The 49,031-nt window shown below is 63.3% G+C and carries 50 protein-coding genes, 2 pseudogenes and 1 riboswitch; of the genes and pseudogenes, 34 read left to right on the forward strand and 18 right to left on the reverse strand.

Annotated features, from left to right (window positions below; all coding sequences use genetic code 11):
* Positions 1-782 (forward strand): N-acetylglucosamine kinase (locus tag Y708_RS27160; protein WP_162150514.1); only part of this gene is annotated, 782 nt, incomplete at its 5' end.
* Positions 783-920: 138 nt separating this feature from the next.
* Here the strand turns inward: Y708_RS27160 and Y708_RS27165 are convergent.
* Positions 921-2,366 carry an HNH endonuclease signature motif containing protein gene (locus Y708_RS27165; protein WP_081747118.1) on the reverse strand — a complete coding sequence of 482 codons (1,446 nt, stop codon included), beginning with the start codon at positions 2,364-2,366 and terminating at the stop codon, positions 921-923.
* 169 nt (positions 2,367-2,535) lie between these two features.
* Between Y708_RS27165 and gatC the strand changes: the two genes are divergently transcribed.
* The 5 genes from gatC (at position 2,536) to Y708_RS27820 (ending at position 7,588) form a co-directional block, all read left to right on the forward strand.
* Positions 2,536-2,832 (forward strand): Asp-tRNA(Asn)/Glu-tRNA(Gln) amidotransferase subunit GatC, encoded by a 297-nt coding sequence (gene gatC, locus Y708_RS0121615; protein WP_028281515.1) that lies wholly within the window; start codon positions 2,536-2,538, stop codon positions 2,830-2,832.
* 3 nt (positions 2,833-2,835) lie between these two features.
* On the forward strand, positions 2,836-4,335 hold the full coding sequence (gatA, locus tag Y708_RS0121620) for an Asp-tRNA(Asn)/Glu-tRNA(Gln) amidotransferase subunit GatA (protein ID WP_028281516.1): 1,500 nt from the start codon (positions 2,836-2,838) through the stop codon (positions 4,333-4,335).
* Positions 4,336-5,850 carry an Asp-tRNA(Asn)/Glu-tRNA(Gln) amidotransferase subunit GatB gene (gatB, locus tag Y708_RS0121625; protein ID WP_028281517.1) on the forward strand — a complete coding sequence of 505 codons (1,515 nt, stop codon included), beginning with the start codon at positions 4,336-4,338 and terminating at the stop codon, positions 5,848-5,850.
* Positions 5,851-5,954: 104 nt separating this feature from the next.
* A complete protein-coding gene (locus tag Y708_RS0121630) occupies positions 5,955-6,851 on the forward strand; it encodes an aminoglycoside phosphotransferase family protein (protein WP_028281518.1) in 897 nt (298 codons plus the stop codon).
* Positions 6,848-7,588: a SpoIIE family protein phosphatase gene (locus tag Y708_RS27820; protein WP_028281519.1), complete on the forward strand. Its 741-nt coding sequence runs from the start codon at positions 6,848-6,850 to the stop codon at positions 7,586-7,588. Before Y708_RS0121630 ends, Y708_RS27820 begins: the two co-directional genes overlap by 4 nt.
* 15 nt (positions 7,589-7,603) lie before the next feature.
* Here Y708_RS27820 and Y708_RS0121640 read toward each other — a convergent pair whose 3' ends face one another.
* Positions 7,604-8,428, reverse strand: a complete 825-nt coding sequence (locus tag Y708_RS0121640; RefSeq protein ID WP_035777251.1) for an acyltransferase domain-containing protein — start codon at positions 8,426-8,428, stop codon at positions 7,604-7,606.
* A 180-nt stretch (positions 8,429-8,608) separates the two neighbouring features.
* On the opposite strand from Y708_RS0121640, the gene Y708_RS0121645 reads away from it, so the two are divergent.
* The 11 genes from Y708_RS0121645 to Y708_RS0121695 all read left to right on the forward strand — a co-directional run bounded on the left by Y708_RS0121645 (position 8,609) and on the right by Y708_RS0121695 (position 20,398).
* On the forward strand, positions 8,609-9,637 hold the full coding sequence (locus tag Y708_RS0121645; protein WP_028281521.1) for a LacI family DNA-binding transcriptional regulator: 1,029 nt from the start codon (positions 8,609-8,611) through the stop codon (positions 9,635-9,637).
* Positions 9,638-9,686: 49 nt separating this feature from the next.
* A complete protein-coding gene (locus Y708_RS0121650) occupies positions 9,687-10,958 on the forward strand; it encodes an ABC transporter substrate-binding protein (RefSeq protein WP_028281522.1) in 1,272 nt (423 codons plus the stop codon).
* Between the two features lie 4 nt (positions 10,959-10,962).
* Positions 10,963-11,922, forward strand: coding sequence for a carbohydrate ABC transporter permease (locus tag Y708_RS0121655; protein WP_028281523.1), 960 nt, complete (start codon positions 10,963-10,965; stop codon positions 11,920-11,922).
* Entirely contained in the window at positions 11,915-12,769 is an 855-nt protein-coding gene (locus Y708_RS0121660; protein ID WP_028281524.1) for a carbohydrate ABC transporter permease, read from the forward strand. The genes Y708_RS0121655 and Y708_RS0121660 overlap by 8 nt, the downstream gene beginning before the upstream one ends.
* 38 nt (positions 12,770-12,807) lie before the next feature.
* Positions 12,808-14,010, forward strand: a complete 1,203-nt coding sequence (locus Y708_RS0121665) for a Gfo/Idh/MocA family protein (protein ID WP_028281525.1) — start codon at positions 12,808-12,810, stop codon at positions 14,008-14,010.
* 118 nt (positions 14,011-14,128) lie between these two features.
* Positions 14,129-15,181, forward strand: coding sequence for an L-threonine 3-dehydrogenase (gene tdh, locus Y708_RS0121670; RefSeq protein ID WP_028281526.1), 1,053 nt, complete (start codon positions 14,129-14,131; stop codon positions 15,179-15,181).
* Positions 15,182-15,191: 10 nt separating this feature from the next.
* Positions 15,192-16,385, forward strand: coding sequence for a glycine C-acetyltransferase (locus tag Y708_RS0121675; RefSeq protein WP_028281527.1), 1,194 nt, complete (start codon positions 15,192-15,194; stop codon positions 16,383-16,385).
* 131 nt (positions 16,386-16,516) lie between these two features.
* Positions 16,517-17,590, forward strand: coding sequence for an NAD(P)/FAD-dependent oxidoreductase (locus tag Y708_RS0121680; RefSeq protein ID WP_028281528.1), 1,074 nt, complete (start codon positions 16,517-16,519; stop codon positions 17,588-17,590).
* Positions 17,591-17,721: 131 nt separating this feature from the next.
* Positions 17,722-18,687 carry a cation diffusion facilitator family transporter gene (locus Y708_RS27175; protein ID WP_051479283.1) on the forward strand — a complete coding sequence of 322 codons (966 nt, stop codon included), beginning with the start codon at positions 17,722-17,724 and terminating at the stop codon, positions 18,685-18,687.
* A 24-nt stretch (positions 18,688-18,711) separates the two neighbouring features.
* Complete coding sequence (locus Y708_RS0121690; RefSeq protein ID WP_028281529.1) at positions 18,712-19,194, forward strand: cation:proton antiporter regulatory subunit; 483 nt, start codon at positions 18,712-18,714, stop codon at positions 19,192-19,194.
* 7 nt (positions 19,195-19,201) lie between these two features.
* Complete coding sequence (locus Y708_RS0121695) at positions 19,202-20,398, forward strand: cation:proton antiporter (RefSeq protein WP_028281530.1); 1,197 nt, start codon at positions 19,202-19,204, stop codon at positions 20,396-20,398.
* Positions 20,399-20,496: 98 nt separating this feature from the next.
* Here Y708_RS0121695 and Y708_RS31345 read toward each other — a convergent pair whose 3' ends face one another.
* The 3 genes from Y708_RS31345 to Y708_RS29490 form a co-directional block, all read right to left on the reverse strand.
* Positions 20,497-20,757 (reverse strand): DUF305 domain-containing protein, encoded by a 261-nt coding sequence (locus Y708_RS31345; RefSeq protein ID WP_253905925.1) that lies wholly within the window; start codon positions 20,755-20,757, stop codon positions 20,497-20,499.
* Positions 20,718-20,969, reverse strand: a complete 252-nt coding sequence (locus Y708_RS31350; protein ID WP_051479285.1) for a DUF305 domain-containing protein — start codon at positions 20,967-20,969, stop codon at positions 20,718-20,720. Before Y708_RS31350 ends, Y708_RS31345 begins: the two co-directional genes overlap by 40 nt.
* A gap of 89 nt (positions 20,970-21,058) precedes the next feature.
* The gene (locus Y708_RS29490; RefSeq protein WP_051479286.1) at positions 21,059-21,604 is read right to left on the reverse strand and encodes a hypothetical protein; all 546 of its coding nucleotides are present in this window, start codon (positions 21,602-21,604) and stop codon (positions 21,059-21,061) included.
* A gap of 83 nt (positions 21,605-21,687) precedes the next feature.
* Between Y708_RS29490 and Y708_RS27185 the strand changes: the two genes are divergently transcribed.
* Entirely contained in the window at positions 21,688-23,814 is a 2,127-nt protein-coding gene (locus Y708_RS27185) for a heavy metal translocating P-type ATPase (protein ID WP_035777221.1), read from the forward strand.
* 3 nt (positions 23,815-23,817) lie between these two features.
* On the opposite strand, the gene Y708_RS0121710 is transcribed toward Y708_RS27185, so the two are convergent.
* The 3 genes from Y708_RS0121710 to Y708_RS0121720 form a co-directional block, all read right to left on the reverse strand.
* On the reverse strand, positions 23,818-24,177 hold the full coding sequence (locus tag Y708_RS0121710; protein WP_028281531.1) for an ArsR/SmtB family transcription factor: 360 nt from the start codon (positions 24,175-24,177) through the stop codon (positions 23,818-23,820).
* Positions 24,152-25,417, reverse strand: coding sequence for an MFS transporter (locus Y708_RS0121715; RefSeq protein ID WP_028281532.1), 1,266 nt, complete (start codon positions 25,415-25,417; stop codon positions 24,152-24,154). Before Y708_RS0121715 ends, Y708_RS0121710 begins: the two co-directional genes overlap by 26 nt.
* 74 nt (positions 25,418-25,491) lie before the next feature.
* Positions 25,492-26,319 carry a siderophore-interacting protein gene (locus Y708_RS0121720; protein WP_028281533.1) on the reverse strand — a complete coding sequence of 276 codons (828 nt, stop codon included), beginning with the start codon at positions 26,317-26,319 and terminating at the stop codon, positions 25,492-25,494.
* 152 nt (positions 26,320-26,471) lie between these two features.
* On the opposite strand from Y708_RS0121720, the gene Y708_RS0121725 reads away from it, so the two are divergent.
* Entirely contained in the window at positions 26,472-27,356 is an 885-nt protein-coding gene (locus tag Y708_RS0121725) for an aldo/keto reductase (protein ID WP_028281534.1), read from the forward strand.
* Between the two features lie 34 nt (positions 27,357-27,390).
* Here the strand turns inward: Y708_RS0121725 and Y708_RS0121730 are convergent, their stop codons facing one another.
* Entirely contained in the window at positions 27,391-28,704 is a 1,314-nt protein-coding gene (locus tag Y708_RS0121730; RefSeq protein ID WP_035777223.1) for a DUF2252 domain-containing protein, read from the reverse strand.
* Positions 28,705-28,781: 77 nt separating this feature from the next.
* Entirely contained in the window at positions 28,782-30,356 is a 1,575-nt protein-coding gene (gene hutH, locus Y708_RS0121735) for a histidine ammonia-lyase (protein ID WP_028281536.1), read from the reverse strand.
* 111 nt (positions 30,357-30,467) lie between these two features.
* Here hutH and Y708_RS27190 point away from each other — a divergent pair, with 111 nt between their 5' ends.
* Entirely contained in the window at positions 30,468-31,130 is a 663-nt protein-coding gene (locus Y708_RS27190) for an IclR family transcriptional regulator (RefSeq protein WP_035777224.1), read from the forward strand.
* Complete coding sequence (gene hutU, locus Y708_RS0121745) at positions 31,127-32,806, forward strand: urocanate hydratase (RefSeq protein WP_028281537.1); 1,680 nt, start codon at positions 31,127-31,129, stop codon at positions 32,804-32,806. The genes Y708_RS27190 and hutU overlap by 4 nt, the downstream gene beginning before the upstream one ends.
* Positions 32,807-33,074: 268 nt before the next feature.
* Here hutU and Y708_RS0121750 read toward each other — a convergent pair whose 3' ends face one another.
* Positions 33,075-33,455, reverse strand: coding sequence for a VOC family protein (locus Y708_RS0121750; protein ID WP_028281538.1), 381 nt, complete (start codon positions 33,453-33,455; stop codon positions 33,075-33,077).
* Between the two features lie 85 nt (positions 33,456-33,540).
* Between Y708_RS0121750 and Y708_RS0121755 the strand changes: the two genes are divergently transcribed.
* From Y708_RS0121755 to Y708_RS0121795, 9 genes are all read left to right on the forward strand, one after another.
* Positions 33,541-34,761, forward strand: coding sequence for an allantoate amidohydrolase (locus Y708_RS0121755; RefSeq protein WP_028281539.1), 1,221 nt, complete (start codon positions 33,541-33,543; stop codon positions 34,759-34,761).
* A complete protein-coding gene (locus tag Y708_RS27195; protein WP_253905926.1) occupies positions 34,758-36,149 on the forward strand; it encodes a formimidoylglutamate deiminase in 1,392 nt (463 codons plus the stop codon). The genes Y708_RS0121755 and Y708_RS27195 overlap by 4 nt, the downstream gene beginning before the upstream one ends.
* Complete coding sequence (locus Y708_RS0121765; protein ID WP_028281540.1) at positions 36,146-37,351, forward strand: amidohydrolase family protein; 1,206 nt, start codon at positions 36,146-36,148, stop codon at positions 37,349-37,351. The genes Y708_RS27195 and Y708_RS0121765 overlap by 4 nt, the downstream gene beginning before the upstream one ends.
* Positions 37,352-37,519: 168 nt before the next feature.
* Positions 37,520-38,440 (forward strand): SIS domain-containing protein, encoded by a 921-nt coding sequence (locus tag Y708_RS0121770; protein ID WP_051479288.1) that lies wholly within the window; start codon positions 37,520-37,522, stop codon positions 38,438-38,440.
* 9 nt (positions 38,441-38,449) lie between these two features.
* Complete coding sequence (locus Y708_RS0121775; RefSeq protein WP_028281542.1) at positions 38,450-39,418, forward strand: ROK family protein; 969 nt, start codon at positions 38,450-38,452, stop codon at positions 39,416-39,418.
* Entirely contained in the window at positions 39,415-40,422 is a 1,008-nt protein-coding gene (locus Y708_RS0121780) for a 1-phosphofructokinase family hexose kinase (protein ID WP_051479289.1), read from the forward strand. The genes Y708_RS0121775 and Y708_RS0121780 overlap by 4 nt, the downstream gene beginning before the upstream one ends.
* Positions 40,419-41,285 (forward strand): class II fructose-bisphosphate aldolase, encoded by an 867-nt coding sequence (locus Y708_RS0121785; RefSeq protein ID WP_028281544.1) that lies wholly within the window; start codon positions 40,419-40,421, stop codon positions 41,283-41,285. Before Y708_RS0121780 ends, Y708_RS0121785 begins: the two co-directional genes overlap by 4 nt.
* Positions 41,285-42,085 carry a DeoR/GlpR family DNA-binding transcription regulator gene (locus Y708_RS0121790; RefSeq protein ID WP_028281545.1) on the forward strand — a complete coding sequence of 267 codons (801 nt, stop codon included), beginning with the start codon at positions 41,285-41,287 and terminating at the stop codon, positions 42,083-42,085. The genes Y708_RS0121785 and Y708_RS0121790 overlap by 1 nt, the downstream gene beginning before the upstream one ends.
* Before the next feature lie 80 nt (positions 42,086-42,165).
* Positions 42,166-42,978 carry a CPBP family intramembrane glutamic endopeptidase gene (locus tag Y708_RS0121795; protein WP_081747120.1) on the forward strand — a complete coding sequence of 271 codons (813 nt, stop codon included), beginning with the start codon at positions 42,166-42,168 and terminating at the stop codon, positions 42,976-42,978.
* A gap of 18 nt (positions 42,979-42,996) precedes the next feature.
* Here the strand turns inward: Y708_RS0121795 and Y708_RS0121800 are convergent, their stop codons facing one another.
* Positions 42,997-43,638 carry a VOC family protein gene (locus tag Y708_RS0121800; protein WP_028281547.1) on the reverse strand — a complete coding sequence of 214 codons (642 nt, stop codon included), beginning with the start codon at positions 43,636-43,638 and terminating at the stop codon, positions 42,997-42,999.
* Positions 43,639-43,770: 132 nt separating this feature from the next.
* A riboswitch (SAM riboswitch) is annotated at positions 43,771-43,905 on the forward strand.
* Between the two features lie 17 nt (positions 43,906-43,922).
* Here Y708_RS0121800 and Y708_RS0121805 point away from each other — a divergent pair.
* Complete coding sequence (locus tag Y708_RS0121805; protein ID WP_028281548.1) at positions 43,923-45,050, forward strand: homoserine O-acetyltransferase MetX; 1,128 nt, start codon at positions 43,923-43,925, stop codon at positions 45,048-45,050.
* 64 nt (positions 45,051-45,114) lie between these two features.
* Here Y708_RS0121805 and Y708_RS31355 read toward each other — a convergent pair.
* Positions 45,115-45,294 (reverse strand): annotated as a pseudogene (locus Y708_RS31355) (SGNH/GDSL hydrolase family protein); the annotation flags it as partial.
* 78 nt (positions 45,295-45,372) lie between these two features.
* On the opposite strand from Y708_RS31355, the gene Y708_RS0121810 reads away from it, so the two are divergent.
* On the forward strand, positions 45,373-46,101 hold the full coding sequence (locus Y708_RS0121810) for an alpha/beta hydrolase (RefSeq protein ID WP_028281549.1): 729 nt from the start codon (positions 45,373-45,375) through the stop codon (positions 46,099-46,101).
* Here the strand turns inward: Y708_RS0121810 and Y708_RS0121815 are convergent.
* A complete protein-coding gene (locus Y708_RS0121815) occupies positions 46,082-46,324 on the reverse strand; it encodes an RNA-binding S4 domain-containing protein (protein WP_028281550.1) in 243 nt (80 codons plus the stop codon). The genes Y708_RS0121810 and Y708_RS0121815 overlap by 20 nt on opposite strands.
* A 43-nt stretch (positions 46,325-46,367) precedes the next feature.
* Here Y708_RS0121815 and Y708_RS0121820 point away from each other — a divergent pair, with 43 nt between their 5' ends.
* Complete coding sequence (locus Y708_RS0121820) at positions 46,368-47,336, forward strand: DMT family transporter (RefSeq protein WP_028281551.1); 969 nt, start codon at positions 46,368-46,370, stop codon at positions 47,334-47,336.
* 88 nt (positions 47,337-47,424) lie between these two features.
* Here Y708_RS0121820 and Y708_RS31360 read toward each other — a convergent pair whose 3' ends face one another.
* The 4 genes from Y708_RS31360 to Y708_RS31370 are packed head-to-tail and all read right to left on the reverse strand — an operon-like array spanning position 47,425 to position 48,647.
* Positions 47,425-48,171 (reverse strand): M28 family peptidase, encoded by a 747-nt coding sequence (locus Y708_RS31360; protein WP_343213008.1) that lies wholly within the window; start codon positions 48,169-48,171, stop codon positions 47,425-47,427.
* A complete protein-coding gene (locus tag Y708_RS31365) occupies positions 48,117-48,335 on the reverse strand; it encodes a M28 family peptidase (protein ID WP_253905927.1) in 219 nt (72 codons plus the stop codon). Before Y708_RS31365 ends, Y708_RS31360 begins: the two co-directional genes overlap by 55 nt.
* 14 nt (positions 48,336-48,349) lie before the next feature.
* Positions 48,350-48,478 (reverse strand): hypothetical protein, encoded by a 129-nt coding sequence (locus tag Y708_RS31455; protein ID WP_275451130.1) that lies wholly within the window; start codon positions 48,476-48,478, stop codon positions 48,350-48,352.
* A 22-nt stretch (positions 48,479-48,500) separates the two neighbouring features.
* The gene (locus Y708_RS31370) at positions 48,501-48,647 is read right to left on the reverse strand and encodes a protease-associated domain-containing protein (RefSeq protein WP_253905928.1); all 147 of its coding nucleotides are present in this window, start codon (positions 48,645-48,647) and stop codon (positions 48,501-48,503) included.
* A gap of 158 nt (positions 48,648-48,805) precedes the next feature.
* On the opposite strand from Y708_RS31370, the pseudogene Y708_RS30610 reads away from it, so the two are divergent.
* A pseudogene (locus Y708_RS30610) lies at positions 48,806-49,031 on the forward strand (ISAzo13 family transposase); the annotation flags it as partial.

Here is a 49,031-nt window from a genome sequence, read left to right on the forward strand (position 1 = left end):
CGGCTGCCGCTGAGGCTGGCGTGGAAGACTTCGATGCCGTGGCGGTCGGTGCCGCGAGCCTCCTCGGACTGCTCCCCGACGTCGCACCCTTTCACCAGTCGCTTGCGGCACGGCTGCGCACGAAGGTGACCGTTGCAGCGTCGGACATGGTCACGTCGCACGCCGGTGCACTCGGTTTCCAGCCCGGTGCGGTGCTTGCGGCTGGAACGGGAGCCGTGGCACTCGGCACTGACTTCAGGGACAACTGGCATCGTGTGGACGGATGGGGACACATACTGGGCGACGACGGCGGCGGAGCCTGGATTGGTGCACGCGGACTCAAGCTCGCCCTCAGGTCCATCGACGGCAGGGTGGGTGGGTCAGTTCCGCTGCAGCAGGGTCTCATCAGTCTTTTCGGTTCGAAGGAAGCGTTGATCCAGGACGTGTACACCCGCTCCGACAGGGCTGGCCTGCTCGCCTCATTTGTCCCGGTCATGGCCTCCCACGGTGAAGAGCCAGATGTGCGGCGCATCTTTGAGGCGGCTGGTGCTGCACTTGCAGACACTGCCGCCGCGGCGCTGCCCTCACCGTTGCCTCCCCGGTTGGCACTGGTGGGCGGACTGTTCAACGCGACACCCCTGATCCGAAAGTACCTGCTGGTCCGCCTGACCGAAGTACGGCCCGACGTTGCCGTCTGTGATCCCGAAGGGACGTCGCTCGATGGTGCCCTGCAGCTGGCCTTGCGCGCTGCACGCGGCGAGGTTCGAGACACCCCACCGTATGTGACTGTTCGACGGCACTGATTGTTCGACAGCACTGACTGAAACTGTCATTCCTGAAGCTGGAACGGTCATTCCTGAAGGGGGTCATCCGGCAACCGCCAGTGAACCAGCTGCGCGCCCATGGCGACCGCATTTCATCCGGAGCACGCTGCAACACGTTCACGCAGACCTCCCGGTGACCGGCAGACCAGGTCCGTTCCGGTGGTAGTGGTTTTGCCGCGGCGCCTGTGCCGGGTCGATATAGCGGGGCGGGATGAACCACGGCCTGCCGTTAATTGTTTGGATTCGCCAGTCACCCTGATGAATCAGATGATGGTGGCGGGTGCAGAGCAAACAGCCGTTGTCGCAACTGGTGGCGCCCCCGTGTTCCCAAGGATTGATGTGATGTGCTTCGCACCAGGATGCCGGGATGGTGCAGTCCGGAAAGGTGCATCCGCCGTCACGGGCAACGAGACCCTTGCGCATGAACGGGGTGAAGAGCCGCGCTGCGCGGCCAATATCGAGAATCTGGCCGGCCCCGCCAAGCACCACCGGGATAATATCTGCGTCACAGGCCAGCTGGCGAATGCTGCGTGCGCTGAGCGGTCCGGTGAACACAGCGTGGCCCGCCCGTCCAAGATCGCTCACGAGATCCTCGTGATTGATCGTCACCATCACCTGGGGCCGGTGTCCTCCGGTGGCGGGAAGATTGTTGGCACTGAGAGCGATCCGGCAGGCACCCACGAGTCCATCCAGCATCAGCTGTTCCCGGGTCGGATTGTCCGGGGCTGTCGCTGAACCAGGCGAACCAGGCGATCCAGCCGGTGCGTCGATATGGAGGCGCGGGTTAGTCGCCGTGTTCATGACGGTGACGAGCTGTTCGAACTGCCCGTCGGTCGCCGAGATTTCGATGTAGTGCAGGCCGGCGCGCTTGCCTCGGAGGAAGACTCCCTGGTGCATCTTGAGTACCTCCTCGGTGGGTTCCAGCCCATCGGGATCGAGCAGATCCTCCCACCGTCGGGTGAGTACCCGCAGCATGTCCAGGTCCGACTCGGTGGCCTGCAGGGTCAGGCCCGCCTCCATGGACTTGAGATCTTCTGGAGTGGCCAGGGGGCGGGTGCGTTCAACTGCACCGGAGATCATGCTGGCCGCCCTACCGCTGATCTCGGACCGGGAAACTGCAGCGGAAAGGTTCTCCAGTGGCGGAGTGGAAAGCTGCCCGTTGATCTGTACTGATGGCAATAGCAGCGCGCCCAGACGAATCCGGCGGCGCGCCTCGCTGCGACTGATCCTGAGCCGGCATCGAAGATAATCCGCATTGTCCCGGAATTCCGTGCCTTGACGCGCGGCGCCGTCGTCGTAGGCCTTAGAAGGGCGAGCAAGCGAAAGGTTCTGGTCCCTCTCACCGACCCGCGAAACGTTTTGCTGCTCGACTGCGTGCGCGCCGATCAGTTGCAACTGCTCTACGGTGCGTGAAATGTTCTCAATTGCGGCAACGTCATCCGCCAGGGATTGCGTTGACTGCACCAGACTCCCGGCACGGAACCAGTCGGCAAATGCAGCCAAGTCAGTACGAACGGATGCCAATAGCCCCGAATCCGTCTGCTCGTCTACCGTGATTGCCATACCACAACGCTATCGAATACTTGTTCGATAGAAAAACGAATTCGGCCAATGTGGAGGACGGGTCAACCAAACGTTATCCACAGCCACCAACCCGCGCATGGACCAAGCCCCGCTTATCCCACCCTTAGACTGGACTCAGAAACCACACCATCACATATCCAGGAGAAACATGCCCGAGATCAACCGTGAGGACGTTGCGCATCTGGCGCGGCTGGCCCACATTGATATGAGCACCGAGGAGCTGGACCGGATGGCCGGAGAACTGGCAGTCATCGTTGATTCGATCAAGACCGTCAGCGAGGCCGCCGGCGACGACGTCCCGGCCACCAGCCACCCCATCCCGTTGAGCAATGTGTACCGCGAGGATGTTGTCGGGGAAACCCTCACCAACGAAGAAGCGCTTTCCGGCGCACCGGACAACGCGGACGGACGCTTCAAAGTCCCCGCAATCCTGGACGGGGAATAAACCATGGCCGAACTGATCAGACTCAGCGCCGCAGTCCTCGCCGAGAAGCTTGCAGCTGGAGAAGTATCCGCCGTCGAAGCCACCCAGGCGCACCTCGACAGGATCGAAGAGGTGGACGGTGCCATCAACGCGTTCCTCCACGTCAATACCGCAGAAGCGCTGCTGGTGGCGGCTGACGTGGATAAGACGCGATCCACAGGTGACGCGCTGCACCCACTTGCCGGCGTTCCCATTGCCGTGAAGGACCTTATCGTCACCAAGGGTCAGCCCACTACGGCTGGCTCGAAGATCCTGGAGGGCTGGCATAGCCCCTATGATGCAACCGTCGTCAGCAGGCTCCGCGCAGCGAAAATGCCCATTCTTGGCAAGACCAACCTCGACGAATTCGCGATGGGTTCGTCCACCGAACATTCGGCGTACGGGCCCACCCGCAACCCCTGGGATCTTGATCGTGTTCCAGGCGGTTCGGGCGGTGGCTCTGCTGCCGCCGTCGCCGCGTTCGAAGCTCCGCTGGCGCTCGGAACGGACACCGGCGGCTCCATCCGTCAACCAGGCGCGGTCACCGGAACCGTGGGGGTAAAGCCCACCTATGGCGGGGTCTCGCGCTACGGTGCCATCGCGATGGCCTCTTCCCTGGATCAGATTGGTCCCGTGTCCCGCACGGTTTTGGACGCTGCGCTGCTGCACGAAATCATTGGCGGTCACGATCCACACGATTCCACCTCGCTCACCGATCCCGTTGGAGCGCTTGTCGAAGCCGCCCGGAACGGCGATGTCGAGGGCATGAAAATCGGCATCATTAAGGAACTCCACGGCGAGGGCTATCAGGCCGGTGTCGAGCACCGTTTCAACGAAGCGCTGGACCTCTTGCGCACTGCCGGTGCAGAGATCGTCGAGGTCTCCTGCCCCAACTTCAAGTACGCCCTGGGAGCCTATTACCTGATCATGCCGTCCGAGGCATCGTCCAACCTTGCCAAGTACGACGGCGTGCGGTTCGGGCTGCGGGTAGTGCCCGACGGCGCGCCCACCATCGAGCGCGTCATGGGCGCCACCCGCGCAGCAGGCTTTGGTGATGAGGTGAAGCGACGCATCATCCTCGGAACCTACGCGCTCAGCGCCGGTTATTACGACGCCTACTACGGTTCCGCACAGAAGGTCCGCACGCTCATCCAGCGCGACTTCGACGCCGCATTCGGCCAGGCGGACGTGTTGATCTCGCCCACCACGCCGACGACGGCGTTCAAGCTGGGGGAGAAGCTGGACGATCCGCTGGCCATGTACCTGAACGACGTTGCCACCATCCCGGCCAACATGGCGGGAATCCCCGGTATTTCCATTCCGGGCGGATTGGCCGACGGTCTGCCGGTGGGTATCCAGTTCCTCGCGCCGGCACGACAGGACGCCAGGCTGTACCGTGCGGGTGCGGCATTGGAATCTTTGCTGGAAGGCCAATGGGGCGGACCTTTGTTGGCGCAGGCGCCCGAAATCGTTGGAGTGAAGTAGATGAGCGTAAATACCGCAGAGATCCTGTCCTTCGATGAGGCCATGGAGAAATACGATCCGGTACTGGGTTTTGAAGTCCACGTTGAGCTCAACACCCGGACCAAGATGTTCTCCTCAGCGCCCAATGCCTTCGGAGACACACCCAACACCAACGTGACACCGGTGGACCTTGGGCTGCCGGGTGTGCTGCCGGTGATCAACCGGATAGCTGTGGAATCCTCGATCAAAATCGGTCTGGCACTGGGCTGTAAAATCGCCGAGAAATGCTACTTTGCACGCAAGAACTACTTCTACCCGGATACGCCCAAAAACTTCCAGACCTCGCAGTATGAAGATCCCATCGCGTACGACGGATCCATTGACATTGAACTTGCCGACGGCACCGTATTCACCGTGGAGATCGAGCGCGCACACATGGAGGAGGACGCCGGCAAGCTGACCCACATGGGCGGCGCCACTGGGCGTATCCAGGGCGCCGAATTCTCGCTGGTCGATTACAACCGTGCAGGGGTGCCGCTGGTGGAGATTGTCACCAAGCCCATTGTCGGCGTTGGCTCAAGGGCTCCGGAACTGGCCAAGGCCTACGTCGCGGCGATCCGCGAGATCGTGAAGAACCTTGGCGTCTCCGATGCCCGGATGGAACGCGGCAACGTTCGCTGTGACGCCAACGTCTCCCTCAAGCCCAAGGGACAGGAGAAATTCGGCACGCGCACCGAAACCAAGAACGTGAACTCGCTGCGCGCCGTCGAGCACGCAGTCCGGTACGAAATCCAGCGTCACGCAGCCGTGCTGGACTCCGGGACAGCGATCATCCAGGAGACCCGCCACTGGCATGAGGACACCCGGTCCACCACGTCCGGCAGGCCAAAATCCGACGCCGACGACTACCGCTACTTCCCGGAGCCCGACCTCGTACCCGTGGTCACCAACGAGGCCTGGATCGAGAAGCTCCGGTCCGAACTTCCCGAGCCGCCGGCTGAGCGCCGCAAGCGTCTACAACAAGACTGGGGCTACTCGGACGCCGAGTTCCGCGACGTGGTCAACGCCGGCGTGATGACATCGATCGAGGACACGATCGCGGCTGGCATCAAGCCTGCCACTGCCCGAAAGTGGTGGATGGGCGAAATCTCGCGCCGAGCCAAGGTTGCCGACGTCGAGCCGGCCGAGCTTGGAGTCACGCCGGAGCTGATCGTCGAACTTCAGGGCCTGATCGAATCCGGCAAGATCAATGACAAGCTGTCCCGTGACGTGCTCGACGGCGTCCTCGCCGGAGAAGGCACGCCCACCGAGGTGGTGGAAAAGCGCGGCCTGGCGGTGGTGTCCGACGACGGCGCCCTGCTGGAAGCGATCGACGGCGCCCTGGCGGCGCAACCGGATGTTGCGGACAAGATCCGCGGCGGCAAGGTGCAGGCCGTCGGAGCCATTGTGGGTGGAGTCATGAAGGCGACGCGCGGCCAGGCCGACGCCGGCCGGGTGCGCGAGCTGATTCTGGAACGGCTGGGCGTCCAAGGCTAAGCGGTCTGCGTTAGCAACTTTGACATGAACGAGAGCAGTCCGGATTAGGGTGAGCATTATTCCGCTCACTTTCGTCTGGATTGCTCACCCACTGTGAAGGAGCCATGGCAAACACGCCTTCCGCCGAGGTGGACGTTACCGCGGACCTGGTCCGGGAACTGCTGGTTGAACAGCACCCGGATCTGGCGCATCTCCCGCTCACCCCTGAAGCCAACGGTTGGGACAACGCAATTTTCCGGCTGGGAGATGAGCTCGCTGTCCGTCTGCCACGCCGGCAGGCGGCAGCGGAGCTTATCCGCAACGAGCAGCGGTGGCTGGGCGAACTCACACGAGGTGTGAAAACGGTGACGCCGGTTCCGCTGCGAACGGGACTACCGTCGTCGTCGTATCCGTGGTTCTGGAGCATCACGCGTTGGGTGGACGGTGACCTGGCTGCTCACCTGCCGATGGCGGACCGGGCACCCGCGGCCCAGGCGCTGGCCGACTTCCTCCTCGACTTCCAGCAGCCGGCACCCGAGGACGCTCCACGAAACCCGGTTCGCGGAGTTGCGCTCACTACACGCAGCGATGCCGTACTGGCCAGGATCGGCAGCGCGAGACTGTCCACGGAGTTCTCCGATCTGTGGGTTGAACTGCGCGACCAGCCTGTCTGGGAAGGTCAGGCGCTGTGGGTCCATGGTGATCTGCATGCCGCAAACATCGTGCTGGACAGCCAGGGAGCACTGGCAGGAGTCCTTGACTTCGGAGACCTGACGAGCGGTGATCCGGCCACTGACCTGGCCGCCGCCTGGATGATCTTCGACAGGAACGGCCGCCGCTCTTTCATCGATCGAATCCAGAGCAGCCGGTACACCGACACCGCCACCTGGCAGCGTGCCCGGGGCTGGGCGCTGTGCATGGGGTCGGCGATGGCCGCGACCTCCGATGACCACCCCGCCTTCCAGGCACTCGGCCACAGTGTCCTGCGCGAGGTACTCACTGACGACGGGAAATCCGCATGAACTGGACCCACATTTCGCGCGTGCAGACTGAAGGCGACAACCACGTCATGGAAGACGCCTGCGGCTACCGCGGCAATGCTGTGTGGATGATCGACGGCGCCACATCCCTCCTCGACGAACTCGATCTGCCCGGGGAATCCAACCCGTCCTGGTACGCGCAGATCTTGAACCTCGCCCTGGCGGAGTGCGCTGGGGCGGCGGATCCGCGTGAAGTGCTCGCGGCCGCCCTGGCCAAGGTTGACGCGCTGGGCGACCAACTGGTGGGTGCTGAGTCCCAGCGCTTTCCCAGCGCCGCGGTGTCATTGGTCACAGCGGACGGCGACGCACGGCTCCAGGTTCTCAGCCTCGCCGACTGTCATGTGGTCGCTGCCCTCAATGCCGGCGGGGTGCGCCATGTGGGCGAGGCCATCCGCGAACCGTCCGCCACTGTGGACGACTTAAGAACTGCACGGCTGCAGCGAAATACGCCGGGCGGTGTCTGGGTTGCACGGCGGGAACCTGCGGCCGCCTATCAAGCGCGCGTGGTCAACGTGGAGCCCGCCCACACGGTGGCGTTGGCCTCGGACGGCGCCTGGCGCGCGGTTGACCTTGGACTGGTCAGCGGCCCGGAGGAATTTCTCGAAGCAGTGCGCACACCCGTTGGTGCACAGGAATTGATGCTGACGCTGCGCAGTACCCAGGATGAAATCGGTGAGTCAGCTGACGACGCCTCCGTGCTGTGCGTGATGGTGGACTAAAGCGGTGATGGTGGACTAAAGCACCAGGTAGCCGCAGGTTCCGAGCACCGGTGTGCCGGAATCGTATCTGTCCAATATTGCCCGCTGCACCGACGACGTCCGCGGCAGTCCCGCAATCCGTGAGACGTCGCGGGTGCGAAAAACGAAGTAGAGCGCGTCGGCTGGGTTCATTTGGGATTCTCCGAAGAGCGTGAATCGCTGGGCAAACCGCGCCACGTTTGAGGCGTCCGGAAGGTCTGCCGCCAGTCCTGGATCCAGCATCCACGAAACGCAGGTGGCGTGCTGGACGTTGTACTGCGGGAAGTGCGTGCCGAAGAAGGTCTTTGCCAAGGCAAGTGAGTGGTCAACACCGGATTCATCGAGTGGCTTTCCAGTCTCGGGAATGTGGATTCCCAGCACAAAGTCGCCTCCGGCCTGAATCGGCAGGGGCGTTTCCGGCCTGTACAGCATGAATTGAAGGCGTCCGAGCTGGAACATGGTTCCCTGCGCGTGCATGGCGAGCCAGCGCCAGGTTTCCAGGCCGAAGGCGCCGTGGACCCGGCGGTGGAGCGCTATGTGGCGACCCCAGTCGGCAAAGGAGTCCCGGATTACCGCTTCTGAGACGCCAAGCTCCCGGTGATGGTCCAGCACCTCGGGTGCAAACCGCAACAGGGCTTCGGTCCACGTCGTCTCCGAGTACTCCGGCAACTGTGGCTTTTCGTCCATGCTGCCCAGGCGCTGTCGGAGGGATACCAAGGCGTGGACTGCGTCCCGCGACGGTGCACCGGCGATGAGTCCCATGGCCGGAGCCACATCGCTGTCGCGGACATCAAGGAGTTCCAGGATTTCCGGGGCGGTCATGGTGGCGGGCATCGGCGGCCTTTCGTGAGGTTGGTGTTATCGTATCGCGCCAGCAATCGCTGACGTAGCGTGATCATAACAATCTCTTTTCGATCATCTTGTTGCATATTGTGAGAAGTCTCACTATGGTGGTGTTATTCGGTTAACTTGTTAATCGGTTAACAGCAGGAAGCGGGAACGATGAGCGATCAGGCAATCACCGCCAGGCGTCCCACCATGCGCATGGTGGCCGACGCCGCAGGTGTCTCCGCCGCCACGGTCTCCTACGTGCTGTCCGGCCGAACCTCGGCGGGGGAGGGGAAAAGCGGTATCAGCGACACCACCACCCGTCGGATCCTCCAGGCAGCCGAGACGCTCAACTACTCTCCGAATCAGGCCGCCCGCTCCATCAGGACAGGCAAGACCAACCTGGTGCTGCTTTCCCTCACGATGCTCTCGGACCCGTGGGCGCAGGCGGTCAGCACTGCGGCCAGTGCGGAGGTCGCCAAGGATGGACGCACTGCCATGATCCTCGCGGACGGTGACTGGGCGGTAGTGCTGCAAAAGCAGACACCCGATGTGGCTTTTATCGACGCCGCCGACGCAACGCACGCTGCCCAGCTCAAGACATTGGCGTCGTCGGGCATGAATCTCGTGGTGATGAGCGACACGCTGGAACCGGACGGGTTCGACGTCGTCAGGTCGCCCGCCGTACCGGGGTGCCGGAAGGCAATGGAGCACCTCTTGGAAACGCACACGGACATCGCGTGCCTCGCAACAAGCTCGGCAAAAAGTCATCCGGTGCCTTCCCGCTATTCCGTCTACCTCGACGCCATGGCGGAGGCTGGCCTTGACGTGCCGGAGGGCCGGGTTGGATTCGCGGAACTTCATCCGGCAGCCGCCTATGATGCCGCTCTGCGCCTGCTGTCCGGGCCAACCCCGCCCAGCGCTATCTACGCCGTTACTGATTTTGCTGCGCTGAGCGCAATCAACGCCGCCCACCAGCTGCACCTCAGGATTCCGGAGGACATCGCAATCATCGGTGCCGGAAACACCCCCGACGGCGAACTCGCCCACCCGGCGCTGTCCACCGTTGGCCCGGCGGATGCCTACGGGGAAATAGCATGTCTGCTTCGCTCGCGCGCAGCGGAAAAAGAACGCTCCGCTGACAGGGTCATCACCCTCGAGTGGGAGCTTTTTGTTCGTGGATCATCGCACACCACAACCTGACCAACACCCAAGACAAGACAAGACAAGACAAGACAAGAAGAGGAACACTATGAAGAAGACAATGGGCATCGTCGCCCTGTCGACCGCCGCACTCCTGACTCTCAGCGCCTGCGGAGGCGGGGCATCAGGAGGCGGATCGGAGGGTGACGCCGAATCAGCCGAGCTCACCTACGCCATCTGGGACAAGGCACAGGCACCCGTGGTCGAAGAGCTCGTCGCAGACTTCACCGCGGAAAACCCCGGTATCACGGTCAATGTCGAAGTGACTCCGTACAACCAGTACTTCACCAAGCTGCAGACCCAGGCCTCCTCCGGGACGGCGCCGGACATTTTCTGGATGAACGGACCCAATTTTCAGCTGTATGCGTCCAACGGCCAACTCACTCCGTTGGACGAGCTGCCCAACGCTGCGGACATTGATCCGGCCAACTACCCGCAGGCACTCAATGACCTCTACACCTTCGAAGGATCCCGCTACGGGGTACCCAAGGATTTCGACACCGTGGGGTTTTGGTACAACAAGGCAATCTTTGACCAGGCTGGCATGGACTACCCCACGGAAGACTGGACCGGGGAGGAATTCACCACCACGGCCAAGGCCATCAGCGACACGCTCGGCGACGAGGGTATCTTCGGAACCGCGTGGGATACCGATGGCCAGGCCTCCTGGTACAACACGGTGCCGCAGGCCGGCGGCTGGGTCATCTCCGAAGACAGCACCACCTCCGGCTATGACGATCCGAAAACCATCGAAGGCCTCGACTTCATTGCGCAGACCATGGCCAACGGATCCTCGCCCACCATCGAACAGCTCACCGATACAGCGGGAAGCCAATGGTTCGCCTCCGGTAAAGCGGCAATGATGTACTCGCCCTCCTACATGGTTCCCGCCTTCATGGACAGCGAGTTCAAGGACCAGATCGACGTCGCGCCTCTTCCCGAGGGCGAGCAGGCCGCGAACGTCACCCACGGCCTTGCCAACGTGGTCTCCGCCGACAGTGAGAACAAGGCGGCAGCGTCCAGGTTCCTGGCTTTCCTGGGATCCGAGGAAGCAGCGCAGGCCTGGGCCGAATCCGGTGCTGTGATTCCCGCCTTCAACGGCTCGCAGGACGCGTGGACCGAGTCCAACCCCCAGTGGAACCTTCAGGTATTCCTCGACGCCGCCGAATACTCCGTCTCCTACCCCATCTCGAAAAACACCGCAGAATGGAATGCACTGGAGACAGAGATCCTCTCCGGCCTGTGGGCCGGTAACAAGACCGCTGAGGAAGCAGGCGCTGAACTTGCGGCGGCGATGAATGAATCACTGAGCAAGGAATAATCTGATGGCCCTGTCCCAGATCAACCGCACGTCATCCCGGGGCCGGACGGCCTTTCCGTCCGGCCCCGGGGGCGGGCTCCGCCGTGGCAGATCAAAGAACGACGGCGTTGCCCCCTGGCTGTTCATCCTCCCCACATTCCTGGGGATTGGAATCTTCTTCCTCTGGCCCATGGCGCAGTCGGTCTACTTCAGCTTCACTGAGTGGGGCGCTTTCGGTGGAAACACCTGGACGGGGCTGGAGAACTACCGACGCCTTGTCTCGGATGCCGACGTCCTCGGCGCACTGATGAACACCGTAGTCTACGCAGGGGTGTCGCTGCTGTCCATCCCGGTGGCAATCTACCTGGCAGGGCTCATCAACCGACCGGGCCTGCGGTTCAAGGGACTCTTTCGCACACTCTATTTCCTGCCGGTGATCACCATGCCGGCGGCAGTATCCATTGTGTGGCGGATCATGTACAACGGCGATTTCGGTATCATCAACTACCTCCTTTCCACGGTCGGGATCCAGGGGCCGTACTGGCTGGCCACACCGGGAGTGGCGATCATCGCCGTCGCACTGGTGGGGATCTGGACCTCGCTCGGAATGAACATGATCATCCTGGGCGCAGGGCTGCAAGGGATTCCAACGGAAATCTACGAGGCAGCGGAACTGGACGGTGCAAGTCCCTGGAGACAGTTCCGCGCGATTACCGTGCCGCTGCTCACGCCCAGCATCTTCTTTGTCACCGTCATGACGGTGATTGGCAGCTTCAAGGTCTTCGACCTGCTGTTTGTGATGCTCGGTGCGGGAAACCCGGTCACCCAGGCTTCCCAGACCCTGGTCTACCTGTTCTATGACAAAGCGTTCATCGCCAACGACAAGGGATATGCGGCCGCTATCGGCCTGTTGCTTCTCGTCCTGATCGCGCTGGTGACCTTCCTCCAGTTCCGGCTCCAGAAGAAGTGGGTGACGTATGCCTAGCACCACGGTGACACTACACAACGGACGACGGCGGTACGCCTCCAATGCGGGCGCCTACGTGGTACTCGGGGTCGGCGGACTGGTGATGGTATTCCCCTTCATCTACCAGCTCATGGCCTCGTTGATGACCAACAGCGAGGTGCTCTCCATTCCTCCGCAGTGGATTCCCTCTGCCTTCCGCCTGGAGAACTATGTTGCGGTCTTCACCTCGATCCCGTTCGCCGAGCAGATGTCCAATACCGTGCAGTTCAGTCTGATCCGCACCACAGCGCAGGTGGCATTTTCCGCGCTCGCAGGCTACGCGTTTGCCCGGATGCGGTTCAAGGGAAGCGGCATTCTGTTCGGCATTCTGTTGTCCATCCTCATGGTTCCCAGTGAACTCCTGCTTATTTCGCAGTACCAGATTGTGAACAACCTGGGCTGGCTGAACTCGATGCCGGGCCTGGTGGCGCCGGGCCTGGTCAGCGCTTTCGGAACTTTCATGATGCGCCAGTTCTTCCGTGGCCTTCCGAATGAACTTGAGGAGGCTGCACGGATCGACGGTGCGGGACCCTTCCGGATCTTCTGGCAGGTCATGCTCCCGCTCGCCAAACCAGGTCTCGGCGCACTGGCGATCATTACGCTCATCGACTGCTGGGGCGCTCTGCTCTGGCCGCTGATTGTCACCACAGCCCAGGACCAGATGCCCGTATCGGTGGGATTGGCCACCTTCCAGGGCGAGCACGGCGTGGAATATCCGTCCATGATGGCGGCATCACTGATGGCCATGCTTCCCATCATCATCCTATTTATCGTCATGCAGCGCCGGGTCATTGAGGGCCTGGCCCATGCCGGACTGAAAGGCTGAACCATGACTCATCATCCGCAGAAAGCTGGTAGTACAACGTGACCGATCTCAAAGTAGGAATTGTAGGTTTCGGTATCCGGGCGGGGCTCTGGCGCCATGCCCACAATCCCGGACAAGGCTCGGTTGTTACCGCCGTGTGTGACGTGAGCGAGCGGGGCCGGTCCGCAGCGCGTTCCGTTCTCCCTGATGCCCTCGTGACAGCAAACCTGGACGAACTGCTGGGTGCCGGCCTCGACGCTGTGCTCGTTACCACGCCGGATAACCAGCATGCCGCCGTCGCCGTCCAGACCTTGAGGGCCGGCATCCCGACGTTCTGTGAGAAGCCGCTCGATGTGACGCTGGAGGCAGCCGATTCGATTCTCCAGACAGCTTTTGAGAACGGTACCCGTGTGTATGTGGGCCACAACATGCGCCACATGCCCGTGGTCACGCAGATGCGCGACCTCATTGCCCGTGGTTTGATCGGCGAGGTCAAGGCCATCTGGTGCCGCCACTTTGTGGGCAACGGCGGCGACTTCTACTTCAAAGACTGGCACGCCGAACGGAAACACACCACCGGCATGCTGCTCCAAAAGGGCGCCCACGACATTGACGTGATCCACTGGCTGGCCGGCGGCTACACCAGCCGCGTGTCGGCGATGGGCAGGCTTGCCGTCTATGGCCAGGTGACCAGCCGCCGCGATAACTCCGACCGGACTATGTGGGACACCTTCTCGGCCGACAACTGGCCGCCGCTCGCCCAGACGGATCTGAATCCGGTCATCGACATCGAGGATATTTCCATGATGCAGATGGAGCTGGACAACGGTGTGCTCGCCTCCTACCAGCAGTGTCACTTCACACCCGACTACTGGCGGAACTACACCGTCATCGGCACAGCCGGCCGGCTGGAGAACTTCGGCGATGGGCCGGGGGAGACCATCAAGGTCTGGAATACCCGCAGTACCGGTGGCTACGCCGTGCCGGATCTAACGGTCGAAATCCAGGACGGCGACGGCGGACACGGCGGGGCCGATCCGCTGATGATTGCCGAGTTCCTCAACTTCGCCGTCCGCGGCGGGGAGACGGCCACCAGCCCGGTGGCCGCACGGCAGGCCGTGGCCGCTGGCATCCTCGCCACTGAGTCATTAAGGAACGACGGCGGCGCACGCGCCGTTCCAGCGCTCGACCCGGCACTGGTCCACTACTTCATCGCCGGACAACCGGCCCGGGCGGAGAGCTCACGGCTGGCTTCCAGTTGAACTTTCAGGGCTGAGCGTGCCGCTGATACGCTGACCACGGCTGTCATCGCAGCACAAGCATCTTCGCAGTAGATGGCGCACAACGCCGCTGCTGTCCGTTGCACGGAAGGATCTTTGAGTGAAGGCGCTCTATAAATCCGGGGCACATCCCGGCTTCGAACTGGTGGACCGGCCGGAGCCCGTGCCGGGTCTCGGCGAAGTCAAGGTCAGGGTCATGACCACGGGTATCTGCGGCACCGACCTTCACATTGAGTCCTGGGACTCGTGGGCACAGGGGATCATTGAGACGCCGCTGATCCCGGGTCATGAGTTCTACGGCGAAGTAGTCGGGCTGGGGGACGGCGTCCATGACGTTCGGGTGGGGGACCGGGTGTCCGGGGAAGGCCACATTGTCTGCGGGATCTGCCGCAACTGCCGCGCCGGCCGCCGCCAGATGTGCATCCGGACTGTCAGCGTTGGTGTGCAGAGAGACGGCGCATTCGCTGAGTATGTGGTGATTCCGGAAACCAATGTCTGGGTGCACCATGCGGGAATCACGCCTGAACTGGGTGCAATTTTTGACCCCTTCGGCAACGCCGTCCACACTACGCTGAGCTTCCCCCTGGTGGGGGAGGACGTCCTCATCACGGGGGCCGGACCAATCGGCCTCATGGCAATCGCCGTCGCGCGTCATGCCGGCGCCCGGAATATCGCCATTACGGATGTGTCCCAGCCGCGGCTGGACCTGGCCCGCGCCGTCGGGGCGGATCTTGCCATTGACGTGAGCAGGATGCGCATCGACGAGGCACAACGCCAGTTGGGGATGCGGGAGGGGTTTGACATCGGTTTGGAAATGTCCGGCCATCCCTCGGCACTGCCGGAGATGATCGACAACATGAACCATGGTGGCAGAATTGCGATGCTCGGACTGCCCTCGCAGGACATCACGATCGACTGGGGCAAAGTGGTCACCCATATGCTTACGCTCAAGGGCATCTACGGCCGGGAGATGTTTGAAACCTGGTATGCGATGAGTGCCATGCTGCAGTCAAACGCCAATCTTCACGCAGCGGTGTCCTCGGTGGTCACCGACCAGCTTCCCGCCGCCGAATGGCAAAAGGGCTTTGACATTGCCCGCAACGGAGTCAGTGGCAAAGTGGTACTTGACTGGACCGGATTCTCAGGACACTAAGGAGTTCACGTTGTTTACATCAACCAGGGAACAGCTCGCCGCAGAGCTTGAGGACATCCGTTCCGCCGGCCTCTTCAAGCATGAGCGCACCATTGCCTCGCCACAGTCCAGCCACATCCGTGCCGGGGTCGGCGGAGGGGAGGCCAAGGACGTGCTCAACTTCTGTGCCAACAATTACCTTGGCCTTGCCGATCATCGCAGCATCATCGACGCCGCCAAGCGGGCCCTTGATGAGCGCGGATTTGGCATGGCCTCGGTCAGGTTCATCTGCGGAACTCAGGATCTGCACCTTGACCTTGAACGCCGGGTCTCGCAGTTTCTGGGAACTGAGGACACCATCCTGTTTTCCTCCTGTTTCGATGCCAATGGCGGTGTCTTTGAGTCCCTGCTGAACGCGGAGGACGCCGTCATTTCCGACGCGCTGAACCACGCCTCCATCATTGACGGAATCCGGCTCAGCAAAGCCCAAAGGTACCGTTACGCCAACCGGGATATGAGCGACCTTGAAGCAAAACTCAAGGAGGCTTCCGGTGCCCGCCGACGGCTGGTGGTTACCGATGGCGTGTTCTCCATGGACGGATACCTTGCCCCTTTGAAGGCGATCTGCGATCTTGCCGAGCAGTATGACGCCATGGTGATGGTGGACGACTCCCACGCTGTGGGTTTCATGGGTGCCACCGGTGCGGGCACCCCGGAACACGCCGGAGTCTCGGACCGGGTGGACATCTACACCGGAACGTTCGGGAAGGCCCTGGGCGGCGCATCCGGCGGCTATGTGTCCGGCCGCGCCGAGATTGTGGCCATTCTCCGCCAGCGCGCCCGCCCGTACCTGTTCTCCAATTCGCTGGCCCCGTCCATCGTGGCTGCAACGCTCACAGCGCTTGACCTGGTGCAGGGCAGCGCCCAGCTGCGCGCACAGCTTGTTGACAATGCGGTGCTGTTCAGGGGCCGCATGACTGAGGAAGGGTTCGATCTACTCGACGGGGAACATGCCATCATCCCGGTGATGTTCGGTGACGCTGTCATGGCGGCGGAGATTGCCGACCGCATGCTGGAGCACGGAGTTTACGTCACGGCCTTCAGCTATCCGGTGGTTCCCAAGGGGGCTGCCCGCATCCGCGTGCAGCTTTCTGCCGCTCACAGCCATGAGGACGTCGAAGCCTGCGTGCAGGCGTTTGTGGCCGCCCGCGCCTCAGCCAGCTGACAGATTCGAGAGGTAGCCGGCACTTCAGTGGTCGACCGAGGCGATCAGCGCCGCGCCTTCGGTGATCGACCAAGGCCGCTTGCGGTCGCGTGGAGATCCGGATCGCAGGCAACTCGGGCTAGAGTTTTCCCATGGCTTTCAACGCAGATGTACTGATTGTGGGCGGCGGAATCGCTGGACTGTCGCTTGCCTCTGAACTGGCCGTACGTTGCAGCGTCATCCTCATGGAAGCCGAACAGGCGCTCGGCTACCACACCTCTTCCCGGTCCGCCCGGCAGCTCATTCCGAGCTACGGCCCGGCACCGGTCCGGGCCCTCACTGTGAGAACGCTCGAAATAATCCGCGCCTTCGAGCAACAGCTCACTCAGACCATTCTGACGCCACGCAGTTTCATGTTGATCGGTTCTGAAACTGACGTTGAGACGAAGGCCAGCGGTTCCATGCAGCGCATCAGCCACGCAGAGGCGCTGGAATTGTGTCCGCAGCTCAAGCCGGCGTCCTTCGACGCCGCAGGCCTGGACACAACCTCGGTGGGGACGGACACGGATGCGTTGCTGGACTACCATCGACGCACCGCCGAGGCCGCCGGCGCTCGAATTTTCACCGGCTCACGGGTGCACTCCGTCCAGCAACTGGCCACCGGCTGGAATGTCGGTGCCGGCGCGCACGCGATCCATGCTGGCGTCGTCGTCAATGCGGCGGGGGCCTGGGCGGACGAACTCGCGGTCGTCTCCGGGGTGCGCACGCAAGGCCTGCGGCCCTATCGGCGGACCGCCGCCGTCGTGCATGTCGAAAACCAGCCCGATCCCCAGGCACCCATGGTGGCAGCAGCGGATGACGCGTTCTATTTCCGCAGGGAAGGGCTCGGTGTCCTCGTGTCCCCGGCCGAGTCTGAACCCAATGTCCCGGAAGACGCAAAGCCCCGCCCCGAAGACGTTGAAGCACTGATCGCGAAGCTGAACACGGTGACCAATCTGTCCATCACCGGTGTACAGCGGTCCTGGACCGGGCTGCGCACGCAGGCGGCACACGGAATTCCCGTGGTGGGGTTTGACCCGGAGGCGCCAGGCTTTTTCTGGTTGGCGGGCCAGGGTGGCTACGGATTCCAGACGTCGTCGGCAATTGCGGAGTTGGCGGCGGATCTCATCACAAAGGACGACGCCGGAGACCTCCACCTGAATGCAGCTCTCAGACCGTCCCCCTAAGCGGCTTCAAACGGTTGTTTTCGCGTGTCACGACGGACCGGAACTGTGAGCATCCGTCACCGTCTTGTAGCGTATCCAAGGGAGACTTCCTGCCTCCCTCCGGAGTTCACCACCTGACGAAACGGAAAATCATGGCTGCCAGTGGCGGTACCAAAGCAGTAGTCGCGGCGTTGATCGCCAACTCGGTCATTGCGGTTCTGAAGTTCATTGCTTACTTCCTGACGCTGTCATCCTCAATGCTGGCGGAAGCCATCCACTCGATCGCCGACGCTGGGAACCAGGTTCTGCTGCTGGTGGGCGGGAAGCGCGCCGCGCGTCAGGCAAGCCCACAGCATCCGTTTGGCTATGGCCGCGAGCGGTATATCTACGCCTTCATCGTGTCGATTGTGCTCTTCAGCGTCGGTGGACTGTTTGCGCTGTACGAGGCCTACCAGAAGTGGCAGGATCCGCATCCCATCGAAGGGGGCTTCTGGTGGGTGCCACTCGCGGTCCTTGTCGGGGCAATCGTCGCGGAAACCTTCTCCTTCCGCACCGCCATCATTGAGTCCAACCACGTGCGCGGCAAGCAAAGCTGGGTCCAGTTTGTCAAAACAGCGAAGTCTCCGGAGTTGCCCGTTATTCTGCTCGAAGACCTCGGCGCGCTGCTGGGACTCGTCTTTGCGTTGTTCGGTGTGTCCATGACGCTGATTACCGGTGACGGCTTCTGGGATGCACTGGGCACGGCCATGATCGGTGTCCTGCTTGTCACAATCGCGGTGATCCTGGCACTGGAAACCAAATCGCTGCTGCTCGGCGAGTCAGCCACAAAAGACGACGTCGCCAAGATCGAGGCAGCGCTTAGTGAAGGCGACCCTGCCCGGATCATCCACCTGAAAACCCTCCACCTTGGTCCTGAGGAGCTGCTGGTGGCTGCCAAGATTTCAGTGGCCGACGGCGAGACCGGAGAGCAGATTGCCGAAGAGATCAACAATGCCGAGAACCGGATCCGTGAAGCGGTGCCCATTGCAACCGTGATCTACCTTGAACCGGACCTGCATTCCAACGACCCGCGGGGGACCAGTTCGCCAACGGCGCACAGTTCGTCCGACGCTCACTGATACCCGCAGGATTAGACTGGAATCATGAAGGTCGAAGAGACACCACTCCCCGGGATCGGGGTACGGAAAGACATCGTCACCAACTCCGGACGAAGGATCGGTACGGTGACACAGCGCGATGGTGAAACCGAACTCATCATTTCCAGATCCGACGATCCGGACGCCTGCCTTGCATCCATTCCTTTGACGTCCGATGAGGCGACCACGCTGGGCAATCTGCTGGGGGCCCACCAATTGGTGGCGCAACTGACGGAGGACCATCGGGATCTCCCGGGGGTGAACACCCGGCAGTTTCTCGTCGATGCCGGGTCACCCTTCGATGGCCGCAAACTTGGGGACACCAGAATGCGTACACGCACCAGTGTCTCGCTGGTCGCTGTGCTGCGGGCTGGCCAGGTCCAGGCCTCACCAACTCCGGACTTCAATCTGACCGCGGGAGACCTGCTGGTGGCAGTCGGAACCTCCGAAGGTTTGGACGCCGCAGCCAAGATTCTCCGCGGCGGCTGAGGGGCCGGTGGAGAACAGCAGCGCACTGGTCCTGATCGAACTGGGCGCGGTCTTTTTTGCGCTTGGAATCCTGGGTCGTTTGGCCGGCCGTATTGGTCTTTCGCCCATACCGCTCTATCTACTGGGCGGACTTTTTTTTGGGCACGGCGGGTTTATTGAGCTGGACGGGCTTGAGGATTTCAGTGAGATCGCCAGCGAGATCGGTGTGATACTGCTGCTTCTCTTACTGGGCCTGGAGTACACCGCAGGGGAACTGGTGACCGGCCTGAAGCAATCCTGGATTGCCGGAGTGCTCGATATTGTTCTGAACTTCACCCCTGGTGCACTGGTGGCTCTGATGCTTGGCTGGGGTCCCGTTGGGGCGCTGGTGATGGGCGGGGTTACCTACATCTCGTCGTCGGGCATCATTGCCAAGGTCCTGACCGATCTCGGCCGTCTCGGCAACCGGGAAACCCCCGTGATTCTGTCCCTGCTGGTGTTCGAGGATCTGGCGATGGCGGTCTACCTTCCCATTGTGACCACAGTCCTGGCGGGGGTCAGTTTTGCCGGTGGCCTGCAGGCGGTTGGCATAGCGCTGGTGGTGGTGACCATTGTGCTGGTGATTGCCCTGCGCTTTGGTAACGCAGTCTCAGCGGTGGTGGACAGCAAGGACCGTGAGGTCTTCCTGCTCACCGTCCTTGGTGCGGCACTTCTGGTGGCGGGTGTTGCGGCCGCCATGCAGGTATCGGCGGCGGTGGGCGCATTCCTCCTGGGCATCGCGATCTCCGGGGCGACCGCCACCAACGCATCGCGTCTGCTGGAACCGCTGCGCGATCTGTTCGCCGCCATTTTCTTTGTGGTGTTTGGCCTCAACACCGACCCGTCCACCATCCCGCCGGTCCTCGGCTATGCACTGCTGCTGGCCGTCATCACCTCGGTGACCAAGGTCGCCACGGGCTGGTGGGCGGCGCGGCGGCAGGGAGTTGGAAAGCTGGGCCGCGCCCGCGCCGGAGCCGCGTTGATCGCGCGTGGGGAGTTCTCGATTGTGATCGCCGGGCTGGCAGTAGCTTCGGGGGCAGTCGAAGGTGAGCTGGCTGCGCTCGCCACAGCTTATGTGCTCATCATGGCAATCATTGGCCCGGTTGCAGCCCGCGTCGCCGAGCCGGTGATGCGTTACCTGCAGCGGAAGCCCGGATCACCAACAGTGGTGGCGCACACCGGCTGAAATCCGATTCCACCCGCCTGACGCTCCCGCAGAGATTGTTGGAATTTGTGGTTCCGGATCCCAACCTTTTCTGCGGAAGCGTCGATGATGCGCCGGGGTTAGAGATCGCTCAGGAGGGCGTTCATCTCGTCGATTTCCGCCTGCTGGGTTGCCACAATGTTTTCCGCGAGTTCGATTGCCTGGGGATCGGCGCCTCCATCGATCTGCTGTCGGGCCATGTCAACGGCACCCTCATGGTGCTCAATCATTCCGGAGAGGAAGAGCCGGGATGCGCCGGCACCGTCGGCTGCATCCAGCTCGGCCACCTTCTCCTCCGCCATCATGCCCTGGGCATCGGCTGGTTCCTCTGCGCCTTCCATGTCGTGGCCCTCTGCGCCATGCCCGCCGCCTCCAACGGCTCGCCCCAGGATTCCAGCCACGCGGTCATGGTCTCAATTTCGGGGGCCTGGGCGCTCCTGATCCGCGTTGCCAGCTCAGTGACCTGTGGATCAATTCCATCCTTGTCCAGGAGGATATCGCTCATCTCCACGGCCTGCTGGTGATGCGGGATCATGCCCTGCGCAAAGGACACATCGGCGTCATTGTGGGTTGACTGTGTGCTGCTTTGGGATTGGCCTGTGGTCGGGGCGTCGCTTGAGGTGGCCCCGCAGCCTGCCAGTGCTACGGGATGGTCGCCTGGGCCGTCCTGTGCACGCGGGTCTGTATTGGCGGACCCACACGACGGCGACCGCCCGCCAGCATAAGCCAGGCAAGCAGTGAGACCGCCAGAAGGACAATGAGGCACATACCGGCCATCGTTTCCATGTCGGCTCCGCACAACCCGGCACAGTGCGCAGCGTTTGTTATACCGTCTCCGTCCGCGACCGCGGCACCAGAGGCGACAGCGTGGCCGTACCCGTGGTTCGCGGAGGGGGAGTCGGCCGGCACGTGGTGGGCGGCAGCGTCGTCGGACTCTGGATTCGCGGCGGAAGCCGACCACGCCGGATGGTCCGTGGCCTGCCCTGCGCCAACCGGGGCCTGCGCGGACGCAGCGGCGAGATGGGGGCTCGAACCGCCATGGCCACCCATCCAGATGTGCATCCCAAGGATGCCCACAATGACTGAGGTAATGCCCGCAAACAGCACTGCGGCGCGGGGCAGCTGCAGCAGCCTGCGCAGTGCTCTGCGTCTGCCCACAGCGGCCTCCTCTCCCGGTTTTTCGAGCATCTCATTCACGCTATCAGACCATACCCCCCTAGGGTAAAAACAAATGCTTGACATATACCCCTATGGGGTATAACTTCCATGGTATGACCAAGCAACCCAGCCCTCAGACCAGTGCATTTCCTGGCTCTCACAGCGGCCACAGCGGCCACAGCGGCAGCGCCCAGGATCATTCGGACTCCGGCCACGATCACTCCGGCCACGATCATTCCGACCACGTCTCCGGGTTCCGCCGGCTGTTTTGGATCATGCTTGTGCTTGCCGTACCGGTAGTGGGTTTCAGCATGATGTTTTCCACGATTATTGGCTACACGCTTCCGGAGACTCCGTTGATCCAATGGGTTTCCCCGATCCTTGGCACCGTGATGTATCTGTGGGGCGGCAGGCCGTTTCTCACCGGAGCGGTCAGTGAGCTTCAGGCACGCAAGCCCGGAATGATGCTCCTCATTGCGCTGGCCATCACTGTCGCCTTCCTCGCGTCCTGGGGTGCCAACCTCGGTTTGCTGGACCATGATCTTGATTTCTGGTGGGAGCTCGCGCTGCTGATCGTGATTATGCTGCTGGGGCACTGGATAGAAATGCGGTCGCTCGCGCAGACGTCGTCGGCTCTCGAATCGCTGGCAGCACTTCTTCCGGATCAGGCGGAGCGGGTGCAGGGGGACGACGTCGTCATTGTGGCTCCGTCCGAGCTTGAGGTGGGGGACGTCGTCGTTGTGCGTCCCGGAGGGCGGATTCCGGCCGATGGCCGCGTTACTGTTGGCACCGGCGATGTGGACGAGTCCATGATCACCGGTGAATCGCGGCCCGTCAGCCGTGGGCCGGGCGCCCAGGTGGTTGCCGGAACGGTGGCCACCGACAATGCGCTCCGGGTGGAAATTACTGCCGTGGGGGACGACACCGCGCTCGCTGGAATCCAGCGTTTGGTGGCCCAGGCGCAGGGATCGTCCTCCCGCGCACAGCGCATCGCTGACACCGCAGCCGGCTGGCTGTTCTGGTTTGCCCTTGGCGCCGCCGTGATCACGGCGCTGGCCTGGACGCTCCTCGGCAATCCTGACGACGCCGTTATCAGAACCGTTACCGTGCTGGTCATCGCCTGCCCGCACGCACTCGGGCTGGCCATTCCGCTGGTGGTCTCAATCGCGACGGAACGGGCAGCCAAAGGTGGAGTGCTGGTCAAGGACCGGCTGGCCCTGGAGAGCATGCGCACGGTGGACACTGTGCTCTTCGATAAAACCGGAACGCTCACCAAGGGCGAGCCCGTGGTTTCGAAGGTCCTGGCCACGGCGGGCCATACGGAGAATGAGCTACTTGCGCTCGCCGCTGCAGTGGAAGCCGACAGCGAACACCCCTTGGCGCGTGCCATTGTGTCCACCGCCGCATCGCGTGGAGTCCGGATTTCACGGGCATCGGAGTTTCAGGCGTCCACAGCTGTTGGCGTCGCCGGCACGGTGGACGGACACACGGTAAGCGTCGGTGGCCCGTCCATGCTTGACGGTCACCGGGCGCAACCTCTCAGCCAGACCGAAAGCTGGAAGAACGACGGCGACATCATCCTTCACGTCCTCAGCGACGGTGAGGTGATTGGAGCCTTGGGCCTGGCAGATGAGGTGCGTCAGGAATCGCGGCAGGCGGTGAACGCGCTGCACGCGCTGGGGGTTGAGGTGGTCATGATCACCGGTGATGCCGAGGCCGTTGCGCAGTCCGTTGGCGCTCAACTCGGGATTGACCGGGTGTTTGCCGGGGTGAAGCCGGAGAACAAGGCAGAAAAGGTCACCTCACTGCAGCAGGAAGGCCGGAAGGTGGCCATGGTGGGCGACGGCGTCAATGACGCTCCTGCCTTGGCACAGGCCGACGTCGGCATTGCCATCGGAGCCGGCACCGACGTTGCGATTGCCTCCGCGGGTGTGATCCTGGCCAGCGACGATCCACGGTCGGTGCTCTCCGTCATCGAACTCTCCCGCTCCAGCTACCGCAAAATGAAGCAGAACCTCTGGTGGGCGGCAGGGTACAACCTGATCTCGGTGCCACTGGCGGCAGGTGTGCTGGCCCCGGTTGGATTTGTTCTGCCCATGGCGGTGGGGGCGGTGCTGATGTCCGTCTCCACGATTGTGGTGGCGCTCAATGCCCAACTGCTGCGGCGGCTGGATCTGCGGCCTGAATCGAGCACCCGTGCGGTGCTGTCTGCGGAGCAGCGCCAGCCGGTGACGGTCTAGCGGCTAATCGTGGGACGGTTCACCAGTGACCCGGTGGTCAGCGTGGTTGAGTCCTTCAACCACCAGCCGGGCCAGGTGGCCGTCCACGATGCTGTACACCACATGCCGGTTCTCCTTGCGGGTGGTGACCAGACCGCTGAACCGCAGCTTGGCAAGATGTTGGCTGACGGAAGTTCTGGTGGCTCCGGTGCGCTCCACCAAGGTACCGACGTCGGACGGTCCCTGCGTCAACTGCCAGAGGATGTGCAGGCGGGTTTGGTCGGCAAGCATGCGGAAAACCGATGATGCCGTGTCCAGTCGGGCACCGTCCGGCGGCTCCGGGTGGTGGAGGCTGGACTCAGGAACCGGTTCGGCGTTGTTCACTGGGCACACTTTCCTTGAGGTCTTGTGGAGATACCGCGTCATTCGTGGAGCGAACCTTCCAGAGCCTGATGGCCGCCACAGTGCCAAGTGTAGCCACCAGACCCAACGCGCCGGCGGCGGCCGGCTGTCCCGCAGCCGCGCCCAACCAGCCAGCCAGCGGATAGGAGATCAGGAAGCAGGCGTGCGAGAGAGAAAACTGCGCCGTGTAGACAAACGAACGGTCGACGTCGTTGGAATGGCGGCGCAGCAGCCGCGCTGAGGGCGTACTGATCATGGACGTTCCCATCCCCAGCACCACCCACGTGAGAAGGAGCAGAGGCCATGACTGTTCGGCCCACACAATGAGGGCGGCCGCGCCAAGGGAGGGCGGCAGAAGAAGACCGCCGGCGAGCATGACAGTTTTTTCCTTCACACGCTCAAGCACCCATGGCGTGGACAGCGCCACCACCATGGAGCCTGAGCCGTAACAGGCCAACGCGATGGCGACGTCGGCATTGGACAATGCAAAAATGTCCCGCGCATAGACCACCGTATTGACCAGGACCAGGGCCGTTGCACAGGCCACCACCAGGTTCAGCGCGGCCAGGGCCCGGAGCGGCGGTTCGCGGAGGAAAATCCTTGTGCCGAGGGTGGTTCGATGCAGCAGGGATCCCGGCGAAACCCCGGGCGAAGTGCCCGGAAGTCTGGTGACGGCAACCAGGATTGCCGAGAACACGAACCCCGCCACAGTGCCGAGGAACAAATTGTTATAGGCCATCACGGTCAGCAGCATGGCTGCGAGGAGGGGACTGATCAGCGATTCAAGATCATAGGCAAGCCGGGACAGGCTGATTGCACTGGTGTAGTCCCTCTCCCGCGTGAGCACCCGCGGGATGAGTGATTGGAAGGCGGGTGTGAAGGTTGCGGAGGCCGATTGGAGCACAAAGACTGCAGCATAGATCTGCCAGGTCTGATCGATGAAGGGAAGTGACAGCGCCACCCCGGCACGCACCAGATCGGCACAGATCAACACGCCCTTTGGTGCGAATCTTTCCACCAGGGCTGCCATGACCGGAGCCACCAGGACGTAGGCCAGCATCTTGATGGCCAGAGCGGTCCCTAGCACAGCTCCTGCCTGGCCACCCGCAAGGTCGAAGGCCAGCAGGCCAAGGGCAACGGTCAGCAGGCCGGTGCCAAGCAGCGCGACAATCTGGGCCGAAAACAGCCTGCGGTAGGTGGGCTCCCTGAGGACTGTGAGCAACGCCGGACTCCTCTTCGAAAGTAGACTCCGACGTTATCACTTTATGTGCATACGTGTGCACACATAAAATAGAGTTAGTTGAGGATCTGACCGATCGGCTCCCGTTTTTCCGCCTGGAAGCGGTCCTCGGTCCGGCCCCGCGCCCAGTATCCAGACAGCGATACCTGGCTTCGGTCAAGCCCGCGCTGCGTGAAGAAGATATCCCGCAGTAGCTTCATCGATTCCCGTTCACCGTGGGCAAAGACCTGCACCCTGCCCTCAGGCCACGGGGCCTTGTGGATGGCATCGGCCAGAGTGCCGGCACTCGCGGGCTGGCCGGCGCGAAACAACCAATGGACGACGACGCCGGCTGGCGTCCGCAGCGACTGCCGGTCCGTTTCCGCCTCCACTTCGAGGTACACCGCGCCCCGGGCGTTACCCGGCAGGCGTTCGAGCGCTGACGCAATAGCCGGAAGAGCGGATTCGTCACCCGCGAACAGGTGCCAGCCCGCCGATTCATCTGGCGCATAGGCACCTCCGGGGCCGGTGACCGCAAGGGTGTCCCCGGCTTTGGCGGCCGCGGCCCACGGTCCCGCAATCCCTTCGTCGCCGTGAACAACAAAGTCGATGGACAACTGCCCTGTTTCGGGATCCACCGATCGCACGGTGTAGGTGCGGGTGACGAGAAGGTCCGCGGGTTGGAGCTGCTGCTTCAGGGCTGCAAGATCGTAGGGCGGTACCAGGCCCAGCTCCGGTTTGGCGAAGAGGATCTTGACGTACTTGTCCGTGAACGTGCTGGCTTCGAAGGGCCCCAGTGATGGTGCCGAGGCAACGATGCGCACCATGGTGGGGCTGAGCCACTCAGTTCGATCAACTGTGAGTACGGTCTGGGGTTTTGGTGGACGTGGTGTTGCAACGCTCAAGTGGGATTCTCCTTGCCGGCCCGGTCGGTGAACCCGGCAAGGACATGCTAACAAGTGAACCGTTTTAGCCAATCCATCCAGCCCGGGTCACGAAGCGCCGCCAGATGCCGCACTGCCTCAATCTCTTCACCCACCCCGGGTAGTATCATCAGATGATTCTTCGACAGCTCGGAAGCTCGTCTCTCACCGTCTCCGCACTTGGCTTCGGCGCTGGCCACATCGACACCACGGACCTTAACGAGAAGGACGCGCACGACCTGCTGGACACCGCCCTTGACCTGGGCATCACGTTCTTCGATACCGCCCGGGGCTATGGCGCGTCCGAAGAACGGCTGGGACGATGGTTGGCCACGCACCATCGCCACCGCGTCGTCCTTTCCACCAAAGTCGGTTACGACGTTCCCGGACAGCGGGATTGGACAGTCGGAGCCGTCACAGGCGGCATCGACCGTGCCCTGAAAACCCTCAACACGGAGATGATCGATGTAGTCTTCCTCCACTCCTGCCCGCTGCCGCTCCTGCAGCAGGGAGACCTCATCGAGGCGCTGCTCGCTGCCCGCGACGCAGGGAAGATCAGGGTCCCGGGCTACAGCGGCGAAAACGCTGAACTGGCCTGGGCGGCGGACGCCAGCGTTTTCGGCATCCTTCAAACCTCGGTGAACCTGACCGATCAACATTCACTGAGGAACATACTGCCCCGAGCAAGTGAACACCATCTTGGCGTGGTCGCTAAACGCCCGCTGGCGAACGCCCCGTGGCGCTACCCCCACCGCCCCACGGGAATATACGGCGAAACCTACTGGGACCGCCTCCAGCACATGGGCCTTCAGCCCGCCGACGGCGACTGGGCCGGAACCGCCTTACGATTTTCAGCCTTCACCCCCGCAGTCACGACCGCCATCGTCGGCACGTCCAAGAAACACAACCTCGCAGCCGCAGCCACCGCCATCAACAAAGGCCCCCTACCCGCCGCCGAGCGGGAACGGTGGGAACAAGCCTTCGCCCCCTACGACAGGACATGGGCCGGGGAAATCTAAAAATCAAGCCGAGCACGCCAAGGCTTCTGTGGCGTTAGGTGGAGGGCACCCCTGCGATCTTGTTTTCACGGAACCCGTCAACAAACAGGGCATGATCGGCACGAACCGTGGACGCATAGTCGATCGAGAAGTCGATGATGTCGGACACAAATTCGTCGCGGCGGCCATCCAGTACGTTTGAGATTGCATCCTCGGTCTGGAAAGAGACCAGGTCCTGGTCGCTGTCCTGATCCGAGGCACAGTGCACCTTCGCAGTTGCCCGGCCCAGGTCCACAAGTACCGGCTCAATTTCGGACGGTTCGGTGAGGTTGTCCCAGCTGAGATCAAGCTTGTACGGGGACAACTCATCCACCACAAAGCCCACTCCGTCCAGGGTTGTGTAACCAAGGAACGTATCCGTGTGCACCTGCAGGGAGCGCTGGCTGATGACCGTCCGGTGTCCGTCATGCTCAAAGTAGTCCCGGACCCGTTCGTCGGTGACAACCCGGCTTGGCGCGGCGATGTTGCCCTGCTTGAAGGACAGCACAATGTCGTTTTCCTGCGCCTCGTTGTAACCCTCGATCAGCACGTTGTAGGCGGGCAGCCCGGCACTTCCAATGCCGAAGCCCTTCTTCCCTACAATGTCCTTGACCGTATAGAAAACCTCTCGGGCGGACTTCTTGGATTCCGGGATGGTCTGCAGATACCGGTCGAAGGACTCGTGGACCTTTGCCCGCTCGGCATCGTCAAGCCGGCGGGTGAGCCGGTCATCGCGGAAGTGCCGCTCGTTGTCCTCGATGATGGTCATTGCATCCAGGAGGTCGGTGCGCCGCGCCGCCCGCGCCGTTTGCAGCACACGGTGGATTGTTCCCTCGGTGTTGTCCAACTGGAGTGCGAAGTCGTTCCCGCCGGCTCCTGCGTAGTGGTCAACCTGGTCCAGATAAGAATTCAGAAAAGTCGCTGCCATCCCACGGACAGCTTCCTCCGGCAGGGCCTTCTGCCAGCAGAGCAGGGCAAGCGAGGTGACAAACCGCCTGAGGTCCCACGAGAAGTGGCCCAGGTACGCCTCGTCGAAGTCGTTGATGTCGAAGGTGAGGGCGCCGGTACTGCTCATGTAGGTGCCGAAGTTTTCGGCGTGGAGATCCCCATGGATCCAGACTCTGCTGGTTCGCTCGTCTGCCCACTTGTCTTCCAGGGCGTCCATATCTGCATAGAACAGGCAGGCGCTGCCGCGGTAAAAGGCAAATGGGTCGGCCGCCATCTTGCGGAACTTTGTCCTGAAGCCATGCGGATCCGCCTCCATGAGGGGTTTGAACGCATTGACCAGGGTGCGGGCTATGTGGCTTTGACGTTCGGTTGATTCGACCATCACGCCAGTCTATTCCCGGTGCCCGTTGCGTGCCGTCGGGCGAAGTCCGCACCGACCCTCCGGCAGTCAATGTGGGTTTAGTTGAGCAATCCAACAACGCGCTCGACGGCGGCAACCATCGCTCCTGAATCCACCAGTACCCGTGCGGCTTCGATCTCGGGTGCGAGGTAACGGTCGGCGGCAGGTCCTTCAACAACCTTCCTCAACTCGACCCGTGCTGCGTGGATGGCGGGTGAACTCCGCGACGTGGGCACACCGCCGTCGCGCATGTCGAGGGCACGCGCCGCGGTGAGGATCTCGATCGCCAGAACCCGCGTAAGACCATCAAGGGCCCGCCGCAGTTTCAGCCCCGCGGACCAGCCCATGGAGACGTGGTCCTCCTGCATCGCGGACGACGGAATCGAATCCACCGATGCGGGCGCTGCCAACCGCTTGAGTTCGGACACAATCCCGGCCTGGGTGTACTGGGCGATCATGTGGCCGGAGTCGACTCCCGGGTCATGGGCGAGGAATGGGTTCAGGCCGTGGTTCCGTGCCTTGTCGAGGAACCTGTCCGTCCGCCGCTCGCTCATGGATGCCACATCCGCAACAGCAATCGCGAGGAAATCCAGGGCATATCCCACCGGCGCTCCGTGGAAGTTCCCGTTCGATTCAACCCGACCGTCAACCGTGACCACGGGATTGTCGATCGCTGAGCCCAGCTCGATCGCTGCAACCGATTCCACGTGCGTCAGCGTGGACCTCGCTGCTCCGTGGACCTGCGGCGCACACCGCAGCGAGTAGGCATCCTGGACGCGGGTAAAGCGGTGAGCGCTGTCCTCGGCCGAGGAGTGTTCCCGGATCAGCTTTGATCCCGCCAGGACACTGCGGATATTTGCGGCCGACACAATCTGCCCGGGGTGCGGACGCAGTGAGTGCAGGTCTTCGGCAAACACCCCGTCGGTTCCCAGCAGCCCCTCAACACTCATGGCTGCCGCAAGGTCCGCGGTGCGCAGGAGCAGGTGCAGGTCGGCGGAAGCGAGGATCAGCATTCCCAGCATGCCGTCGGTCCCGTTGATGAGCGCCAACCCCTCTTTTTCCCGCAGTTCCACCGGCTCGATTCCGGCGTCGGCCAGGGCGGCAGCAGCTGGTGACAACACGCCGTCGTTATTGCGCACCTCTCCCTCGCCCATGAGTGCCAGCGCAATGTGGGAGAGGGGTGCGAGGTCGCCCGAGCACCCCAGCGATCCGTATTCGCCGATCACCGGCGTAATTCCCGCGTTCAGCATGGCAGCGTAGGTGCGGGCCACTACGGGACGGACACCGGTGCGCCCGGTGGCCATGGTGGAGAGCCGGTTCAGCATGAGCCCGCGCACCACTTCGCGGTCAACTTCAGCGCCCGACGACGCCGCATGGCTGCGGATGAGGCTGCGCTGCAGCTGGGTGCGCTGCTCCACGGGGATGTGCTTGGTGGCAAGGGCGCCGAAGCCGGTGGACACGCCGTAGTGCGGTGTGGGGTCGCTGACGAGGGCCTCGATGACGGCGCGGGAGGCTTCCATTGCGTCGATCGAATCCGCGCCGATGTTCACCTTCAGGCTGTGCCGGGCGACTGCGACAACGTCTTCCGCGCTCAGCGCGCCGATGCCAACTGTGATGGTTTCCGTGCTGCTCATTCCGTGCCCCGTCTCGATCCTGCATCCGGCCAGCTCTTGCCAATGGATGAAATTAGCGTTTCAATAAGTGAAATACAGATTGCGCTGTAAAGCAAGAGAGGAAGGCAGCCAATGGCGGACACGTCAACCCGCACTGTGGAGCGGGCGCTGCTCCTGCTCGGGGCGGTGTGCGACCGGGGGAGGGTCAGCCTTGCAGAGGCTGCGCGGGACGCGGAACTGTCTGCCTCGACCGCGCTGCGCCTGCTGCGGACGCTGGAGGCCACGGGTTTTGTCCGTAAGGACGACGCCGGTTACCGGCCCGGTATGCGTGTGGTTCAACTCGGAGCACAGGCTTTGAGCCACGAGTCCCTGGTATCCCTCGCCGAGGATGCCCTGGAGCGTCTCGTCGGGAAGACAGGCGAGTCCACCTACCTCAATGTCCCGTCCCACGACGGCCACGGCATCTACCTTGCCGTCAAGGAGGGCACCCACTCCGTCCGGCATACCAGCTGGGTTGGCCGGAGCATCCCGCTGGACGGCTCAGCAGCAGGCCAGGTGCTGGCGGGCAGAACGCCGGGTGCCGGCTACGTCATTGTCCGCAACGGGATTGAGCCCGACGTCACAGCGATAGCAGCCCCGGTCATGACAGGAGACCGGGTGACGGCCGCACTCAGTGTGGTGGTGCCCAGCTACCGCATCAGCGAATCCCAGGCCAAGACCATCGGCATGTTGGTTGCCGCCGAAGCCGCCGGCATTCTGAACCCCGCCCCTATGAGCACAGGAGACACAGCATGAGCACCTTTACCCAGCACGACCCGTCACGGTCCATCCGCGCGCCGCGCGGTACAAAAATCACGGCCAAAAGCTGGCAGACCGAAGCGCCGCTGCGCATGCTGATGAACAACCTGGACCCCGAGGTGGCCGAACGCCCGGAGGACCTGGTGGTCTACGGCGGAACCGGACGCGCCGCCCGCAGCTGGGAAGCCTATGACGCCATTGTGCGTTCCCTCGAAGATCTTGAGGATGATGAGACCCTGCTGGTGCAGTCCGGCAAACCCGTGGGCATCTTCCGGACCCACAAGTGGGCGCCGAGGGTGCTGCTGGCCAACTCCAACCTCGTAGGCGACTGGGCCACCTGGCCGGAGTTCCGCCGCCTCGAAGCTGAGGGCCTGATGATGTACGGGCAGATGACAGCGGGCTCCTGGATCTACATCGGCACCCAGGGCATCCTGCAGGGCACGTACGAAACCTTTGCCGCCGTCGCCAGAAAGCTGTTTGGCAGGCAGGACGCGACCCTGGCCGGCACACTGACGCTGACCGCCGGCTGCGGCGGAATGGGTGGAGCCCAACCGCTGGCCGTCACCCTGAACGGCGGCGCGGTGTTGATTGTCGACGTCGACAGGGCGCGCCTTGAGCGCCGTGCCTCCAAACGCTATCTCGACGTCGTCGCGACTGACCTCGAGGACGCGCTCACGCAGGTGCTGGCAGCCAAGGAGGAGAAGCGTGCACTGTCGGTGGGAGTGGTGGGTAATGCTGCCGAGATTTTTCCCGAACTGCTCAAACGGGGTATCCCGATCGACATTGTCACCGACCAGACCTCCGCTCACGACCCCCTGAGCTACCTGCCAGAAGGCGTTTCGCTGGATGAGTGGGACCGCGAAGCGAAGGGGGACCCGGACGGCTTCACCAAGAAGGCCCAGGTCTCGATGGCCCGTCATGTGGAAGCAATGGTGGGCTTCCAGGACGCCGGCGCGGAAGTGTTCGACTACGGAAACTCCATCCGTGACGAGGCCCGCCAGGGCGGCTACGGCCGCGCCTTCGAGTTCCCCGGTTTTGTTCCCGCCTATATCCGGCCGCTGTTCTGCGAAGGGATGGGCCCGTTCCGCTGGGTAGCACTCTCCGGAGACCCTGTCGATATCGCCGTCACCGACGCCGCGCTCAAAGAGCTTTTCCCGGAGAACGACCACCTGCACCGCTGGCTTGACGCTGCAGGGAAACTGGTGGAGTTTGAAGGACTGCCGGCGCGGATCTGCTGGCTCGGCTACGGCGACCGCGCCAAGGCAGGAGTCATGTTCAACCAGTTGGTGGCTGACGGTAAGGTGTCCGCGCCGATAGTAATCGGCAGGGACCACCTGGATTCAGGCTCCGTCGCCTCGCCCTACCGCGAGACCGAAGGCATGGCCGACGGCTCAGATGCCATCGCCGACTGGCCCCTCCTGAACGCGCTGCTCAACACCTCATCCGGAGCCACCTGGGTGTCCATCCACCACGGCGGCGGCGTAGGCATCGGCCGGTCCATCCACGCAGGCCAGGTCTCGGTTGCGGACGGGACCCCGCTTGCCGCCGAAAAGCTGGAACGCCTGCTCACCAACGATCCCGGAATGGGCGTCATCCGGCACGTGGACGCGGGGTACGATCGGGCAAAGGAGGTTGCCGGTGAGCGTGGGGTCCGCGTACCGATGCAGGAGTAGTTGCGTGGCTGGGAAACCGGAGGCCGCCTGTCGCTTACGCGGCCACTTCCCGGCTGCGCGGCCTGCGCCGCCTGTCGCCGGCTCGACAAAGATTTTCTGCGGCTCGTTCCTCGCTGCAGAAAATCCAACTCGCCTACACGACAGGCGGCCTCCGGCCACCATGGTTCACTTCGGTGACCGCCTCCAGCGGACGGGAACTGCCTCCTCTGATCCGGTCGCCGTCGTGAAATCCTCTGAACGGTTCTTTTGCTCGGGAGGAGGGGAGGGGTCAGGCGTTTTGCCAGAGGCCCATGATGTTGCCCTCGGAATCCTTGAAGTACGCGGAGAATCCCATGTCTCCGACCGTGGTCTTGTCCACGGCTGCGGAACCACCGAGTTTCTTGATCGTTTCCAGAGCGGCATCGATGTCGTCAACGTCAAGGGTGATCACCGGGGTGGTGGACCAGGCGGCGTCCCGCTCAAACATTCCGCCGTTGATGAAACCCGGTTCAGTCGGCATGCCTTGCTCCGACGTGGGACCGGATGAGACCGTCGTGTAGTCCATCTCCGGCATCTGCTGAATGTTCCAGCCAAAGGCCTCCCGGTAGAACGTCCGCGCACGCTCACCGTCGTCGAAGGGAATCTCGAAATGCACCACTCGTCCGCTCATCCTGGCCTCCTCAAGCCTTTGATGGAACTGTTGTGATGGAAATTGTAGGCTTCCGCGGACGCCGTGAACAGATTGCGGAGAACACATGGACAGCGTAAGCAGCCTGCTTAACTCGATTGCCGGCGTCGGCCGCGATCCGATCCGCGGCGGCTATTCCCGGCCGGTGTACTCCCATGCCGAGCTGGAGTTGCGGGAATGGTTCGCCGTGGAAGCCGGCAAGCGCGGGCTCGAGGTGGAAACCGACCGCAACGGCCTCGTCTGGGCCTGGTGGGACAATGACAACAATAACGACGGCGCCGGCCGCGAAGGCGCACTGGTCACCGGCAGCCACCTGGACTCCGTTCCCGGCGGCGGAGCATTCGACGGCCCGCTCGGTGTGGCATCAGCGCTTGCCGCCGTCGACCTGCTCAAGGCGCGCGGTGTGCAGCCCCGGAGATCCCTTGCCGTCACAGTGTTTCCGGAGGAGGAGGGCTCCCGGTTTGGGGTCGCTTGCCTAGGGTCCAGGCTCCTCAGTGGTGCCATCGACCCGGACAGAGTGCGGAACCTTGTGGATCCGGACGGAAATACCTTTGCCGATGTCAGCCGTGCCAACGGAATCGATCCCGGGCGGCTGGGCAGGGACGATGAAGCGCTGCGCAACATCGGTGACTTCGTGGAACTCCACGTCGAACAAGGCCGCGCCCTGATCGACCTCAACTCCGCTGTGGCCGTGGGATCATCGATCCTTGGCCACGGCCGCTGGAAGCTGCGCATCAGCGGCCAGGGAAACCACGCCGGCACCACCCTGATGGAAGACCGGGCAGACCCCATGGTGGCAGCGGCCCAGATAATCCTCGCCATCCGCAAAACGGCAGCCGCTCAATCCCATGCCCGCGCAACGGTGGGCAGGCTCCAACCAATTCCAGGCGGCACCAACGTCATCGCCTCCCGCGTGGACCTCTGGCTGGACGTCCGTCATCCGGAGGACGCCGTCACGTCTTCCTTGGTGGAAGCCATCCACGGGCAGGCGCAGAAGACCGCAGCCTTCGAAGGCTGCACGGTCTCGCTCACCGAGGAATCCTTCAGCGGCACCGTTCACTTCGATCCCGCGCTCCAGCGCCAACTGCAGAACACGTTGAAGAATCCGCCCACTCTGCCCACCGGAGCCGGACACGACGCCGGAGTGTTGGCCGCCGTCGTGCCCTCCGCCATGCTCTACATCCGCAATCCCACCGGCATCAGCCACTCGCCGGAAGAATTTGTTGAGCGCGATGACGCGGACCTGGGAGCAGCTGCGCTCGCAGACGTACTGGAAGACCTCCTGTGAACGAAAGTGTGCGGCCCGGAGCTGTGTGGTGCGAGCAGGCCTGGCTCGGCGGAAGCGACGGGGTGAAAACCGGAGTCCGCGCAGAGCTCGACGGCAACGGCGTTGTCGCACGGGTGACAACCGGTGCGGAACCCCGAGAAGGCGATCTGACGCTGCACGGGGTTGCCTTCCCTGCTGCCGCCAACGCGCATTCGCATGCATTCCACCGGGTACTCCGGGGCCGGACCCACGCCTCCGGGGTGGGTACGTTCTGGACCTGGCGGCGGGAAATGTACCGCGCGGCGAACGCCCTGACACCGGCGCTGTATGAGGAACTGGCCACAGCGGTCTATACGGAGATGGTGGTCACCGGTTGGACCAGCGTCGCCGAATTTCACTACGTCCACCACCGCCCCGACGGGAGTCCGTACACAGCTGACGACGACGGCGCCCATGCCATGGAGCACGCCCTTGCCCGGGCTGCGGTGACGGCCGGTATCAGGCTCACCCTCCTGGACACCTGCTACCTCGCAGGGGGATTCGACGAGCCAACCAGCCCGGAACAGGGCAGATTCAGCGACGGCGGTGCCGGAGCCTGGCTGGACCGGTTCACATCCTTGCGAAAGTCGATCGCCGGAGAGTTTGATCCCTCTTTGGTCAGCGTGGGAGCGGCGCTGCACTCCGTCCGGGCAGTGCCCGAAGAGGAGCTGTCATTGATCGCGGAGCGGCTGCCCCGCGACGTGCCCCTGCACATCCACCTGTCGGAGCAGAAGCCGGAGAATGCGGCCTGCCTGGCCCGGACCGGCCTGACCCCAACCGGGCTGCTCCACAAACACGGTCTCGTGACCGACCGCCTGTCAGCGGTTCATGCCACCCACCTGACCGACGAGGATATCCGGACCCTTGGCTCAGCGGGAGCCACCGTGGTGATGTGCCCCACCACCGAGGCGGACCTCGCCGACGGTATCGGGCCCGCCTCCGCCCTCCGCGGCGCCGGCGCGCAGATTGCGCTGGGCACTGACCAGCACGCTGTTGTGGACCCGTGGCAGGAGATGCGGGCCCTTGAATACGGCGAACGATTTGCGTCGGGGGAGCGCGGGCGGTTTGCCCCGGCCAACCTGCACTTCAGTGCCTCCGACGCAGGCTCACGCTCGCAGGCAAGGCAATTCCCGGGCCTCGAACCGGGACGGGTCTGCGACCTCATGGTGCTGAACCCGCGGAGCACCCGCACTGCCGGATCAGAGCCCGGCCAGCTCGCAATGACCGCCACGGCACAGGACGTGACCGCCGTCGTCGTTGGCGGCAGGATCATTGCCCGCGGCGGGGTGCACACAGTGCTCGGCGATCCAGCGGATTTGCTTGCCGCCGCCATAGCCAAGGTGGGCCAGGCTGCGAAAGGAGCCGCATGAGCACCCTCATCACCAACATCGGCGAACTCATGACCCAGGACCGCGACCACACAGTGCTACGGAATGCCGCCGTGGTTCTGGAAGGGGAGAGGATCAGCTGGGTCGGCGCCTCAACAGCCGCGCCGGCGGCAGACGATCAGTACGACGCCGAAGGCCGCGCCTGCCTGCCGGGCTGGGTAGACAGCCACACGCACCTCGTCTTTGCCGGGGACCGGACGGCTGAGTTTGAGGCACGCATGGCGGGTGAGGACTATGCGGCGGGAGGCATCGCTGTCACCACCCAGGCCACGCGGAACGCCTCCGACTATGACCTCACCAGGCTGCTGCTGGGCCGCGTGGCAGAGGCCCAAGCCGGAGGAACCACCTATCTCGAAACGAAAACCGGCTATGGGCTGGACGTCGACCACGAAGCGCGCAGCGCCCGCATCGCCGCAACGGCCGTGGACGAAGTGACCTACCTGGGCGCACATCTGGTTCCCGCGGGCATCGACGCCGACGACTATGTGCAACTGGTCGCCGGCCCGATGCTCGCCGCCGTGAGGCCCTACGTGCAGTGGGCCGATGTGTTCTGCGAACGAGGAGCCTTCACCCCCGAGCAGAGCCGCGAGGTGCTGACTGCGTGCCGCGAAGCCGGTCTGGGCCTGCGCGTCCATGGAAACCAGCTTGGCCCCGGCGACGGAGTGCAGTTGGCGGTTGAATTCAGCGCAGCCAGCGTGGACCACGTCAACTACCTGACTGACGGTGATATTGCTGCCCTGGCCGGTTCCTGGTCGGCCTGGGACGGCGGTGCGGGAGCCCGCGGTACCGTAGCCGCCTGCCTACCGGCCTGCGACCTCTCCACCCGCCAGCCTTTGGCACCCGGGCGGCAATTGCTGGACGCCGGGGTACAGATCGCATTGGCGTCCAACTGCAATCCCGGCACCTCCTACACCACGTCGATGGCTTTCTGCGTGACCACGGCGGTGCTGCAGATGGGACTCAGCGTCCACGAGGCGGTGCGCGCCGCGACCTGGGGCGGTGCGCTAGCGCTGCACCGCGAAACCGGAATGGACGACGACGGCGCCCGCGCCGTAGGCTCCATCGTCGTCGGGCATCGGGCTGACCTGCAGCTCCTCAAGGGTCCCTCCGCAACCCATCTCGCCTACCGGCCGGGCATCCCGCTCACCCACGCGGTCTGGCGGAAGGGGCATCGCATCGTCTGATCCGCCGGTTCGACCTACGGCGAAAGAATTCCGTCTGAAGTATTGGTCAATACAGGAAAAAGTCCTCTAGACTGTTTATGATTGATATAGATGCTTAATGGTCAAGAACAATCATCAACAATGAATTAAGAATGATTGATTGACCGAAACACAAGGAGTTTGACGCAGATGGCCCAGCAGATCGATCACACCACGGCACTGCCGGGAACCTACATGGACCTGGAACTTCGTTCGCAGCCGGATGTGTGGCTCCAAGCACTCCAGCAGTCTGCCACCGAAAATCTTCTTCCAGCGGACGGTCTGCGCGTGGCCGTTGTGGGCTGTGGCACCTCCTGGTTCATGGCACAGTGCTATGCCGCAGCGCGGGAAGCGGTGGGCAAAGGAGTAACGGATGCTTTCGCGGCGTCGGAGGCCCCGAACCTGGGGAACCGCGGCTACGACGCGGTGGTAACGATCACCCGGTCCGGAACCACCACTGAAGTACTCCAACTCCTGACTGAACTCAAGGGTTTCATCCCGACGGTCGCGGTGATCGGGGATGTTGAATCACCCATCATCGGACTTGCCGACACTGTGATCGGCCTCCCGTACGCGGATGAGCGATCAGTTGTGCAGACGCGGTTCGCCACCACTGCGCTGGTCTACCTGCTCAGCTCGCTGGGCATGAACCTGGAGAAGGCAGTGGAAGATGCGCGGGACGCGCTGCGTGAGGAAATCGGGCCGGAGCTCCTGGAGGCGGAGCAGTTCACCTTCCTGGGAACCGGCTGGACCGTTGGCTTGGCACACGAAGCCGGACTGAAAATGCGCGAGGCCGTTCAGGGATGGACTGAGTCGTATCCCGCCATGGAATACCGCCACGGACCCATCTCCATTGCGGCGCCCGGCCGGGTAGTCTGGCTGTTCGGAAATACCGTGGACGGACTTGAAGGGGATGTGCGACGCACCGGCGCCCTGTTCGTTCACTCCCGGCGCCACCCGCTCGCCGAGCTGGTGCGGTTGCACAAGGTCACCCTGGACCGTGCACTTGCCCGCGGCCTCGACCCTGACCAGCCGCGTAACCTGACACGCTCAGTCATTCTCGACGGCTAGGTGGCCACGATGTCCTCCGCTGAAACCACCACGCCCCGGCAAGCGGCGCCACCGCCCAACGTCCACGGCGCTTCAGTACTCACCGTCGACGTTGGCGGAACCGACCTGAAATCCGCCCTCTCGGATGCAGCCGGCGCACTGGCGGATGTTCGGCGGGTTGGAACTCCGCGCAGCGTTGACCATCCGGGAGACGCGGTGGTGGAACGCACGGTTGAGCTGCTGAATGAATACCGGCTTGCCTGGCCGGACCGCCCCATCGGTGCCATCGGAATGATTGCCCCGGGACTGGTGGATGAAGTGCGGGGTGTGGGTGTTTTTTCGGCGAATCTTGGGTGGCGGGACTACCCGTTCGCAGAGCGGGTCAACGCGATCACCGGCCTGCCCGTGACTTTTGGGCACGACGTCGGCGCGGCCGGAGAAGCCGAAGTCCGGCTGGGTGCCGCTCAGGGATTGTCCGACGTGGTGGTCATGATCATCGGAACCGGGATCGCTGCCGCAGTGTTCTGCGGTGGACAGCGGGTGCAGGGCGGGGGATTCGCCGGTGAGGTTGGCCATGCCCAGGTGCCCGGTGGAGAACGCTGCGCCTGCGGAGCCATGGGGTGCCTGGAAACTGTCGGATCCGCCGGCGCAATTGCCAGGCGCTACTCTCAGCGCTCGGGTGTTGCAGTGGATGGGGCACGGGAGGTGCTGAAGCTGGCCCAGTTAGGAGATCGGCATGCTGCAGACGTGGTCGACGACGCGGTTGCAGCTCTGGCGTTCAGCGTGGGACAGCTTGCAGCGACGCTCGGAACGGAAGCCGTGGTTATTGGCGGTGGCCTGGCCCAGGCCGGTGAGCAACTGTTCGATCCGTTGCGCAGGGCCGTCGACAATGCGCTCTCCTTCCACCGCCGGCCCCGCCTGCTGGCTGCCCGGATGGGGCAGGACGCCGGTCTGATCGGTGCCGCACTGCGGGCCCGCGGTCTGTTGGAAACCCCATGAACACCAGCGACGACGGCACGGAGGCCGGGTACCGGCTGACTGGTCCAGTGGTCACGGTTACCCCAAATCCGGCGGTCGACCTGACCTACTCGGTTGACGGCATCACAGCCGGACACACGCACCGTATGCCGCCTCCGCTGAGCCGCGCAGGCGGCAAGGGTTTGAACGTAGCACGCGTGATTCACGCCGCCGGTTACCCAACCCTGGCCATCGCCACGGCTGGAGCAGGCACAGGCGCCGAGTTTTCCGCCGAACTGCAGTCAAGCGGGGTGCCCCACGAACTGGTGCCCGTTGCCGCGCCCACCCGCCGGAGCCTGGCCTTCGTGGACACAGCGGACAATGAGACCAGCATCTTCAACGAGCAGGGCGGACGCCTCTCTCCTTCTGAATGGAGCGCACTGGACGCGCTCATCGCAGACAAGCTGGCGGGAGCAGGCTGCCTGGTGGGATCCGGCAGCCTGCCCGAAGATGCACCCGCAGACTTCTATCCCCGCCTCGTGGCGAAGGCCGCGGAGTTCAAAGTTCCCTGCATCATCGACACGTCTGGAAGCGCGCTTCTGAAGGCCGCCGACGCCGGAGCGGACGTGCTCAAACCAAATCACCACGAACTGATGGGGGCCACGGGCATCGGCACTCTCGATGCCGCAGCCGCCAACCTGCTGGACCGGGGCGTCAGGCTCCTGTTCGTGAGCTGCGGAGCCGACGGGCTTCGGGCCTACAGCGCCGACGACCGCTCGCGCGCCTGGCATGCCCGGCTGCCGGAGCCGCTCACCGGCAATCCAACCGGAGCCGGCGATGCCGCCGTCGCCGCGATCGCCGTCGTTCTCGCCGCCGGCGTGACGGATCCCCGCGCCATGTTGACGCTTGCTGCCTCCTGGTCCGCAGCAGCTGTCCTCATGCCGGCCGCAGGCGAGATCCACCACAGCCACGCAGACCTTACCGCCTGCCTTGAGTTGACGAGCGTCCCCACCCGCCAACCTACCGAAATGGACCACGCATCATGACCCTGGCATCCACCCGCGAACTCATGGCGGACGCCGCCCGCGCCGGAACCGGGATCGGTGCCTTCAACGTCATCCAGTTGGAGACCGCCCAGGGCCTGGTGGCAGGCGCGGAGAAGGCGGGGTTACCCGTCATCCTGCAGGTATCGGAGAACTGTATCGCCTACCACGGGGGCCTGGAGCCCATTGGACTGGCAACCCTGGCGGTGGCACGAGCAGCGTCCGTGCCGGTTGCGGTGCACCTGGACCATGCAGAGGACCCGGAGCTGGCCATGCGGGCGGTGGATCTGGGGTTTGGTTCCGTCATGTACGACGGCGCTCACCTCGACTTCGCGGACAACGTTGCCACCACGGCGCGGGTCGCCGCGTACGCGCATCAGCGCGGTATCTATGTCGAGGCGGAACTTGGCAAAGTGGGCGGCAAGGATGGCGCGCACGCGCCGGGCGTGCGCACGGACCCGCGGGAGGCCGCCGATTTTGTCGCTGCAACCCGGGTGGATGCCCTCGCCGTCGCGGTCGGTTCCTCACATGCGATGACGCAGCGCAGCGCGGAACTGGACCTCGAACTGATTGCACGGCTGCGCGACGCACTGTCCGTTCCACTGGTGTTGCACGGCTCCTCGGGTGTGGCGGATGGGACAATTGCCGCGGCAATCCACGCAGGCATGACCAAAATCAACGTCTCCACCCACCTCAACGGCTTCTTCACCCGTGCAGTCCGGGCATTCCTGAACGCCAACCCCGACGTTGTCGACCCGCGAAAGTACGTCGCCGAGGGCCGTGCGGCGTTGGTGCCCGAAACGGCACGGCTCCTGACATTGTTCGCCGGCAAACCAGGCACCACCACCATTGAAAGGGTCCTGTGATGAAACGAGGTGAACGGCTCAATGCCATTCTCGACCTGTTGTCCGAGTCCAACCAGGTGGACGTTGATGACATCGTGAGCAAGCTGTCGGTGTCTCCAGCCACGGCCCGGCGCGACCTGGACAGCCTCGCTTCCCAACGCCTCTTGACCAGGACAAGGGGCGGAGCGACCATCGAGTCGGTGGCCTACGACCTGCCGGTGCGCTACAACCGGGACAATCATGCTGAGCAGAAACGCGCGATCGCCTACGCCGCCAGTGAGCTCATCCCCAAGGGCTCCGTCATTGGCTTGTGTGGGGGGACCACCAGTACCGCCATCGCCTCTGCGCTCAGCATGCGCCGCGACTTGATGGAACCGTCCAACAAGCCCACCCTGACGGTGGTGACCAACGCCATCAACATCGCCGCCCAGCTTGCCGTCCGCCCCAACATCAAAATCATGGTGACGGGAGGGATTGTCAATCCCCGGTCCTATGAGCTGGTGGGCCCTTACACCGACGTTATCCTGCAGCGGGTTGCCCTCGACTTCGCCTTTATCGGGGTCAACGGCCTCGACGCAGTGGTTGGCCCAACGGTCAACGATGAAGGGGAGGCCGCCGTGAACGCCCTTGTGGCACGCAGGGCATCCAAGGCGTACATCGTGGCCGATTCCTCCAAGATCGGCGAACGGTCCTTCGCCACGATGACCGGTTACGTGTTCAGCAACCTCATCACCGACTCCGGCATCACTCCGGAAGAGGTGCAGGCCTTCGAGGAGCATGGAACCAGGGTCATCGTTGCTCCGCCGGTGGACACTGACTAACCGTAAATCCTAACCGTCGACCAAAGCTGCAAGCGGTAAGCGCGGAGACCTCATCACTCGTGTCGGTAAAGTGACTTAGCATGCACGCCAACCCGCCCGGACCACAACCATTGGAACCCCGCCAGCCGACGTCGTCGTCGGTTCCTGAACCCGGCAGGCGCCGGATCACGGCGGAGATCCTGATTGTGTTGGGGCTTTCCCTGGGACAGTCCGCCGTGTACGCCGCTGTCGATCTGATCGACAAGCTCACCCAGGCGCCGTTGGCTTCCCAGACCACCCGCCTGAACCCCGTTCTCGATGACAGGCAGTACTTTGACCTGACCTACCAGTTGCTGAGTATCTTCTTTGCCCTGGTTCCGGTGGTGCTGGTATTATTCCTGCTGACTGAACCGGGGAAGTCGGCGTTTCGCCGGCTGGGCTTCACCTTCACCAACCCCAAGGTGGACTTTGGCCTGGGCCTAGGCCTGGCGGCCGTTATCGGCGTCGGAACCCTAGGCGTCTACGCGGCCGGCCGCGCACTCGGACTGACGACGGCGATCGTTCCCACGGCGCTCGATACGTACTGGTGGACGCTGCCCGTGCTGGTGCTCTCTGCGGTCAGGCATGCAGTGCTTGAGGAAGTGATTGTGGTGGGCTACCTGTTTGAACGGTTGGGCCACCTACGGTGGTCGGTACCAGCCATCATTGTGGTGTCAGCGCTGATTCGGGGCAGCTATCACTTGTACCAGGGGTTTGGCCCATTCATCGGAAACGTGGTGATGGGGCTTATCTTTGGCTATGCCTACACCAGGACCAAACGGGTGATGCCGCTGGTGGTGGCCCACGCGCTGCTCGATATCGCAGGATTTGTGGGCTTTGCCCTGTTTGGGCCGGCCATAGGTATTGGCAGCTGATCGCGGGTGTGAACCGACTCAGATTGTGACTGGACCTTTGGCTGTTTCGAAGGTGACCGACATGATTCCAGGGGTTCCGTTCGGCGCAACCCATTCCACGTCAACGTCCTCCAACGGATGGGTTGCGGGGGTTCCGAGCCACTCGGCAACCCGGTCGGAGGACCCGGCGATGGTGAGGGCGTTCAGCTTCACAGTTGCTTCGCGTGCCTGTGATGGATGGATGGCTTCAGTGCCATCATCCCAGCGGATCATGTACGGGACCTGCGGGTCTGCAATGAGCCCTTTGATGCCAATCTGCTGCCACGTCAGCTCCTGACCATCCGGGAACTTTCTGTTGCCGGGAACGGAGCTTCGGCCGAGCCGCTGCTCGAAGGGCATAAGGTCATCCACTGCAACGCACCAGCCCATCCACCCGCCACCGGCTTCGGAGCGGGCACGGACGGCCTGGCCAAATGGAGCCTTGTCCGAGGCGGGGTGCGAAAGAACCTCCACCACTTCAAGATACTGGCCGTTAACTAGGGGGATGATCATATTGCGCGTGCCGAAACGGGGATGGACTCCTCCCCGCACAAAGTCGACGCCAAGGGCGTCCGAAATTCGCTCAGCGGTGGCAGCGAGACCGTCGGGTTCACAGGCATAAGAGACATGATCCAAGCGCATGGCTTCATCTTGGCACTTTGTGATGGGCGTCTCGACTAAGGGTTGCCTTACCTGATCTTTGCGGGGGATTGACTGTTTCACAGCGGGTCACATATTTGCGGGTTCAAGAGGGTTTCGGGTTTCCTTGGAACAGGTCACGAGTGACAGCACGGCGCTTCGCGAAGCGCGCCAATTGCCCCGGCTTGCTGGACGGCAACCCTCCTCACGCGGCGGGGTGCCCCGGGTGACGACCAGGCGGCGGACAGAAGTTCGCTGCAAGCGCGGATTCGAGGTGGCATTTTCAAATGACAGGCATCACAACGGCTGAAGCGGACCAGAGCGTGGGTGCGTCCCCGGGAGTGCAGGCGAAGCCCATCGGCGGTATCTCACTGGAAACGGGCGGACACCTGCCCAATGTGTCTCTGGCCTACGAGACCTGGGGAACACTCAACGCAGCCGGCACCAACGCGGTCCTCGTTGAACATGCGTTGACCGGCAGTTCCCACGTTGCCAGAGGTGATTCCAGCGAGGACGGTTGGTGGGATGACCTGGTGGGCCCGGGGAAGACTGTTGACACCAACCGGTTCTGCGCCGTCTCCATCAACATGCTGGGAGGCTGCTACGGCTCAACCGGGCCCGCCTCGCCGGATCCGGAGGGCCGGCCGTGGGGATCGCGGTTCCCTTTCGTCACCATCAGGGACTCCGTTCGGGCAGAGGCGCTGCTGGCCGACCGGCTGGGGATCGACCAATGGCACTCCGTCATCGGCGGTTCGATGGGTGGCGCCAGAGCGCTGGAATGGGCCGTCATGTACCCGGAAAGGGTGGCCCGTTGCGCGGTCATCGCGTGCACGGCAGCCAGTTCGGCCGAACAGATTGCCTTTGCTCAGGCCCAGTTGCAGGCGATCCGGCTGGATCCGCTCTTCGCGGGGGGGGACTATTACGGACATGCCAGCCCTGTCGAGGGGCTGGGGCTCGCCCGAAGAATCGCCCATATCACCTACCGGTCGGAGCCGGAGTTGGATCACCGGTTTGGCCGTGCGGCGCAGGGCGAGGAGACACCTTTCGGATCGCCGGATCCGGCCATGCGCGGCCGCTATCAGGTGGAAAGCTATCTTGATCACCAGGCTGAGAAGCTGGTGGGCCGGTTTGATGCCAACAGCTATGTGGTCCTCACCGAAGCCCTGATGAGCCACGACGTCGCACGCGATCGGGGGCCCCTGGCAGAAGTCCTGAAGCAGACCCGGGCAGAGTTCTTTATAGCCGCGGTGGACTCGGACCGGCTGTACGTCCCCTCCCAGTCCCAGGTGCTCGCCGACGCGCTGCCTGGGACGGTGGACGTGCACACCATCAGCTCGCCCGTGGGGCACGATGCCTTCCTGACCGAGATCGGGCAGCTGGATGAGGCACTCGGGAGTGCGTTCTACGGCGACTAGAGTGCCTCAGAGAATTTTCGTTGTAGATGGCGGCCTTGGAACGGAGGGTGCCCAACACGCTGTCCCGGCTGAGTTCCTCAGCGACGCGGTCCGCCCATCCGCGGTAACCGCCCATGCTCTCCGGGCTGGGATCTCCGATGCCCTCGGCGAAGGAATCGCCCAGGGCAACATAGCGGTTCCAGGGGTGCGGGCGGGCATTGCGGCCCGAATGGGGGACAGCGGAAGCCTGAAAATGGTTCACCATTCCAACCCAGCCGGATGGATTCCTACGCCACCGCAGGCTGGCTTAGCCCGGCGGAGGGCAACGTGCCAAAATGTGCCTATGACTGAATTATCGTCTTCACCCGAGTCCGGCACCACAACAGGCACCGAAACAAGCGCAGGCCCGGCGTCCTCTCCTGTCTGGGCGCCCGTGGTCCTGTGGTCCAGGCCGGAGGAGGAACGTGCCGGCACTCCGCTGCTGGTGCTCCTTCACGGACATCTGGCAAGTGAGGAGGACCTCATGAGCATTGTGGACCACCTCCCGGAAGGCTTCACCATCGCGTCTGTGCGCGCCCCGGTGGCAATGGGGCCCGGGTTTACCTGGTTTCCGCTGGCCCAGGACGCCGGATACACCGTGGAGAAGGCAACCTCGGCCGTCGGGCAGGTGATCGCCTGGCTGGACACCGTCAAAGCGGCGCATCCCAGCGTCAGCCTGCTCGGCTTTTCCATGGGGATGGCAGTGGCCACGTCCATGCTGCGGAACAGGCCAACCGACTTTGCCGCCGTCGTCGGACTGTCAGGTTTTGTTGTCCCCGACGAGGGAAGCAGCTTCTTCAAGGATGGCGAGGTCCAGGCCAACCCGGTTCCGGTTTTCTGGGGCAGGGACCAGGAGGACCAGGTCATCTCCGCAGAGCGTGTCGAATTCACCCATGCCTGGCTGAACGGACACACCAAACTCACCAAGGTGTTGTACGCAAACATGTGGCACAGCATCAGCGTTCAGGAACTGGCCCATGTGCGGGAGTTCCTCGGCATGACTGTTGCCGGCCTCAGCCCTGCACCACGGTAACCGTTACGTCGTTAGCCGTGACAGTGTCCCCGGGGTGGAGTTGGCGCCCACGCCGCACGTCGACCTCCCCGTTGACCTGGACCAGCCCGTTCTCGATCATCTCCTTGGCTTCGGCGCCGTCATCGGCGAGGTTTGCCAGCTTGATCAGCTGGCCAATCCGGATCATTGAATCGCGGATGGCAATGTCGGTGCCGGTCGGGTTGGTTCCTGCTGCTTCGCTCATGGAACCATCATGCCGGAAGTTTTTCCTGCCATAGGGTTAGTGGGTGTCCCACCAGTCTCACCTTCCCGCTGTTATTGGCCTGCCGCTCGCCATGCTGGCCGGGGTGGCAATTCCGCTTCAAGGGCGGGTCAACGGCGCGTTGGGGACACGACTCGACGACGGCATAGCGGCTGCCCTGGTGAGTTTCGGCACCGGATTGGTGTTCATGGTCATCATTTCGCTGACCGTGCCGCGTGGGCGTGCCGGGCTGAAGGAACTGCTTCCCTCCATCCGGGAGCACCGCTTTCCGCGGATCTATCTGGCCGCCGGCATGATTGGTGCCCTTTTTGTCTTTTCGCAGTCACTCACCATTGGGCTGCTGGGTGTTGCGCTGTTCACGGTGGCGGCGGTGATGGGGCAGACGCTCAGCGGGCTGCTGGTGGACCGGGCGGGGATCGGCCCGGGCGGAAGGCGGCGGGTGACCCCTATGCGCCTGATCGGTGTGGTGCTTACCGTGGCCTCAGTGGTGTGGGCGGTATCGCCCCGCCTCGGAGGCACCGGCCAGGTGGCGGAGCTGCTGCTGCCGCTCATGCTGCCGGTGCTGGCCGGCATTATGATGAGCTACCAGCAGGCAATGAACGGCACCGCTGCCGTGCACTACGGCACTCCCATCACCGCAACGCTGGTGAACTTCATTGCAGGCACCTCACTGTTGCTCGCGGCGTGGCTGGTGAAGATCGCCGTGGCCGGCGTCGGTGAGCCGCTGCCCGCCGAATGGTGGTACTACGTGGGCGGGCCAATGGGCTGCGTGTTCATCGGTGTCGGTGCACTGTTGGTGAGGAGCCTCGGGGTGCTGCTCACCGGTTTGGGGATGATCGCCGGCCAGCTGGTGGGTTCGTTGGTGCTGGATCTCCTAGTGCCCACACCGGGCACAGTGATTGCGCTGGCAACGGTCGCCGGCCCCGTCCTCACGCTGGGAGCAATTGTGCTGACCACACTTCCGTGGCCACGACGCACGCGGCGCACCCGGTGAGGTCATCCCAAACGACGGCGGGACGGACCCGTCGGTCCGCCCCGCCACCGTTTCGTGGAGCCTGCTTCTGAGCGGCTACCCGCTGAGATCAGCGATCGGCGAGCTCATGATCGTGGTCATGCTCCGGATGTAGTCCGCCGCCGCTTTCCGTTCCGCCTCCGAGGGGGTTGCCCTCATAACGGTCTGCCTTTTTGCCTTTGCCCTTCACCGGTTCTCCTGCGCCATTCACGTCCACCGTGCTCATGGCGTACGTAAGCGTCAGGTGTGCTATGGCGTCACTCATCTGATCTACAGACTCGATGCTGACATTCCCCGTGTCATCGCAGGCTGCGTGGTAGCAGGAGTCGTAGGCCATACCCGCAACACCGCCGAACAAAGCTGCCTGTTCCTCCGTCTTGATGCCCTCCGCGCCGGTGAACAACCCGCCCGCAGGGATGCCTTCAGCGATGAAGGGTCCGTAGTCGCTGCGGCCGCTGAATGCTGTCTCCCCTGAAGGCAGGTTCTCAGAGGCGAAGTAGTCGTGGAAGTCCTGCTCGATCTGACCTGATCCCGCAGGACCTTCGGCGGCTCCGGGCCCTACCGGGAAGGCAGAGTTGTCGCCGTCATAGACAAATCGGCCAAAGTTTGGTGATCCGATCATGTCGAAGTTGAGGTAGGGACCCACCTTGGCCAGCTCTCCCGATGCTGCGAGGTCGCTGACATAGTGCTCGGCGCCGAGGAGTCCCTGTTCCTCCGCACCCCACCAGGCAAAGCGGACCTTGTTGGCGGTTTTGACCTTTGTCATCGCCTCTGCGACCGCAAGAATAGCCGCGCTTCCGGTGCCGTTGTCGTTGATGCCGCCGCAAGAATAGCCGCGCTTCCGGTGCCGTTGTCGTTGATGCCGGGGCCGGCCTGGACGCTGTCCAGATGCGCACCCACCATGACCACATTGTCGGCGCTGCCGGACGCGGTCTCGGCCAGCACATTATAGGTCTCTCGATTTTCGGACACGGTGTCCACGACAACCCGTCCCGTCACATCATCGCCCAGCAGATCCAGCCAACGTCGTAGGCGGCGCCGAGGACCGGAATGGAGATTCCCGGTGCACCCAGCGTTCCCGCAATGGGGCCAGTGCTTCCCGGAACGCCGGTGTTGAAGATCACGACGGCGGTGGCGCCGGCTGCTTCAGCGTTGCACCAGTGCGATGGATCCGGCCGTGAAGCCTGCGAAGTCGGTGGTTTCGCACCCGCTGGAGTTGGTGGCGCTGACCGATCCCGTGGTGTCGACTGCGGTGATCGCGCCGGTTGTGTCCCCTGCCCCGGAGTAGGTCATGGTTGCGAAGGAATCGCTCGGGTAAACGCGTGATTCCGGGCTGGACTGCGCGAGTACTGACGGGCTCAGCTCCTCGAAGTAAGGACTCGCGACATAATAACTTAGGTTTTATGGTGTGTCGGCTCTAGGATTGTGTTATGGCCGTGGGTGAGCAGTTGATGGAGTCAGCGACAGAGAGGTATACGGTGTTGCGTCCGCATTTGGACGAGCGGCAGCGCCGTTTGTTGTTGGGGGTGGAGGCAACCGGGCTGGGGCGTGGCGGGATCAAGGCGATGGCCATGGCGACCGGGGTCCATCCCGATACCATTGCCCGCGGAGTCCGAGAGATGGCGGGGAATCCCGGGCCGCAGTCGCGGGTGCGGGCACCTGGCGGCGGCCGGAAGA

Source organism: Arthrobacter sp. H5, assembly GCF_000520595.1.
Taxonomy (GTDB): Bacteria; Actinomycetota; Actinomycetes; order Actinomycetales; family Micrococcaceae; genus Arthrobacter_D.

Coding starts and splice junctions, on each gene's coding strand:
- hutU (WP_028281537.1), top strand. CDS start 31,127: ATGAGCACCTTTACCCAGCACGACCCGTCACGGTCCATCCGCGCGCCG.
- Y708_RS31345 (WP_253905925.1), bottom strand. CDS start 20,757: ATGGAAGGCGCAGAGGAACCAGCCGATGCCCAGGGCATGATGGCGGAG.
- Y708_RS0121765 (WP_028281540.1), top strand. CDS start 36,146: ATGAGCACCCTCATCACCAACATCGGCGAACTCATGACCCAGGACCGC.
- gatB (WP_028281517.1), top strand. CDS start 4,336: ATGAGCGTAAATACCGCAGAGATCCTGTCCTTCGATGAGGCCATGGAG.
- Y708_RS0121650 (WP_028281522.1), top strand. CDS start 9,687: ATGAAGAAGACAATGGGCATCGTCGCCCTGTCGACCGCCGCACTCCTG.
- Y708_RS27185 (WP_035777221.1), top strand. CDS start 21,688: ATGACCAAGCAACCCAGCCCTCAGACCAGTGCATTTCCTGGCTCTCAC.
- Y708_RS0121780 (WP_051479289.1), top strand. CDS start 39,415: ATGAACACCAGCGACGACGGCACGGAGGCCGGGTACCGGCTGACTGGT.
- Y708_RS27190 (WP_035777224.1), top strand. CDS start 30,468: ATGGCGGACACGTCAACCCGCACTGTGGAGCGGGCGCTGCTCCTGCTC.
- Y708_RS0121645 (WP_028281521.1), top strand. CDS start 8,609: ATGAGCGATCAGGCAATCACCGCCAGGCGTCCCACCATGCGCATGGTG.
- Y708_RS0121795 (WP_081747120.1), top strand. CDS start 42,166: ATGCACGCCAACCCGCCCGGACCACAACCATTGGAACCCCGCCAGCCG.
- Y708_RS0121770 (WP_051479288.1), top strand. CDS start 37,520: ATGGCCCAGCAGATCGATCACACCACGGCACTGCCGGGAACCTACATG.
- Y708_RS0121725 (WP_028281534.1), top strand. CDS start 26,472: ATGATTCTTCGACAGCTCGGAAGCTCGTCTCTCACCGTCTCCGCACTT.
- Y708_RS0121680 (WP_028281528.1), top strand. CDS start 16,517: ATGGCTTTCAACGCAGATGTACTGATTGTGGGCGGCGGAATCGCTGGA.
- gatA (WP_028281516.1), top strand. CDS start 2,836: ATGGCCGAACTGATCAGACTCAGCGCCGCAGTCCTCGCCGAGAAGCTT.
- Y708_RS0121755 (WP_028281539.1), top strand. CDS start 33,541: ATGGACAGCGTAAGCAGCCTGCTTAACTCGATTGCCGGCGTCGGCCGC.
- Y708_RS0121775 (WP_028281542.1), top strand. CDS start 38,450: ATGTCCTCCGCTGAAACCACCACGCCCCGGCAAGCGGCGCCACCGCCC.
- hutH (WP_028281536.1), bottom strand. CDS start 30,356: ATGAGCAGCACGGAAACCATCACAGTTGGCATCGGCGCGCTGAGCGCG.
- Y708_RS27820 (WP_028281519.1), top strand. CDS start 6,848: ATGAACTGGACCCACATTTCGCGCGTGCAGACTGAAGGCGACAACCAC.
- Y708_RS0121630 (WP_028281518.1), top strand. CDS start 5,955: ATGGCAAACACGCCTTCCGCCGAGGTGGACGTTACCGCGGACCTGGTC.
- Y708_RS0121750 (WP_028281538.1), bottom strand. CDS start 33,455: ATGAGCGGACGAGTGGTGCATTTCGAGATTCCCTTCGACGACGGTGAG.
- Y708_RS0121690 (WP_028281529.1), top strand. CDS start 18,712: ATGAAGGTCGAAGAGACACCACTCCCCGGGATCGGGGTACGGAAAGAC.
- Y708_RS0121785 (WP_028281544.1), top strand. CDS start 40,419: ATGACCCTGGCATCCACCCGCGAACTCATGGCGGACGCCGCCCGCGCC.
- Y708_RS0121800 (WP_028281547.1), bottom strand. CDS start 43,638: ATGCGCTTGGATCATGTCTCTTATGCCTGTGAACCCGACGGTCTCGCT.
- Y708_RS29490 (WP_051479286.1), bottom strand. CDS start 21,604: ATGCTCGAAAAACCGGGAGAGGAGGCCGCTGTGGGCAGACGCAGAGCA.
- Y708_RS0121660 (WP_028281524.1), top strand. CDS start 11,915: ATGCCTAGCACCACGGTGACACTACACAACGGACGACGGCGGTACGCC.
- Y708_RS0121815 (WP_028281550.1), bottom strand. CDS start 46,324: ATGAGCGAAGCAGCAGGAACCAACCCGACCGGCACCGACATTGCCATC.
- gatC (WP_028281515.1), top strand. CDS start 2,536: ATGCCCGAGATCAACCGTGAGGACGTTGCGCATCTGGCGCGGCTGGCC.
- Y708_RS0121790 (WP_028281545.1), top strand. CDS start 41,285: ATGAAACGAGGTGAACGGCTCAATGCCATTCTCGACCTGTTGTCCGAG.
- Y708_RS0121805 (WP_028281548.1), top strand. CDS start 43,923: ATGACAGGCATCACAACGGCTGAAGCGGACCAGAGCGTGGGTGCGTCC.
- Y708_RS0121810 (WP_028281549.1), top strand. CDS start 45,373: ATGACTGAATTATCGTCTTCACCCGAGTCCGGCACCACAACAGGCACC.
- Y708_RS27175 (WP_051479283.1), top strand. CDS start 17,722: ATGGCTGCCAGTGGCGGTACCAAAGCAGTAGTCGCGGCGTTGATCGCC.
- Y708_RS31370 (WP_253905928.1), bottom strand. CDS start 48,647: ATGACCTACTCCGGGGCAGGGGACACAACCGGCGCGATCACCGCAGTC.
- Y708_RS0121730 (WP_035777223.1), bottom strand. CDS start 28,704: ATGGTCGAATCAACCGAACGTCAAAGCCACATAGCCCGCACCCTGGTC.
- Y708_RS27165 (WP_081747118.1), bottom strand. CDS start 2,366: ATGGCAATCACGGTAGACGAGCAGACGGATTCGGGGCTATTGGCATCC.
- Y708_RS0121640 (WP_035777251.1), bottom strand. CDS start 8,428: ATGACCGCCCCGGAAATCCTGGAACTCCTTGATGTCCGCGACAGCGAT.
- Y708_RS0121655 (WP_028281523.1), top strand. CDS start 10,963: ATGGCCCTGTCCCAGATCAACCGCACGTCATCCCGGGGCCGGACGGCC.